29 protein-coding genes and 7 pseudogenes (1 of these 36 cut by a window edge) are annotated in these 46,067 nt (G+C 45.0%); 17 read left to right on the forward strand and 19 right to left on the reverse strand.

Going from position 1 to position 46,067, the window contains the following annotated elements; all coding sequences use genetic code 11:
• The 3 genes from D9597_RS21285 to D9597_RS21295 form a co-directional block, all read right to left on the reverse strand.
• A protein-coding gene (locus D9597_RS21285; protein ID WP_130224546.1) for a hypothetical protein crosses the window boundary here: on the reverse strand, positions 1–318 show its 5' end (the start). 348 nt of this gene lie to the left of the window's left edge; 318 of the gene's 666 nt are visible here — the first part of the coding sequence; its start codon is at positions 316–318; the stop codon falls past the left edge of the window.
• 440 nt (positions 319–758) lie between these two features.
• Positions 759–2,027, reverse strand: coding sequence for a FliC/FljB family flagellin (locus tag D9597_RS21290; protein ID WP_130224548.1), 1,269 nt, complete (start codon positions 2,025–2,027; stop codon positions 759–761).
• A 344-nt stretch (positions 2,028–2,371) separates the two neighbouring features.
• Positions 2,372–3,640: a FliC/FljB family flagellin gene (locus D9597_RS21295; protein WP_130224550.1), complete on the reverse strand. Its 1,269-nt coding sequence runs from the start codon at positions 3,638–3,640 to the stop codon at positions 2,372–2,374.
• A gap of 289 nt (positions 3,641–3,929) precedes the next feature.
• On the opposite strand from D9597_RS21295, the gene fliD reads away from it, so the two are divergent.
• From fliD to D9597_RS21315, 4 genes are all read left to right on the forward strand, one after another.
• Positions 3,930–5,423 carry a flagellar filament capping protein FliD gene (gene fliD / locus D9597_RS21300; protein WP_130224552.1) on the forward strand — a complete coding sequence of 498 codons (1,494 nt, stop codon included), beginning with the start codon at positions 3,930–3,932 and terminating at the stop codon, positions 5,421–5,423.
• Positions 5,424–5,474: 51 nt separating this feature from the next.
• Complete coding sequence (fliS, locus tag D9597_RS21305; RefSeq protein WP_130224554.1) at positions 5,475–5,882, forward strand: flagellar export chaperone FliS; 408 nt, start codon at positions 5,475–5,477, stop codon at positions 5,880–5,882.
• Positions 5,875–6,210, forward strand: coding sequence for a flagellar protein FliT (locus D9597_RS21310; protein WP_130224556.1), 336 nt, complete (start codon positions 5,875–5,877; stop codon positions 6,208–6,210). The genes fliS and D9597_RS21310 overlap by 8 nt, the downstream gene beginning before the upstream one ends.
• A 269-nt stretch (positions 6,211–6,479) precedes the next feature.
• Complete coding sequence (locus D9597_RS21315; RefSeq protein ID WP_130224558.1) at positions 6,480–7,694, forward strand: sigma 54-interacting transcriptional regulator; 1,215 nt, start codon at positions 6,480–6,482, stop codon at positions 7,692–7,694.
• A gap of 34 nt (positions 7,695–7,728) precedes the next feature.
• Here D9597_RS21315 and D9597_RS21320 read toward each other — a convergent pair whose 3' ends face one another.
• Together D9597_RS21320 and megL are read right to left on the reverse strand one after the other, a co-directional pair.
• Entirely contained in the window at positions 7,729–9,027 is a 1,299-nt protein-coding gene (locus tag D9597_RS21320; RefSeq protein WP_130224560.1) for an aromatic amino acid transport family protein, read from the reverse strand.
• Between the two features lie 61 nt (positions 9,028–9,088).
• Complete coding sequence (gene megL / locus D9597_RS21325; RefSeq protein WP_130224562.1) at positions 9,089–10,291, reverse strand: methionine gamma-lyase; 1,203 nt, start codon at positions 10,289–10,291, stop codon at positions 9,089–9,091.
• A gap of 351 nt (positions 10,292–10,642) precedes the next feature.
• On the opposite strand from megL, the gene D9597_RS21330 reads away from it, so the two are divergent.
• Positions 10,643–10,927: a type II toxin-antitoxin system YoeB family toxin gene (locus D9597_RS21330; RefSeq protein WP_130224564.1), complete on the forward strand. Its 285-nt coding sequence runs from the start codon at positions 10,643–10,645 to the stop codon at positions 10,925–10,927.
• A 52-nt stretch (positions 10,928–10,979) separates the two neighbouring features.
• Here the strand turns inward: D9597_RS21330 and D9597_RS23425 are convergent.
• From D9597_RS23425 to D9597_RS21370, 8 genes and pseudogenes are all read right to left on the reverse strand, one after another.
• Positions 10,980–11,105: pseudogene (locus tag D9597_RS23425) on the reverse strand (IS256 family transposase); the annotation flags it as partial.
• A gap of 116 nt (positions 11,106–11,221) precedes the next feature.
• Positions 11,222–12,313 carry a glycosyltransferase family 4 protein gene (locus tag D9597_RS21340; RefSeq protein WP_165383560.1) on the reverse strand — a complete coding sequence of 364 codons (1,092 nt, stop codon included), beginning with the start codon at positions 12,311–12,313 and terminating at the stop codon, positions 11,222–11,224.
• Positions 12,314–12,436: 123 nt separating this feature from the next.
• Positions 12,437–15,148: an autotransporter outer membrane beta-barrel domain-containing protein gene (locus tag D9597_RS21345; RefSeq protein ID WP_130224568.1), complete on the reverse strand. Its 2,712-nt coding sequence runs from the start codon at positions 15,146–15,148 to the stop codon at positions 12,437–12,439.
• 452 nt (positions 15,149–15,600) lie between these two features.
• Entirely contained in the window at positions 15,601–16,749 is a 1,149-nt protein-coding gene (locus D9597_RS21350) for an MFS transporter (protein WP_130224570.1), read from the reverse strand.
• Positions 16,750–16,791: 42 nt separating this feature from the next.
• A complete protein-coding gene (locus D9597_RS21355; protein ID WP_240780454.1) occupies positions 16,792–17,490 on the reverse strand; it encodes an HAD family phosphatase in 699 nt (232 codons plus the stop codon).
• A gap of 28 nt (positions 17,491–17,518) precedes the next feature.
• Positions 17,519–19,867, reverse strand: coding sequence for a carbamoyltransferase HypF (hypF, locus tag D9597_RS21360; protein ID WP_130224572.1), 2,349 nt, complete (start codon positions 19,865–19,867; stop codon positions 17,519–17,521).
• Positions 19,842–20,906 (reverse strand): hydrogenase expression/formation protein HypE, encoded by a 1,065-nt coding sequence (gene hypE / locus D9597_RS21365; protein ID WP_240780455.1) that lies wholly within the window; start codon positions 20,904–20,906, stop codon positions 19,842–19,844. The genes hypF and hypE overlap by 26 nt, the downstream gene beginning before the upstream one ends.
• Positions 20,903–21,502 (reverse strand): cysteine hydrolase, encoded by a 600-nt coding sequence (locus D9597_RS21370; RefSeq protein WP_130224574.1) that lies wholly within the window; start codon positions 21,500–21,502, stop codon positions 20,903–20,905. Before D9597_RS21370 ends, hypE begins: the two co-directional genes overlap by 4 nt.
• Before the next feature lie 237 nt (positions 21,503–21,739).
• Between D9597_RS21370 and D9597_RS21375 the strand changes: the two genes are divergently transcribed.
• Positions 21,740–22,621 carry a LysR family transcriptional regulator gene (locus D9597_RS21375; RefSeq protein ID WP_240780456.1) on the forward strand — a complete coding sequence of 294 codons (882 nt, stop codon included), beginning with the start codon at positions 21,740–21,742 and terminating at the stop codon, positions 22,619–22,621.
• 144 nt (positions 22,622–22,765) lie between these two features.
• Here the strand turns inward: D9597_RS21375 and D9597_RS21380 are convergent, their stop codons facing one another.
• The 3 genes from D9597_RS21380 to D9597_RS21390 form a co-directional block, all read right to left on the reverse strand.
• Positions 22,766–23,890, reverse strand: a complete 1,125-nt coding sequence (locus D9597_RS21380; RefSeq protein WP_130224578.1) for a hypothetical protein — start codon at positions 23,888–23,890, stop codon at positions 22,766–22,768.
• Between the two features lie 534 nt (positions 23,891–24,424).
• Positions 24,425–24,640: a cold shock protein CspG gene (cspG, locus tag D9597_RS21385; RefSeq protein ID WP_130224581.1), complete on the reverse strand. Its 216-nt coding sequence runs from the start codon at positions 24,638–24,640 to the stop codon at positions 24,425–24,427.
• Positions 24,641–25,339: 699 nt separating this feature from the next.
• The gene (locus D9597_RS21390) at positions 25,340–26,038 is read right to left on the reverse strand and encodes a hypothetical protein (protein WP_130224583.1); all 699 of its coding nucleotides are present in this window, start codon (positions 26,036–26,038) and stop codon (positions 25,340–25,342) included.
• A gap of 400 nt (positions 26,039–26,438) precedes the next feature.
• On the opposite strand from D9597_RS21390, the gene D9597_RS21395 reads away from it, so the two are divergent.
• Positions 26,439–27,428 (forward strand): tyrosine-type recombinase/integrase, encoded by a 990-nt coding sequence (locus D9597_RS21395; protein WP_130224585.1) that lies wholly within the window; start codon positions 26,439–26,441, stop codon positions 27,426–27,428.
• Positions 27,429–27,589: 161 nt separating this feature from the next.
• On the opposite strand, the pseudogene D9597_RS23550 reads toward D9597_RS21395, so the two are convergent.
• Positions 27,590–32,023, reverse strand: a pseudogene (locus tag D9597_RS23550) (autotransporter outer membrane beta-barrel domain-containing protein); the annotation flags it as partial.
• 412 nt (positions 32,024–32,435) lie between these two features.
• On the opposite strand from D9597_RS23550, the gene D9597_RS21405 reads away from it, so the two are divergent.
• A complete protein-coding gene (locus D9597_RS21405) occupies positions 32,436–34,790 on the forward strand; it encodes a hypothetical protein (protein ID WP_130224589.1) in 2,355 nt (784 codons plus the stop codon).
• 86 nt (positions 34,791–34,876) lie between these two features.
• On the opposite strand, the pseudogene D9597_RS23225 reads toward D9597_RS21405, so the two are convergent.
• Positions 34,877–34,996, reverse strand: a pseudogene (locus D9597_RS23225) (AAA family ATPase); the annotation flags it as partial.
• 2,807 nt (positions 34,997–37,803) lie between these two features.
• Between D9597_RS23225 and D9597_RS21420 the strand changes: the two are divergent.
• The 3 genes and pseudogenes from D9597_RS21420 to D9597_RS21430 all read left to right on the forward strand — a co-directional run bounded on the left by D9597_RS21420 (position 37,804) and on the right by D9597_RS21430 (position 38,727).
• The gene (locus D9597_RS21420; RefSeq protein WP_240780458.1) at positions 37,804–37,959 is read left to right on the forward strand and encodes an MbcA/ParS/Xre antitoxin family protein; all 156 of its coding nucleotides are present in this window, start codon (positions 37,804–37,806) and stop codon (positions 37,957–37,959) included.
• 253 nt (positions 37,960–38,212) lie between these two features.
• A pseudogene (locus D9597_RS23605) lies at positions 38,213–38,433 on the forward strand (DNA repair protein); the annotation flags it as partial.
• Between the two features lie 72 nt (positions 38,434–38,505).
• Positions 38,506–38,727 (forward strand): type II toxin-antitoxin system prevent-host-death family antitoxin, encoded by a 222-nt coding sequence (locus tag D9597_RS21430; RefSeq protein WP_130224595.1) that lies wholly within the window; start codon positions 38,506–38,508, stop codon positions 38,725–38,727.
• Positions 38,728–38,961: 234 nt separating this feature from the next.
• On the opposite strand, the pseudogene D9597_RS23440 reads toward D9597_RS21430, so the two are convergent.
• A pseudogene (locus D9597_RS23440) lies at positions 38,962–39,054 on the reverse strand (hypothetical protein); the annotation flags it as partial.
• Between the two features lie 463 nt (positions 39,055–39,517).
• Between D9597_RS23440 and D9597_RS21440 the strand changes: the two are divergent.
• From D9597_RS21440 to vgrG, 6 genes and pseudogenes are all read left to right on the forward strand, one after another.
• Positions 39,518–39,784, forward strand: a pseudogene (locus D9597_RS21440) (type VI secretion system contractile sheath small subunit); the annotation flags it as partial.
• Positions 39,785–39,837: 53 nt separating this feature from the next.
• Entirely contained in the window at positions 39,838–41,187 is a 1,350-nt protein-coding gene (gene tssK, locus D9597_RS21445) for a type VI secretion system baseplate subunit TssK (RefSeq protein ID WP_130224597.1), read from the forward strand.
• Complete coding sequence (gene tssL / locus D9597_RS21450; protein ID WP_130224599.1) at positions 41,184–41,873, forward strand: type VI secretion system protein TssL, short form; 690 nt, start codon at positions 41,184–41,186, stop codon at positions 41,871–41,873. Before tssK ends, tssL begins: the two co-directional genes overlap by 4 nt.
• Positions 41,873–43,537 (forward strand): OmpA family protein, encoded by a 1,665-nt coding sequence (locus D9597_RS21455; protein WP_130224601.1) that lies wholly within the window; start codon positions 41,873–41,875, stop codon positions 43,535–43,537. Before tssL ends, D9597_RS21455 begins: the two co-directional genes overlap by 1 nt.
• A 161-nt stretch (positions 43,538–43,698) precedes the next feature.
• A pseudogene (locus D9597_RS21460) lies at positions 43,699–43,851 on the forward strand (Clp protease N-terminal domain-containing protein); the annotation flags it as partial.
• 5 nt (positions 43,852–43,856) lie between these two features.
• The coding region (gene vgrG / locus D9597_RS21465; protein ID WP_130224603.1) for a type VI secretion system Vgr family protein at positions 43,857–46,067 on the forward strand (2,211 nt) is incomplete at its 3' end.

Consider the following 46,067-nt stretch of genomic DNA (forward strand, 5'->3'; position numbering starts at 1 on the left):
ACCGGCAAACTTGCGCGAGATGTAATACGTCAGATAGGAGTTATAGCGGCTGACCAGCACGCCAACGCGTTTACGGCTGTTAATCTGGATGAGAAAGTCGACGGCGTCTTTGAAGATACGCAGCGATTCGGTCCCTGACATATCAAGCACTAGCATAATAGTCAGCGTATCATCCATACCGATAGTGACTTGATCAATTCGATGAATAAACGACAAGTTAATGTTGTTGTCGGAGAAAAGATGCTTCATCCCAAATGTGAAATATTCACACAGGGCCATGACAAATACAGGTGGTGTAGAATGAGTACAGATTTCCATTAGTGCGCGGTCCTCGCGTATATTCCTGATTACCTGACTGGTGTTGTTCATCAGTAGTAAAGGTACTGTTGGGATCTAACATCCTTAGTGGTCAGTATAATACACTATATTAAGGAAATCCTGATTGAGAAACTTCGATATGAAATATATTCAGAGTTTAATACTAAGACGTAATAATTATTCGTTATAGAGATAAGCTGGCGGCAATGTCGATGTGTTCGATCCTGCATTTTTTTCAAAATGGCCAAGTGTAATCATTTTTATTATTACTTACGATAAATATTCTTATCAAGAAAACGACTATTCCGAGTATTAATGCGTTTTATTTCCAGTCGCTAAGATGATGGCGGATACTTAATGATAAAAAACCAGCCCAGGAGGAAGATCCGGGCTGGTCGGGGGGCACGCTGGCAGAATCATTCTGCCAGGGGGGGTGCTTATTAACGCAGAAGCTGCAGAACGTTCTGCGGAACCTGGTTAGCCTGTGCCAGAACAGAAGTACCCGCAGACTGCAGGATGTTCGCGCGGCTCATTTCAGACACTTCAGACGCGAAGTCAGCGTCCAGAATGCGAGAACGAGACTCGGACAGGTTGTTAACGGTGTTGTTCAGGTTGCTGATAACAGAATCGAAACGGTTCTGTACGGCACCGAGGCCAGAACGCAGTTTGTCAACCTGAGACAGCGCGGCATCGATAGCTTTCAGCGGATCGGTGGTGTTGACTGCGTTTACGCCGGTATCGGTTACTGTGGCTTTGTATGCTGTCGGTGCAGTTTTGTCAATGGTGACATCAGCCTTAGTTAAACCACCTTTGCCGTCATCAAGATAGTAGTTACCTTTACCATCGTCTTTCAGGGTAGAGCCACCAGGTACGCCAGCTGGTTTAACCAACTGAGTCGCTTCCTGACCTTGTACTGTTTTTACATTATCTGCTTGTGCAGCAGTGGTGTCCTTGGTCGCACTGTTGAAGGTAAAACCACCTTTACCGTTATCAGTGGCTTCAAAGTAGTCAGTCCCATCTGTTACGTATATTTTCCCGTCATCACCTTTAACAATATCAGTTACCGCAGCTGGAACACCATTACCATCCGTGGCTTTTGCCACATCATACTTATAGCCTTCGTCAACGGCTATGTTGCCGTTAGCATCTACGGAATTATGAAGAGTCGCAACGTTCGGACCAGAAACGTTGAAATCAGTCATACCGAGGGTATCAGCATCCATCTTGGTCAGATCGATATCGATAGTTTCTTTATCGTTAGAACCTACCTGGATAGACAGAGACTGATCCTGGCTGAGAACTTTAACGCCGTTAAATTCAGTCTGATCGGAGATACGGTCGATTTCAGACAGACGGGCGTCGATTTCGTCCTGGATGGACTGACGGTCAGAATCGGAGTTAGTGCCGTTCTGCGCCTGAACGGTCAGGCGACGGATGTTCTGCAGGTTATCGTTCACTTCGTTCAGCGCACCTTCAGTGGTCTGAGCGATAGAGATACCGTCGTTAGCGTTGCGGGAAGCCTGAGTCAGACCAGAGATGCTGGCGGTGAAACGGTTGCTGATAGCCTGGCCAGCAGCATCGTCTTTCGCGCTGTTAATACGCAGACCAGAAGACAGGCGTTGGATCGCAGTGCCGAGAGTGGACTGAGATTTATTCAGGTTGTTCTGTGCAACCAGGCTCAGTGCGTTGGTATTAATGACCTGTGACATGATATATCCTCAATTAAAACCTGACGGTGCGATCCGCCCGGAATAGAATTTAAATAAAATATGCGTTATGACTGCCGCATACCCTATATATCGGCGCAGCCATAAAATGGCTAAAGCGTATTGATGAAAAATATAAAAAATTTTATTTGAGATTATTAATAATCTTAGTTCAGGTGTGAGTTTGGGCGCAGGCAGCAGGAGAGGGAATATTTGTTTTCTGATTATCTGACCAAAACGGTTGTCAGGCAATAATAAATTTTAACGACTGGATAAAAATAAAACCAGCCCGAGGGGATACCGGGCTGGTTGGAATTATCGACAGAACTATTTTGCCAATAAACTAATTAACGCAGAAGCTGCAGAACGTTCTGTGGAACCTGGTTAGCCTGTGCCAGCACAGAAGTACCCGCAGACTGCAGGATGTTCGCGCGGCTCATTTCAGACACTTCAGACGCGAAGTCAGCGTCCAGAATGCGAGAACGAGACTCGGACAGGTTGTTAACGGTGTTGTTCAGGTTGCTGATAACAGAATCAAAACGGTTCTGTACGGCACCGAGGCCAGAACGCAGTTTGTCAACCTGAGACAGCGCAGCATCGATAGCTTTCAGCGGATCGGTAGTTGCTGGTTTGGTGTTAACAGCGGTTTTTAAATCCGTGACGGTGGCTGTGAAATTACCGTTTTTATCATTCGTGGTATCAATTTTAGCGTTGGTTAAATTACCCGCTGCATCTTCAAGATAATAGTTACCTTTACCATCATCTTTCAGGGTGGTGCCTGCGGGTGCACCTGTTACATTCGTTGCGTGATACGCTTCCTGGCCATTTACTGATTTTACGTTATCTGCTTGTGCTGCAGTGGTATCTTTTGTATTGCTGTCGAAAGTAAAACCACCCTTACCGTCATCAGTGAGTTCATAATAGTCGGTCGCATCTTTTGCGTAAAGTTTCCCGTCATCACCTTTAACGATATCTAATGCTTTAACGGCACCACCATTATTATCCGTAGCTTTAGCGGCATCATACTTATAGCCTTCATCGACATTCACAGTAGTGGTCGCATTCAGGGTTGCGGGATCAACACTGGCCGCCACGCTGAAATCGGTCATACCGAGGGTATCGGCATCCATCTTGGTCAGGTTGATATCGATAGTTTCTTTATCGTTAGAACCTACCTGAATAGACAGAGACTGATCCTGGCTGAGAACTTTAACGCCGTTAAATTCAGTCTGATCGGAGATGCGGTTGATTTCAGACAGACGGGCGTCGATTTCGTCCTGGATGGACTGACGGTCAGAATCGGAGTTAGTGCCGTTCTGTGCCTGAACAGTCAGACGACGGATGTTCTGCAGGTTGTCGTTCACTTCGTTCAGCGCACCTTCAGTGGTCTGAGCGATAGAGATACCGTCGTTAGCGTTGCGGGAAGCCTGAGTCAGACCAGAGATGCTGGCGGTGAAACGGTTGCTGATAGCCTGGCCAGCAGCATCGTCTTTTGCGCTGTTAATACGCAGACCAGAAGACAGGCGTTGGATCGCAGTGCCGAGAGTGGACTGAGATTTGTTCAGGTTGTTTTGTGCAACCAGGCTCAGTGCGTTGGTATTAATGACCTGTGACATGATATATCCTCAATTAAAACCTGGCGGTGCGATCCGCCCGGAATAGAATTTAAACTGAATATGCGTTGTAACTCCCGCATACCACAGTTATCGGCGTGGAAATAAAGTGGCTAAAGCGAATGAGATAAAAAAAGTAAAAAGATGGTGGAAATGTAAGAGGACAAATTAAAGAAGGTTAATCATTTCATTTATTACTTTGTTGAAAAAAAGTTAAATATTTATCCAGTCTGTTTTTATGCCGATATAGGGTAGAGATTCTTAAAAATCACAACCCCTCAGGAGAAACAACATGGGTATATCATCACTGGGAATCGGTTCAGGGATCGATACCGCATCAATGCTGGAGCAACTGAAAGCCAGCGAACAGCAGCGCCTGACGCCCTATACCAGTCTTCAGAACAGCTATAAAGCGAAGATTTCAGCCTGGGGATCTATCTCCAACCTATTGTCTACGCTACAAAAATCGGTGAAGTCATTAGGCGGTGATGCGTTTAATACCCTGAAAGTAAGTACCAATAAAGCTTTTACCGCAACGGCGAGTACGGGTGCGTTGGCGGATACTCATGAAATTACCGTGGAACAGCTGGCATCTGCCCATAAACTGAAAACGGCAGCCCAGACCAGTGCTGACACCACCCTGGGAACGACTGGGGGCGGCACCAGAAAGATTACCATCACGCAAAATGGCAAAACCACAGAAGTTGAGCTGAAAGATGATGAGACGTCGCTAAACAGCATCGCCAAGGCTATCAACAAGCAAAATGGTGATGTCAGTGCCAGCGTTCAGCGCACTGACAACGGCTATCAACTGGTTCTCAGCTCTAAAACCACCGGCAGCGACGGTGAAATGAGTGTTAAGGTCGATGGCGACCAGAATCTTGCTGACATCATGGATACCTCAGCGGGCGGTCAGCATCTGGACGATCAAGGCGTACCGATTGCGGGCGATCCAGGCGCTGCTGACAAGATGATTTCGGTGTCGGATGCTAAAGACGCCAAACTGTCTGTTGATGGTACTGATTTTACCCGTTCCAATAACAACATTACTGACATCATTGACGGCGTGACCCTGAAACTGAATGCCGTTTCTGAAGCCGATAAAAATGATCCAACCAAATTACAATCCGAGCAGTTGACATTAACGGCTGATACCTCCGCCATTAAAACCAACCTTAAGGATTTTGTTAAGCAATACAATGCGCTGCTGTCAGCAACAACTGCCGCCAGTAAATATGTCAAGAACGATACCTCCGGTCTGAGTGATGATGCCGTCGCAACGCCCAGCACCAAGAGCGGGGCGCTGATGGGCGATTCCACGCTGCGCGGAATGGTCAGTCAAATTCGTTCTACCGTAAACGGTGTTTATGGTGATTCTGGCGCTGATTATGGTGCATTAGCCGATCTGGGTATCAAGATTGATGCCGCAACCGGACAGATGACGCTGGATGAAGACAAGCTGGATAAAGCTATCGCTGACGATCCAGACCAGATCGCCAATATGTTTGTGGGTCATGGCAATAATGAAGGCATGGCCACCACCCTGGGAAATATCATCAGTAGCTACGTCGGTACTGATAAAGATGATAAAACCGGGCTTATCAAGACCACCACTGACGGTCTTGATTCACAAAACAAGGTGGTTCAGCAGCAAATTGATAAGACCCAGAAACTGATCGATGCCCAGGTTGAACGCTATCGCATCCAGTTCCAGAATCTGGATACCGCGATGTCAAAAATGAACAGCATGAACTCGCAATTAACCTCTCTTTTATCAACGCTTTAATAGAGTAAAGGCTGACGGAGCGATATTCCGTCAGCCCCGCAGGAGCCACATATGTACACTTCACAGGGCGCAGAAGCCTACAAACAAGTTTCGCTACAGAGCAAACTGGCAGGAGCAACCCCACATCAGCTTATTTCTATGCTGTTTGATGGTATTCATAGCGCAATCCAGAAAGCGATTATCTATTTTGCGCAGGGTAATATTGCGCGTCGCGGGGAGATGATCTCTAAAGCGATTAATATTATTGATAATGGCTTAAGGACCTCGCTCGATCATGAAAAAGGTCTGCATATTGCAGACGAACTCGAACAACTTTATGAGTATATGTCACGTACATTGTTTCAGGCTAACCGGACGAACGATCCTGAATTGCTGAAGCATGTCGATCAACTATTAATGCGGCTTGCAGAAACCTGGGAAGAAATTGACCCACAGCAAACCCGGGGGAGACGTGACTAATTTGATTTCACATTATGATAATTTGTTCGACATGAACCAGTCGATGTTAACGATGGTGCGTGAAGAAAAATGGGATGCCTTTTTAGCGCTTCTGGATATCTTTCTGGCGAAAGCGGAAGACTTAATGACTGGCACCAGTGGGGTAACGCTGTCTGAAATCGAACGCGAACGTATCAGAAGCCTGGTACGCGAACTTATGAACGGTACTGAAGAGTTGATCCGTAAAGTTAATATCAGACTCGAAACGCTCAAGCAAAACATGTCGTCCTTGCATCAGGGTTCAAAAGTGAGTCAAATGTATACGGCTTTTGATGCGGCAAGACGTTAATTCCCATTGATTATACTGCATTTCCAGGGCGGCAAATGAACAGTGTTAACATTAGTTAATGTCCATCGGAGTCATGGGCATTAACAATATTTTTTATTCTCAACAGGTTACACTATATTCTTTTTTTCAGTCTCTGGATTTTACGCAACCCTCTCCTTAAACGTCGTTCTTCATTGAGATTTTCCTCAACTCTGTGATGCCTTTGGCAGAACATCATTCTCCTTGCAGTAAAATGCCTCGATGTTTTCAATAAATGCAATGGAGTTTATGTGTTTACGATATGCTGGAATATCAAAACCATTGACCGAATTTCAATGATAGAAGACGTTTTAAAAGAATTTTCATTATATAATATTAATATTATTTCAATGAAGGTGACCGCCGGACGTATTCTGATTAAATCAATGTGTCGTCATACGGGTGATATAAATAGTCTGGTGAACCGATTAAATAATCACCACGACATTATTAATGTTGAGCATTTTAACACCGACAGCGAAATTACCTCTCCGGTATCAGCAAAACAAAGTGAATATTTTACTGATATGATTGGCGAGAGCCAGCAAATGCAATCGCTTATAGAAAAAGCGATAAAGTTTTCCGAAAGTCGTTTTACCGTATTGATTCGTGGTGAAACGGGAACAGGGAAAGAGTTGCTGGCGCGCGCTATTCATAATTGTGGGTCACGACGTTTACACGCTTTTATTCCGGTAAACTGTTCGACTATTCCTGAAGAACTGATGGAAAGCGAGTTCTTTGGTTACGAGAAAGGCGCGTTCACCGGGGCCGATGGTAAAGGGAAGAAAGGATTGTTTGAAATGGCGGATAAAGGCACGCTGTTTCTTGATGAATTTGGCGAAATGCCACTAAGTATGCAGGCAAAACTACTGCGCGTTTTGCAGGATAGCGGTATCCGGCGTATAGGCAGTTCTCAGATTGTCTCTTTCGATACTCGGGTTATCGTAGCCACTAATGCAAACCTGGAAGAGATGATGTTGAATCGTCAGTTACGTGCCGACCTCTACTATCGAATAAATATCCTTTCGTTAACGATCCCGCCGCTTCGCCAGCATCCGCAAGATATTACGTTATTAATTGATCATTTTCTGCAAAAGCATGCCTGCAAGTTCAGGCGAGCATTGGTTTTTGATAAACATAGTCTGGAATTTTTGCAGCATTACACATGGCCGGGTAACATCAGAGAACTGGAGAATATTATCATCCGTTTGATGCATATGTCGGACAGTGGAATAGTGACAATGGAAGAGCTGAAATGGATGAATTCTACATGTCGTGAGAACCTACAAAGCCACAGTGAGAATATGGGACCTTTAAAAGAGCAAGTTCGTTTAACTGAACGTAAAATTATCGAAAAGATGTTAGATGATAATAATTCCGCACGCAGCATCGCTAAAGTACTGGGCGTTTCGCATACTACCGTTTTGAATAAAATACGCAGCTACCAACAAGATGTGGTTTATTAACGCCCCCATCTAAAATGTGAGGGCGTCCGAAATACTACTCGATGAGTTTCAGCAGCGGTGAGAGGCAGAGTAGAATACCGTAGATAAAAATAAGCCAGGTTCTGATTCCGCGCAGGTTTTCTAGCGCCTTGACACTGTAAATTAAGAAAACAGGGATCAAACAAGAGACGATACCGTACAATGGACTACCAAGCTGGAAAAACACCAGGACGGATACACGAAACGAAACCCAGACAACCAGTGTGGCAACAATAAAAACCCCAATTCCTGCTGTGAGCATTTGCGGGCTGACTTTCTCAACATTAATCACCCGACTTAGAATATTGAGCACAATGCCTTTCAATGCTTCATGAAAACCAAGATAAATACCGAAAAAAGCGGTCAGGACTGCAAAGATATTTAATATTGTCGACGCAAGATGAATAATTTCGCCTGGTATCACTTGCGTTGCCAGCGCCAGGGCGGAAATATTCTGTTCAAATGCGGAAACCGCTTCTTCATGGCTGATGGAAAAAGTGAATGAGAATGAAAAGAATAATATGATGGTTATCAGTGCAATGTAACTGATTCGATGCGTGCGGATAGCCATTCTGGTGGCCATCACCTTGTCTTTTTCTCTTTTCCGATACGCGATATTCATCGGATTCAACACCTGAATAAAGACGGCTGAAAAAAAACAAAACGGGATGGTCAGCAGAACGTCGCGAAAAAAATCACTCATTGGGGGAAATACACTGATATTATTAAAATTCCAGTGTGGGATCATGATAAAACCGAGTATAACAATAATCCCCACTTTGATGATTACCATTGGCCCGGAAATTTTAAATAATATTTTTTCACCACGAGAGGCAATGGTAACCAAAACAGAAAAGACAATGATTTTATAGACAATGGATTGTGACAAGTCGCTATCGGTTAAACCAAAGTGCTTGATGTACGAAGCGCTGTCAAAAATGACGGAAAGAGAGTAGATGAATATTCCATGGACAATCATCAAAAAATAGATAACCCCTAAAAAAATGCCCCAGTTTTTCCCCAGGTAGTGGCTTATAATATCAGTATAATCGTTGCAGGTTTCACTTTTAGAAAGTGTTTTAAGATACATATCCTGCACAATATAAGTTGCAGGGTAAGCAATAATAAATGCTGTAATGAAAACCCATATCCCTTTTAACCCGATCTGCACCGGCATTAAAACAGTACCTGCGCCAATGGCCATGCCAATGCATAATAAGACCCAACCAAAGTCATAGCGTGTAAAGGGGAGTTTATTGGTGAGTGTGTGAGAAATATTTACATAATTATCCGCTTGTTGCGTGCTGATTTGCATAATGAGCCTCCATCCCAATCCCTCTGCCAATAAAGCAGAGGGCAGGCATTGATATTTTAAATTAATTTCCGGCGATGGCTGTGGCGATTGCCTGTTGAAGGTCATCAATAATATCGTCAGGATCTTCCAGACCTACAGAAAGCCGAATCATTCCATCCGTAATTCCTGCTTTTAATCGTTCTTCTGGTGGCACTGGAGAGTGGGTCATCGATGCCGGATGTTGGATTAGCGTTTCAGTATCCCCAAGGCTTACCGCCAGCAAACATAAATTGACCGCGTTAATCATCCGTCTGCCAGATTCAAATCCTCCGGCTATTTCGAAACTGATGACGCCGCCGGGTAAAGTCATTTGTTGCTTATATAAATCGTACTGAGGGTGAGCCAGTAATCCAGGATAATAGACATGGGTAATTGCCGGATGGCTTTCAAGGAACTGTGCAATTTTCATGGCGTTGCTGGAGTGACGTTCCATCCTGACGCCGAGAGTTTTAACGCCACGTAAGGTCAGCCAGGCATTAAACGGACTCATACATCCGCCCGTAATATCCTTAAGTCCAACGTAACGCGCCTGATCGATAAAATCTTTTTTACCAACAATCACACCGCCAATGACATCGCCGTGACCGTTAATGTATTTAGTGACGCTATGTACAACAATATCTGCCCCCAGACGTAACGGTTGTTGACCATAAGGTGACATAAAGGTGTTATCGACAATTAACAGCGCGCCGTGCTGATGCGCGATACCCGCAACCATTTCGATATCGACCAGTGTCAGTGTTGGATTGGCTGGGGTTTCGATATAAACAACCTTCGTTTCTGGCCGTATTGCTGCTTTTAGTTCAGCAATGTTGGTTGCGTCGACAAAGCTTGTGGTAATGCCAAATTTCGGCATGCTGTGGGAAAGAAAAGCGTGCGTGCAACCATAAATTGCATTGGCAGAGACAATATGATCGCCTTGCTGACACAGAGTAAGCAGGGCTGTCGTAATTGCTGAAATTCCAGAAGCGGTCGCCAGCGCGGCTTCACCGTCTTCAAGGACGGCCATTTTTTGCTCAAGGGCATCTGTGGTGGGGTTACCCAGGCGAGTATAAATATAACCAGGTTCTTCAAGTGCAAAACGTGCAGCGCCTTGTTCGGCATTATCAAAGACAAATGTTGATGTCTGGAAAATTGGCGTGCTGAGCGATCCTGTCGAGGGGTCCGGGTGTTGTCCTGCGTGAACAATTTTGGTATCGAATCGATAATTGCGGTTATTAGACATACTCTTTCCTTAATTTTATAAACGACTCGCTAATGAGTTAGCAATTGCTATGCCAGATAAATAAGCGTGTATATTCAATTCATTAGTTTTTTTACGCCGTCGTTTATGTTCGGAATATTTCCAGTCTGGAAATAAAGTTGCCACTATTAACGGAAATTATAGTTACAACATCCTATTGTTTGTCGAAATCACCGCCCCTTAAACTCCAGATTCTAAAATATCGCCATGTAATACATGATCGCTTAATCAAAACAATTGTTGCTCTAACCGACGAATAGTTCGATTATAAGACCAAATGTTGTAATGTGCAGCGCTGCTCACAATGGGCCGCTTTCAAGGAGATGAGAGTTTATGTATTACAATTTTGATGATAGTAGACAAAGAGCCAGATATAGCCAAAACAAACATATCGAAGTACCGCAAGCCGCTATGAGAAAATATTATGAATGGCGTCATCTTGTCAGGGACTATGGACACGATCCAAAAACAGCGGCGAAATCTGTTTCGGATGCAAATTGTGAAAAACTTCACGGTGTTACTGATACTTATTCATTTCGGCTGACTCAAGAGCACAGGGTTGTATTCATTAAGCAAGGCAATAATATAACAGTTCTTTCTGTAGGCGGCCATTACTAAAAACAGGTGTTATACCAGAACCTGTCAACAATTCTGTATAACTGCCGTCATGTTAAAGGTGATCGCTCAGGCGGTCACCGAACTCAATAATAAAACGGATCATCATCAACAGCCAGTTCTGGAACGACATACTCATTTTAAGAGTATCGTTGAGTACCAGGTAAATACGTTTTCTTACTTGGTACAGTACCGTGGCAACTTGTCATTGACCGCCTCTGACCCACAATCAAGTCTGGGTCAAGTATTTATGCTGTAAGAAAAACAGCGTTTATGGGAATTTTGAATAAAAATAACTCACTGTCGTTCTTTCTGTAACGTCTTATGCAATTCTTGCCAAACGCCAATATATGACTCAGTCATCTTACCTAACGTAAACTCCGGTCGATTAACACTATTACGGAATATCTGCGCCTTCTGGTCTTTACGTAATTGCTCGACATCCGAAAGATAAGTAATAATTCGCTTTTGGATCGCGGCGATAGTTGGTTCGCAAGCATATTCCGGCTGCATATAACTATCCATACCTAATCCTGGCGTGGCGATTAATGCGCAGTTCGACAACAATGCTTCCAGACCAACAATACCGTAGCTTTCCTGCATACTTGGGAAAACGACGATATCAGTTTCCGCCAGCGCCCGTTTTTTCTCTTCCCCTTGCACAAAGGTTAAACCTTTAAAACCTTCTTTTTCCATATAATCGGGGATTTTTTCAGGCCCATAAACCCGGGCTTCTATGCGCTGCCGATAGGTTGGTGGAAGTGTATTGATGGCATCACGGAAAATCAGGAAATTTTTCACAATATCGGTAAAGCGACCAAAAAAGCTAATCACGACTTTGCCTTCAGGATGGGGAATTTTATCCGCCGGATAATCTGCGAAATCCACACCGATTGGAAACAGGTGAGGTGGGACGATATCCGCCGAGACATGCTGAATAACAGAGCGATGGGCCCAATCGCTATGAAGAACCACCGCGCCACTTTGCCGCACGGCGATCCTCTGCTCCCAGTAATGCTGCATTCCTTTTTGTGTCCGGGTCAGATAGTGTTGCATACCGATATAGCTGGAATGCAGCGTGAACTGAACGCGGTTTAGCTCAAAAAAGAACGGCAATAGCGGCGAGTTTTCATGTACTGAAATAATGTCAGGTTTGAACTCATTGAGGAGCGGCTGAATTTTTTGCGCTGTACTCCAGGCCACGTTAAGACTGAGCGACTCCAGCGATGAATCGAGAGGTAAGGCCGGTTCTACTGCAATCTCATAATCAGCCAACTGAGAATGTGCTGTCTTTTGATTATTCAGATACAACACTTTAAAAGGATAATTACGCCGTTTTAATTCCGCCCAAAAGTGTTCATTAAAAAAACCAAGACCGCTAAACAGCACGTCCGGGGCTTCAGTTGTAACAATTAAAACTCGTGGTTGCATACCAAATCCTATTATCAAATGCAACGGATAGCCTGCCAGTCAATAAAAAATGACAGGCTTCCATTTAACAATGGCTCTCCACTAGAAACGATATTTAATTCCTAATATAACCAGAGTATCGCTATAGCCACTGTCACCCATTTGCTGCGTGACGTTCCCCCAAAGATCCAGGCGACGAGATAACTGGCCTTCAAGTCCCACTTTTACTTCGCCAATATTTTTGGTTCCATCAATACTATTCTTATAGCCATTCATGGTTGCACCAAAATTATGAGTATTGTGGATCCAGTTGGCTTCGATAAATGGCTGGAATTTACGGTCTTTACCGTTATCAATAGCACTATGACCGTTGGCATAAGTACGAATACCAAGACGACTTTGAATATTGCCATCACCGTCAAAGGAAACTCGTGAACCACCACTACTTGAATGTTCTGTGTGGTCATTGGCGCGAACGTTCATCCAGGTCAGTTGCCCCTTAGGTTGCAAATAATATTTCACACCGTCAGAGATTCGTTCCCCCAGTTTGAACGTATAGCCAGCTTCAATTGATGCCGTAACACCCCGGGATTTATAGCTTTCCGTCGCCAACTGGTCACCTTTTACTTCATTATCAAACCAGTTATATAAAGCCCAGGCATCAACATAACTGCCTGTTTTATCATGCTCATTGGCATACCATGTGCCATACAAGCCCGCACTGTACCCCTCTACAGAACCTGTGGATTTATATCCTGAATATTTTGATTCCGTATTGCTGTTTTGCCTGGCGAATCCGGCCATTACGCCCAAATGCCAACGGTCGAAACCATTGCTACTCCATCGTGCAATATCGCTACCTATTTGAGAGACGTAACGATTCCCCTGATTTTTTAACTGACCACTGCTATCACGAGAACGGTTATGACCGCCAACCTGGCGCAGCCACAAACTGGTCACCTTTTGCTCACCGGTCAGGGCATCAGTATATTGTGTTTCCCCCATACGATCGTGAAGACGCATCAGGAACAGGCTATTGGCGGCCATATGGTTAAACATATAGCTCCCCGGTTCGGGGCGATTGATATTTTCAGGTTCAGGCTTCGGTTCTGGAGTTGGAGTTGGCGTAGGCTCGGGGTCAGGATCAGGTTCCGGGTTCGGTATAACCGGATCTACAGGCGTGACAATCGGAAGCTGTGAACGCAGATACCAGTCACCATCCTGGTTATTCACACTATTTTTATGCAAATAGTATTCATATGCACCGCCAACGACACGACCTTGCTGAATAAACTCACCGGCGGAATCACCGTTAACTTCAATAACTTTGATCCCTTCACTGGTTTTAGCCCCTGTTCCGCCAGAATTATTAATCAGCAGATAACTTTGTCCGGAGGTTGAACCATTAATGATGACTCTGTCTGTAGGAGAACTGTCATCCCCAAGGTAAGTATCCAGCTCAACAGTGCCATTATTACCTACATAATCACCGTCGATAGTAAAACGATCGCCTACTACGTTATTAGCGAGAATTAAACGGCCCTGGTTTTTGAAGGTGGGCAAATTCTGCAACAGCGCGCTGTTTGCGCTGCCATCGGCATTAGCGGTCAGTATAATTTGACCGAGGTTATTTAACTCAGTCGTTCCGCCACCAAAATCACTGGTTGCCACAGAAGCAACCGTATCCCGGACACCATCCCGATCGGAATCTGACCACTGACGAATATTCCAGACGCCCGTTGTGTCATTCACGATCTTATCCTGACCGCTGGTTAATTGAATAACACCAGTCATCGTACCGGCATTGGTGATGCTGGTAGCCGCCCCGTTGTATTGGTAGGTATTAATACCCGACGGATTATTAGTGTAGTTGAGATCATAATAATCATAGCCCGTTGCGCTAATCGCGACATCAGACAATGCCCCCAGCGTTGCACCTTCATCAATCGTGATACTGGAAGTTGCTCCACCGATGGTTTTAATCCCCGCACCTTCAGAGCCGCCATCAACGACACTACCTTCCTGTAAGTGAACATCAAACACACTCTGAGGATCGAGAATAATGTAGCCGCCGCTACTATAGGAATATTCAGGGCCGGTATCCTGTAAACGAATCGCATCTCCAACTTGAGAGCGAATAACGCCTGAGGTTGTCACCCGAGACTCCAGCGCCTGAGAATATATTGCGGCGGTATCTTTACTGGCACTCTGGTTAACAATTTGACTATCGGAATATTGCGTCACGGCTCCCAACGCTAATAGACCGCCGGATGCACCCGCCAGATAAACACTGGCATGTTGGGTTCCACGAACGTTGGTTATATCAAAGATTATACCGCCGGAAGGCCCGGAGATGGGGGCCTGAGGATCCTGCACATCGACATCAGCGGTGTTTCCGGTATAAATATTGCCAGAGGTGCTCACTTCAATTTCAGTGTTGCTACGACCTAATGCCTCTATACCCGTAGCGTCCGAATGAATGGTTGTGCCAGCCTCTAAATGGATAACTGATTTATCCGTAGTCATATAATCAGTTTCGTATTGATAGGCTGGGGTACTAGTAGGATTATTTATGTCAGTATGAATATGGATATTTATTTTGTTATCAGCATAGACACAGCTCGTTTCAGGTCTGGTACTGACATAATCACAAGAATCTGCGGCATAGGCGGTATTGAAAGCCAGAAAGATAGCACCTGCAACCAGGGTTTTGTTAAAGGGATTTTGACCGGCGTGATAGTGTACATTCTGTAGCGCTATTTTAGGTTTTTCAATGTTCCCTTCTGAATAGCACCGATTGTATCTATTATCCATAATAGCTCATCCTGATGAAATTTATCCATTTAATAAAACCGACGAGAGCAATACCACACGCAACGCATTTGGTTTAGGTTAAGAGTCTATACGCCCCATTAATTTTGTAAATAAGAAATATTGAACTTTTGGTTAAAATATCATTCAGTGATAAAAATCAACATTTTCATACTCAAATAAATACACATTCGGGATCAGAAAATGATAGTTATCATACAAATTTCAACTAGTTAAAGTGAAAATGATTTAACAAACGGAATGAGCGATTAATAAAATTGTTAGCGATATAAAATAAGGATTTTTATAAACAACACCAGGAAATTTCCATGATTAATGCGGACAAATCACTCATCTCTTTTGATTATTCAAAAAGTTAAAAAAGAAGATCTGTATCCTGAACAATGGCCAGAAAGGCCTCGAGAGGTCTAACTCTTTATCGTCAACGAAAGTTTTTAATATTTGTTATTATTATTACGTAATAATGGTGCAAGCACAGCATTCATAACAAGTATAAAAGCCATTGCTGTATATATCATTGAAAAACCGAATTGTTGTGCAAAAAAACCTATTGGTGCTGGCGCCATTAATGTACCTAAATAACCGATGCTTGTAACAATACTTATTCCAGTACCTACAGCAATTCCGGGCTGATGGCCTGCGGATGAAAAGATGACAGGAACAATATTGGCAATACCACCGCCAGCCAGAGAAAAAGCCAGAATTGCCTGCCACGGCGACGGTGACAGGGCTGCTGTTAGCATACCGGCTGCTGCCAGAATACTGGATACACGAAGAGTTTTCACCGGTCCATAACGATCACGTATCACATCACCAACGAATCGAACCATTGACATGGTGCATGCAAAAAAAGCAAAAGCAAGGCTGGCTATTTCTATATTAGCATTAAGGTTTTTCATTAGATAACGTGATGACCAGTCGACAACCGCACACTCTGGTATCATTCCAAGAAGAGCCATTATTCCTATAATATAGATTTTAGCCTGGCGGGGTAAAATCGATGATGATTTATTTTTCTGATTCTCTTGTGGATGATCATGAGTGATAAAATGAAGTGCTGTCAAAACCAGAAAAAAAGCGATCCCGGAAATTATAAAAATATGACCAAGGTATCCATAGTTTTTAACTGCATAACCACCTATAAAGCCCGATACAAATAAACCAACGCTCCATGAACAGTGGCACATTGACAGTATTGCGTTAGCTATTTTTCTTTCAACGATAACGGCATTTGCATTCATGGCTACATTCATTGAACCAATCATCGCACCTAAGAGAAATAAAAAGAATACTAATGAAGAAATATTTTTTACAATGCCTACCGGTATTAACGAAACAGATGCTAACACGGCAAATAATCGAACAACTTTTTGTGAGCCAAACCTTGAGATTAACATACCGGACAGAGGCATCATAAATAAAGCCCCCAAACCGAATGTCAAAATAAGTCGACCAATGGTTATATCATCGGCGCCAAAACGAGGGGCAAGCTGTGCTATCTGCACAGCCCATCCTCCTTGTATAAATCCGTTGACAAAAAACAGTACAGTAACGGCCCATCGGGATTTTTGTAGCCGTTCCATGAACATTACTCCTGCTGTGTTAGCCGTTTATTACTATCATGATTAATTACTATTTAATAAAATAGAGTGGCCAGTGCATAATTTAAGCATATAGCTATCTTCACTGTTTCTGATTAATTGTACATTTTGAAAATCAGGAATAATGACTTTTGCACCTAATGGCATAAGATCTTCATCGCCTACGCCAACGCAATAACAACCCGCTGCGACTGCCGATGCAACGCCGCTTTTAGCATCCTCGAAGACAACTGCCTGACTTGCTGGAATCCCCAGACGTTGTGTAGCAAGAAGATAGGGATCAGGGTGAGGTTTGCCACGGGTAACATCATCACGTTCTACAATAACGGAAATGTAAGGCTCTGCATGAAGTAACTCTATGACTCTGTTGATTTTTTGCCGCCACCCGCTGGTGACAATACCAACAGAAATACCTGCCTCTCCGAAAGAAGCAATGAGGCTGGCAACGCCTGGTATAAGTTCACAGTCCGTCGTATTCTCTACATGAATAATATGTGCCTGAACTTTTTGCTGGTCGGATTCCGGGAGATCGCCAAATAATGTCCGGATAGTATAGGGTCCAGGATGTCCGTGAATATGCTTCTGTATATCTTCGTCGGTGAGATGACGTTCATACATCAGAGCCGCTTCACGCCATCCATTTTCAATAACAGTCCGGGAATCAATCAGCACTCCGTCCATATCAAATAAAACAGCTGAAAATTTTTCTCCGTTTTTATTCACTCTATTCTCCTTCAATGATAATAAATATCTATATTTTCATATCGTTCGCTGCTACGACGACCTGTCCCAGCGATATGCATCCATCATTACCAGGTACCAGCTTATGGCAATATGGCTTCAAACCTCTTGATTCAAGTTCATCAAGAGTGTTAACCAGCAAGAATTCATTACAAAAAACGCCTCCGCTCAATACAATCTGGTCAGTTCCATAACGTTCAGAAAGGAGAGAGCTCACGGTTGCTATAATATGCACAATGGTTGAGTGAAAACGTCGGCTAAGATCTTCCTGGTTGATGTTATTGACTAGTATGGACTGAACTAATTCTTTTACTAACGGGCGATAATCAACACTTATATCACCATTGTGAATTTCATCAATTATATAGGTAAATGGTTCAACCATATGAAAATCTTTTTTTAGCAGCGCTTCCATTTCAATGGCAGCCTGTGCTTCATACTCAATCTCTGAACAAATTCCAATAAGCGCTGAAACACCATCGAAAAGACGTCCCATACTGGAAGTCATCGTTGTGTTAATTTTCCTTGCTACCATCCTGGTAAAGACTTCACGGCGATTTTCAGATAAATCAAGAATTGCTGGTAAGGTGATATAACTCTCAACATTTTCACCATATGTTTCGACCAGCAATGATATTGCCATTCGAATAGGTTCTTTAACCGCTTTATCTCCCCCTGGTAATAACATTGGATGTAAATGAGCAACACGCTCCACACTTTCGAAGTCACCAAATAAAAATTCGCCGCCCCATATTGTTCCGTCAGAACCATACCCTGTACCATCGAAAATCACGCCAATGGTTTTACCTGAAAGACCATTTTCTGCCATACATGCGGCCATATGCGCATGATGATGTTGAACCTGAATGACTCTTATTTCAGCATTCTCGAGAGCACTGCGGGTTGAACGAAAGGCCGGGTGTAAATCACAGGCCAGAATATCGGCTTTTTCTATGGCCAGTAATCCTTGCAGATGTTTTATACAGTCGAGATGAGATTTAAATGTTGTATCATTTTTTAAATCTCCAATATGTTGACTAATAAACACTTGTTTACCTTTCCCAATACTTATTGTGGTTTTCAGTTCGGCACCAAATGCCACAACATTGCCAACTGAATAAGGAAGGTGAACAGGGTAGGGAGCATAACCTCGTGAGCGACGCAAAAAAGATATTTGTGCATCGGGGGTGTTTTTTCGCTTAATAACGCGAACAACGGAGTCATCTACTCGTGTACGAATATCGCGATTATTAAGTACAAAGTAGTCTGCAATTTTTCCTAATTGTTCAATTGCATCATTATTATCAATGACAATAGGCTGTCCGGAAATATTTCCGCTGGTCATTATAACGACAGGGAGTTCAGGATCAGCAAGCAACATATGTTGTACAGGCGTAGAGGGCAACATTACACCCAAATTGGGGTTTTTGGGTGCCACCACTTCTGGCAACGTCTGAGAGCGTTTGCGCAAAAGAACGATAGGGCGAGGCCCGCTCTCAAGTAAAGAGATATCGTCAGGGGTAACAACCGCCCACCGGGCTGCGCTTTCACTGTCTGCAACCATAACAGCGAACGGTTTAGCATCACGTCGTTTACGCCGACGTAACTCTCGCACAGCGTCGACATTGGATGCATCCACGACCAGATGAAAGCCGCCAAGACTCTTAATGGCAACAATAGCGCCTTCTTTTAGCCTGTCGATGGTAAAACGTATAATGTCATTAGCTGATATTGATACGCCGTCTTTATCAGTTAGCTGTAGTTGTGGTCCGCAAACAGGACACGCATTGGGTTGCGCATGATAACGGCGATCTTCAATGTCATGATATTCCTTATTGCATTGTGGACACATTATAAAAGATTGCATGGTCGTTTGTGCACGATCATAAGGCATTCCACAGATAATAGAATAACGCGGACCACAATTGGTACAATTGATAAAGGCATAACGATAACGATGATTTGACGGATCGTTCATTTCCCTCAGACAGTCTTTACATACATTTGAATCCGGGGGAACAATTGTATCCATATTGGATAAATTATTGCTTTTTCTGATATCAAAGCCTGAATAATATGGCGCTGGTTTTTCCAGCTCGACCTTATATATATCAGTGATCCGTGCCAGAGGCGGTGGCTGAGAGATCAGTTCATCAATTATGTTATTTATGGTTTGTGAAGATGCCTGCAGTTCCAGCAAAACACCTTCGGAATCATTAAGAACCCAACCGGTTGCACCATGCGTTCTGGCTAATCGATGAACAAAAGGTCTGAATCCTACTCCCTGGACAATGCCGCAAACTCGAAACCGGCAAGTGTCTTTTTTTTCAGAATCAACAGAGTCTTGGTAGTTCTGCACCGTAAAGTTCCTCAATAATAGTATGCGTTCCGTCAGATTCGACCATGCAGACTTCCGGCTGCGAGCCTGATTTAACTTCTCCAATAATCGCTGCATTTTTACCAAAAGGATGAGCGCGGAGTAATTCCAGAACATGCTCTGCCACATCAGGCTCAACAAACAGGCAAAGACATCCCTCATTGGCCAGATTGATGACATCCACACCTAACATATCAGCAGCCATAGCTGCCTCTGGCTGGACAGGCAACGCATCTTTATTAAAAACAATAGGGCATGAAGTGGCTCTGGCGTATTCGTGCAAGACTGCAGAAAGACCACCGCGGGTAATGTCCCGCATGGAAGCTATTTTTCCTGTAGGAGTATTAAGCATAATGTTTTCAATCATATGATTCAGGGGGGCGCAGTCACTTAATATATTACGTTCAAACCCTAAACCTTCCCGAATCGATAAAAGATGAATAGAGTGATTCCCGATATAGCCACTCAGGATTATTTTCTGACCCGGCCTGACATGTGTTATCGAAACAGGAGGCCGCTCCAGCACGCCTATTCCGGCAGTATTGATAAAAAGCTGGTCAGCCTCACCTTTTCCAACAACCTTGGTATCACCGGCAACAATTTTCACACCGGCTAAACGCGCAGTTTCACGAACGGATGCGATAATTTTTAATAAATCTGAGACAGGCATCCCGTCTTCAATGATCAGACTCAGCGTGAGATAAAGCGGGCGGGCTCCACTTACCGCCAGATCATTAACTGTGCCACACACGGCTATTTTACCAATATCACCGTTGCCAAAGATAAGAGGCGTTACAACGAAAGAGTCGGTAGTGAAAGCAATTTTATTTGTTGGTAGATCCAATAAAGCGCTGTCCTCCATCTCTCCCAGATAAGTTTCTCCCAATGTTTCTGAGATACGCTCAACCAGCTCTCTGCTTAATTTTGCACCTGTACCATGATCCAATATGATTGTTTCATTCAATGGCGCAAATAAATTCTCACCAAGTTCGTTATCAGGCGTTGCTTCAGTCATTTTCATGCTGTTGTCCTTTCACCACGTTCAGGTAAATCACCTGTTTTCTCCAGTAGCGACAGTATTTCAGTGGATGGTGCGACGGTCGCACAATATCCAGCAAGCCATTGAAGCGCTCTGTCGGTATCATCTGATGAGGGGGCAAAAACGCAGTCATCAGGAACCCAGACGTTATAACCACGGAAGAAGGCGTCTGCTGCTGTCGTCTGGACACATACGTGAGTTTGCAATCCGGTGACAATCACTGTTTTGACCCCAAGTTCCTGGAGTTTTTGATCTAATTGAGTTTCAAAGAAGCCACTATCCCTGCCTTTGACCACAATAAAATCTGATGGATGGTAAACGGTATTAATGATTTGATTGCCTGGTGTGCCCGCTATTGCTGGTATTCCGGCCGCGCGATTTCGGTATCGACGCTGAACAGCTGGGTCATCAGGATCATGAATAAGTTGTAGATGTATAACGGCTTGCCCCTGGTTTCTTACACCATCAAGAAATTTATTAAATGCTTTCAGTTTTTTATCAAGTTCTTGCGGGTCATTTGTTATTTTATAAGTAAATTCATATTGTAAATCATTTGTCAGAACAGCGATATTTGGCATCTTTATATCCTTATTAAATAATTTTAAATGTTAATAATTCATTCAGACATAAATGAAACACACTGAAACTATCTGTACAGGGCTATACCAGAAGATTAAAAATAAAAGGATATTCATCAAATATAAAAATAATAGATTTTTATTCTCAGATAAAAACCTTGTATAACAATATGAACCATATAGGTATAGTATGTATAATTCCTTTTTTTCAAAAATTGATAAGCAACGGGAATGGATATGAAGCTGCTACGCGCCTTTGTAACACTTGCCAGGTTAGGGAGCTATCATGATGCAGCTGAGGCCATGTACATCACTCAGCCAGCACTAACAAAGAAAATACAGTCTTTGGAAAAAATAACGGGAATTGCCCTTTTTCAACGGGGCCGCCAGGGAGCAAAACTGACAGAACCAGGAAAACAGCTTCTTTCCCGGGCGCAGAACTTGTTGAAACATTATGAAGAGTTTTCAGAATATGCACAAAATTTGCAAAAAGGAAGTTCAGGTAAACTGACTCTTGGATTTGGGATATCCTCGTTTCAGCTAGCTCCCAGATGTGTAAGCCTCTTTCGGGAACAATATCCTGACGTCGAGGTATTACTTGATGATGTTCCTTCTAAAGTTCAATGGGATATGTTACTGGAAGGGAAACTTCTGGCTGGATTTACCCGTGAACCGTTAACAGATAAACTTAACTTCAGTCCGCTAATTACAGAAAGTCTGGTTTTGGCTATTCCTGCGGGAATTACACTTAAGTCGCAAAAGATTCAATCAATACTGAACCAATATCAACTGTTGCAAATGAACCCAGACAGAGGTCGGGGACTGGTTGAACAAACAGAAAAATTTCTGCAAGAAAATAATTACAAAGGTAAGCCTTCTTCTGCGGCAAATGATATCCATACTTTATTGGCTTTAGTTGCTACGGGGAACGGTGTAGCTTTACTACCCGCAGGAACCAACTATTTTTTACCTAAGGGCGTATCGCTTATTAGGCCAGAGGGTAATTATACCAAATGGAATATAGGGATTGCATGGAACCCGCAAATAAATGATATTATCAGGGATAATTTTTTACAAATAGTGAGCACTATTAAATTGAATGGATATTACTCAAGTTAATATGGATGTTTGGATAGTAAAACCTACTACATCCCCAGGCGTGGGAGATTAATGCGACAGAGTCGTTATGTAGCTCTGTCGCGCACAGAAATTAAATCAAAAAAGAAAATGTTATAACCTGAGATTTATGCTTGAAACAGAAAATCATTTCATCATTAACGTAATCCCATCTGTAAAATTAACATAAAAGTTACTTGCAATATCAACAGGTTTCCCATCGACATAAACTAATTTTAAACTATTTAAAGCTGCTACACTCTGATTATCTTGTAGAGCTGCTCCAACTAATTTTAGAGTTGCTTTTGATCCTGATTTAAAATTAATCATTCCCGGCCAGCACTTCTCTGTTGGATGATACATTTCTTCCACAGGATTAATAGGGATAATATCATTCATTGGATTAATTGTTACCTGCGCACTACCTGACAACTGAATAATCTTACCCTGCCCAGCACCCTGTAAAAACTGCTCTGTACGAATACTCACCCTGGCTTGATCAATAACCTCTATCGCAGTAAAACCATTGCTATTGTTGTCAGTATAGTCATTATATATAGTTCTTGATGTAATATTTCCTGATGAAGAATTATAAAAATACAAACCACTCAAAATTCTTAATTCCGAGTCAATATGTTGCGATAAATTATCATTTATTACCAGAGCTGCATTATCCTTAAAACGCAATCCACCAACCTGAAGATCACTAATCCTGGTTGTTGATATTACATTGGCTTGTACATCAAGTATGCTAAACCCCAATAACTCTGCATTATAAAATAACTCAACAACTTCTGCTGATATGGAAAATATCGGCTGCAAAAAATCATTAAAGCCTGCGGTTTTAACGGTTGTTAACGATGCCATTCCGAGAATAACATATTTTAGATCTTCCAATTTAACATAACTATCGTCATATAATGAGAATGTTATTGTATTGTCTACACCGCTAGTAAACCATGTGGTTCTTAATTGCCTGTTACCTAAAATACGGAAATCAGATTTCTCACGAAAAATAAATAACGCAGGACTATGTACAGGAGATGTTGATGGTGCAGCCCAGTTAATAACGCTGGACTCGTTACTAACATCCGGGATAAGAAAAAGAGGACCTGCGATAGCACCATCACCAGTTAAACCGCGAACTTCAAGCCCACACCCTTCCATTTTATTGAATGTTTCTGGACTCCCCTTCAATATGGTTACGCCGGGAGAACTAAAAGTCTGATGATTTGCGGAATCCCAAGTAAACGTAGTGTCTGTATTTTGCATAATAACCTCTTTTCAAGTAAAAGTTTGCAACCCAAAACAGAATCAGGTTGCTGATGAACTACCTGATTTGTACAGGCAGTGGAGTAAAGCATTAATTTATTTCAGAGCAAATTGACATTACGAATATTAATGAAATTTAAAAATAGTTGTTGTTATTTGTAAGTTATATATTGGTATGGGGCAGGTTATTTTAAAAGTATTAAATATTTCAGAAAGGGGGGGTATTGCTTCGTGAGATTAGTGATAGCTTTCAATGATATTCGCAATTAGATTTATCTATCTAACAGCATGATTACTGATCATTTTAACCAATTGGGGAAGTGATTTACTCATATAAATTTATGTATTTCCTCTAATATAGAGGCTCTGCCACAGATAATTTTACCCGTTAAATACTTCAGGCGGCGTAGATATGAAAAAAAATAACCCGCCATTAAGGCGGGTTATTTTTTTAATCTGATTAATCCTGCAATTCTGTCTACTCAAGCTTATGCCGTCTTCGTTATCGCAGATATGCTGATTATCAGGATAGTGTTAGCTCAACGCGACAACATTCGCAGCAGCTGGGCCTTTAGCGCCATTCTCAATCGAGAACTCAACTTTCTGACCTTCATCCAGGGTGCGGAAATCGTTGCTTTGAATCGCAGAAAAGTGAACGAACACATCTTTGCTGCCATCGGCAGGGGTGATAAAGCCAAAACCTTTATCTGCGTTAAACCATTTTACTAAACCAGTCATTTTGTTAGACATAAATATTACCTTCTAAATTTGTGAGCCACACAATGCGGCAAGAATGTGATCTGTATGAAGATTTTGACTTACTAAGGCACTAAAGGAGGAGACTCACGAAGAAGGGTAATCAGAAGATAACACTGAACTGAGACTGCTTTACTAAAACTGCTTTCATAAGGTCTGTCTTGCAAACCAACGATGCTATTAACGCATATTCATTATGGTTATGCAACTTTTATTTTCATTCATGTGTTTTATTTGTTGTGCAGCATTAACAAAGGTAAGCCAGCACGCATGGCTCCGCCTGTTATCCGTTCTGTCAGTGACATGACTCTTGCTCTGAATGTATCGACTATCACCGCAGTGAGCGTTAGGGGGAATCGAGATCACGTGCCCCGTGGTTTCAACTCTGTACGCCTCACCAACTAATGATTACAACCAGACGATGGTGTACTACTTTTACAGCACGGGTTAAATATAACTGACAGTAATTACCAAACAATCCTGATATCGGTGTATTTACCAACTAAAGCACTACTATTTCGGAAACAGAATAAGTGTGTTATAGCCTTATTGTTTTGGCAATCATATATTTACCATGCAAATATTTATTTCGTGATATAGTGAAACCCCATCCGATACAAAATAACTCTCCTATCCGAAATCTCCGTCTCTTTAATTTAAAAAGCCGGAGATTATTAAACAACCACAATAACGTCAGGAAACAATAGATTGTCCGTAAAACGCCACGGCCTGTGCATACAGATCCATCATATCATCCCAGAGATCTCTTGAGTTATGAGAGCGTACTTCCGAGATATATGCTTCATTATTTTCTATAGAAAAAATTGCTGATTTATGATTACCAATTTCACCATGTAAAGGATTAGCCCACCCACTAAATAATAAAAACCCCCATTCCTGAAAAAGACCAGAATTCACTTCACGTTTTATATCATGATATGATTCGATTTCTATTTCATTATAAGGGACATTGTTGATATCGCGGCGGGCAGGGAAAGTACCTTTTTCATCCCAAACCCACTTCCATGCGCTGCCGAATCCATCCCAGGTTTCGACATGTGGTTTAAAGAAGCGAAGAGGTTTAATTACATAAGCTGAAATATATTTCCCTGTGGCTTTTTCCTTAGCAAAAATGACAAATGTTTTACCAATGCAACTTTCATCGATATCTTTTGAAAATGACACTACACCGTCCTGATTGACAGCAACGGTATTGTCTCCTGCATTGGTGGAAAAACTCCAGTCTACCGTATTATTATAGACAACATCATTATCAACCATCATCTGAAATGTTGCCCCAGGAAATAATGTTTTTGGGAAAGACCCATTAGTCATATCTTTTTTCATATCGAAATCATGGTAATTCACCCGAACACCAGTAACTTTTGGCATAAAAAACTCCTTAATTGTTTAATTGAAATATGGGTTAATAAACATAACCAGAATAGAAATATTATTATTTTTATACAGACAAGTGTTATTATTTATTTGTTATAATATTCTCAGTAGTGAGTATTAATTTGGCCTGAAAGATAAACGACGAATAATTTTGTCGTTATAACATCTTGTGTGAGCGGACTTTATGCACCTACCGGATGGCATCTGGATTTGGTTGTTTCGCCGCAACTTCTATGGAAGAAGGTATGTTCCGGGTCAGGGGAACCATTATTGCTTCTACTTATTAAAATGTACCTTTGAAAAAGTAGATTTTCTGAATGACGCTTGTGTGGCACACTTACTTCTAACTTTTTACGTAGCGCATCTGACGTTTTTCGCTGTTGTGAGGTCCTCTATGACCCATCTGTCCGACATTGATCCTGAGATGAATGATTTTCAACCTCTGGTTCCCTCAGAGATCGAGTTATGGCCAACATCTGTAGAAAGTGGCAATCCCCTTAATCCGGCAAGAGCATATTTACTCTCTCTAAATTCGCCACGCAGTCGGCAAACCATGGCATCTTTTTTGGGAATAGTTGCCAGAATGCTCGGAGCCGCCAATGCAGAAACTTGCCCGTGGGGAAGTTTACGTCGCCACCACATCATGGCGGTGGCTGAATTGCTACGGGATACCGGCCGGGCGACGGCGACAATCAATACCTATTTGTCTGCACTTAAAGGCGTAGCGAAAGAGGCCTGGATGTTGAAGCTGATGGATGTTGAAAGCTTTCAGCACATTCTTGCAGTACGTAATTTTCGCGGTAGTAAACTTCAGCGAGGACGCGCGTTGCATCGAGAGGAGATCCGGCAGTTATTTCAGGTCTGCGAAACCGATCGTAGCTGTCGTGGTCCGAGAGACGCCGCGATGTTGGGGGTGTTATTAGGCTGTGGATTGCGTCGTTCCGAGGCGGTAGGGCTTGATTTAAGTGACGTTGTCACTTATGAACGCGCGTTGCGTGTCTTAGGAAAAGGGAATAAAGAGCGGCTGGCTTATATGCCGGAAGGGACGTGGGTAAGATTACAGACCTGGATAGAGCAGGTCAGGGGAGAAGCTCCTGGCCCATTGTTTACGCGCATCCGCCGTTTTGATGATGTGACCTGCGCAAGGCTCACTGACCAGGCGGTTTATCACATTTTGCAGGTGAGACAAAACGAAGCGGGAATTGAAAAATGCGCCCCTCACGATTTGAGAAGAACGTTTGCTACTGCGTTGCTTGAAAACGGCGAAGACTTAATCACGGTAAAAGATGCGATGGGTCATGCCAGTGTCACAACAACGCAAAAATACGATCGCCGTGGCGAACAGCGGCTTCGTCGCGCCCGCGACAAACTGAACTTTGATTAACGAACCATCGGTGTCCTGACAAAGTGCATTTCGTTCATGTCGGATGCGGCATAAACGCCTTATCCGGCCTACAAAATCGCGCAAATTCAATACATTGCATGTAAATGTAGGCCTGATAAGCGTAGCTCATCAGGCAATTTTGCGCATATCCCTCGCGACTGTTAGCGCCAACTGTACTTAACCCCCAGCATTCCCTGAGTGTTGCTATAACCTTTGTCACCTGTTTGCACGCCAACGTTGCCCCAGATGCTCAGGTTAGCATTCACTTTGCCTTCCACCCCGGTACGGATTTCGCCCAGATTACGCACGCCGTCACGACTGATGCTTACGCCATCCATCTTCACGCCAAAGGTTTCGGTATTGTGGATCCAGTTTACTTCCACGAATGGCTGGAACTCACGCTGCTTACTCTCATCCATTTTGTGGTGACTGTTCAGGTAAGTTCTCATACCCAGGCGCGTCTGGATGTTACCATCGCCCTGAGTTTCAATACGGGTCCCATCGTTTCGGTTGTGCGCATTGTCCTTCACGCCCATCCAGGTAACCTGCGCCTGCGGCTGGATATACCAGGTGTTCAGCGTGCTCCGACTGGCGGAAAACTCTCCGGCTTTCAGGGTATAACCCGCTTCCAGTGAGGCAGTCAGTCCTTTCGAACTGTAACTGTCGCTGGCGCGGTTATCTGCTGCCACGCTGTTATTAAACCAGTTGTACAACATCCAGCTATCGACATACGCCCCGGTTTTATCCGCCTCATTCTGGTTCCAGGTGCCGTACAGCCCGGCGCTGTAACCGTTGATACGCCCGTCAGAGCCGTAACCGGCGCGGTCGCTGCGGGTATTGCTGCGCGCGTTTGCATAACCTCCCATCACACCCAAATGCCAACGGTCGGTGCCGTCGGTACTCCACTGTGTGATATCCCCACCCAGTTGCAGCACATAACGGTTGCTCTGCGTTTGCAACTGACCGTCACCGGCAACAGAGCGTTCATGACCGCCGACATGGCGCATCCACATGCTGGCTGCCAGTCCGTCCTCTTTTAGCGCGTCGGTGTAGTGCGGTTCACCAGGACGATCGTGCAGACGGTGGTTAAACAGCGTGTTGGCGGTTGCGATATTGCTGATATAACTACCCGCTTCCGGACGTAGCGCATCTGGTGCCGTCGGATCCACTACCGGTGGATTGACCGGAGCCTCCGGTATAACGGGTCGAACAGGTAGAACAGGGCCTTTCCACTTACTGGTGAGATACCAGTTTTGCGCCGCACTGTCAGTGCCTTTCGCCAACGTATAAACATAAGCGCCAGCTTCCACAGTGCCGGTGGTCAGGGCGAAGTGACCGGTAGAGCTGCCGTCAACATGAACCAGTTCAATACCGTTGTCAGTCTGTTTACCCACGCCCCCGACATTATGCACCGCAATCCTGGTGTTACCGACCGTATCGTCGTGAACGATGAGTTTGTCGGTTTGAGAATCGTCGCCCCCCAGTTCCGTATTCATCACAATCAGACCGTCGTTGCCAGTGTAGTTGCCTGCCACGGTCAGGGTTTTGAAATCATTATCGCTCGGTGTGGAAATCGCGATCGTCCCGGCACTGCTCAGATGGTCAACCAAAGAATCTGCAGTCATACTCCAGCGGCTGACAGCATCAATGTCGACATTCGCCGGGTCGATCCATCCGGTCAGTTGTGCGCCGTTTTGTAGAGTCAGTCGGCTGCCGTTATTACCAATAATATTGCTGGTCAGTTGTGCGCCGCCGTTGATGCCATCAAGGACAAGCTCACCCGCGTTCAGTTCAGTATCTGTAGTCCAGGCCGTCTGTCCCGCCAGCGTCAGGCTGCCATCACCGTTCTTGATGAAGCGGCCGTCAGCCACATTGCCATCGATGATGTCACCGTCAAAACGCGAATTATCACTGTCCGTGGCGTTAACGGCGGTCAGCGATGCGCCGTTGAGCATCAGAATGCCACCGCTGCCGCTCAGGCGGTTAGCCTGCTGATTGTTGCCGTTCAGATCGAGTACACCACCGTTGACGATAATATCGCTGCTGCTGTTCAGTGTGTCGGCGATATCGGTCTGCAGTGTGCCTTCATTAACAGTTGTGCTACCGGTATAGCCGTTGATGGCGGAGAATATCAGCGTACCGCCGCCGGTTTTGCTGAGGCTTTTGCCGTCCCAGCCGAAACCATACGCGGTGGAGTTCAGATTATCTTGCAGCGCGTCTCCCAGGGTAAAGCTGTGACTGTCCGTTACGTTGAACGTACCGTGTGCACTGGAGTCTTCGGTGTTAAGCCAGACCAGGCCAAACTGCGCAATAACATTTTTGCTGTCGTTATCTTTCTTCGCCCATCCGATCAGAAAATGATCTATATCGACATAATCCTGCAAAGCCTGTCCTGCGACGGTATAGCTGAAATCACCGCTGATCCCGTTCCGGGTGCGGATAAGGGTATACTGATTCTCATCAGAAACAGGGGCATAGCCGGAGATATCCAGCGTATTGTTCCCGGTAAGCTGGAGAGTATCGGCGCTCAGTGCCGGGTCACTGGCAATATCAACCTGCGCTGTTACACCGCTGCCAAAATTTGCGTCCGCAGCGACAGTCAGCGTTTCACCGGCATCAACTTTCAGCGTACCGCCAGACATATCCAACCGGTTAGCGCTTACGGAATTAGCAATCTGCAGCTCACCACTGCCTGATTTGTTCAGCGTCTGGACGTTTTCCAGCGTACCGGCAATCATGGCGCGATCGGTGATCGACAGGTTTGCGCCGCTGTTGCCCATCGTCATCAACGCGTCATGCTGGATATCCAGCGAACTGAAACTCTGCGCCATGTTCTGCGCGTCCAGTGTCCCTTCTTTGACATTGAATCCACCGGTGTTGAGGAACTGATTGGCGTTAGCCGTAGATAAGGTCCCCGCACCAATCTTTTCCAGCTTACCAGGGCCGGACAGGACTCCGCCGAGTGTCAGTTGATCGGCTCCGTCGGTTTCAATCGTTACCGTGTCACCTGCTGCAGTACCAATCAGCCGACTACCGGCATTCAGATTCAATTTGCTGTCGCCGTTGCTTTTAATCAGCGAACCATCGGCAAAATTCATGGTGCCGGATGAAAGCACATTCACGGTATTCGCCGCCGTACTGGTTGATAATAAAGTGGCACCGTCCCGCAATGTAAACCGCGTGCTGCTGGTGTTTATGCCATACTGCGCATTATCTTTAAGCTCCAGGAAACCACCATAAACGGTAGTATTGGCATAAATACGCGATTGCGTATTCTGAGAACCAGGCGTGAAATCTTCGCCACTAAAAGTCACTTTCCCATCGGTAGCATCGCTGCCGTTGGTGGTATTAATTCCAACAATGACATTTATTGCCACGCCAGTGGAGTTGAAACTGGTTATCGGATCACGAAACATAATCTGACGCCCAGCGTCAGCAGCAATATTCAACACACCATTCGGCTGGCGGATATTAATCGCATTGGCAACCGCATATGTCATATTGGGCGTTAAGAGATTTCCGACCCCGGTGAAATTTTCATAGAACTGGATATCACTGTTTTTCGCATGTAGCAGACTCGTGCCGGTAAAATTCGCCCCGTTGCCAATCAGAATGGCGCCTGCATATTGGCCATTGGAATAGTTTCCATGCACTTTCATGCCATCGATACCGTTCGTTTCCATCACCAGTCCGGTCTGTGCAACGATAGCTCCCGCAGTATCCCTGACAGCCCGGTTACCATAGATATCAGCGTTACCATAAAGCTGCACACTTCCGTCGGAAAATAGTCCGCCACCCGAACTTATTGCACTGTTATTACCGATAATGACGGTTGCGTCCGTACCACTGAAAATCATATCGCCCGAGTCATGTATCCGCATGACACCTCCGGCAATCGCGTAATTAACATTATTGGTCAGCGTTACGTTGCCCTCAAATATAATATCGGCATTAGTGGTATCTATCGCGGGGTCATAGGAGTAGGCGCTGTTATTGTCAAAAACAACAGTACCGTTCGCACCACGGAAAACCACATCTGAATTTGAGATGATAAGGCTACGATACCCATTATTGGCATGGTTATCGACAAAACGGAGTTGGCTGCCATTGCCGAGTTCATACACAATTCCCGAAGCAGTACCGGAATTATAAACAGCTCCCCCCGTGGAGTTGCTTATTGTCATATCAATACCGTCCAGCAGTTTAATCACTGCTCTGCGGGTTCCACTCAGGCTAATTAAATTAACAGCATTGCCAGTGGCATTAAACAACCAACTGTCTGTTCCCAGTGGCGTATTGCGGTCAACAATAAGCGTTGCCGGAGAAGAGCTCGTACCATTAAAAATGAGATCACTTAAACGCGTTGTCTGATTTGCGCCAGTGCCATAGATTTGTGATAGATAGACACTCTCTCCCGGGAGGATCGACACCGTTGCGGCGAGCGACGACGTAACACAGTTTAGTGTCAATACGAAAACAACCAGCGTCATCGCAGAGCCGGCCAGCATACGACGTCCGGTTCGTTTTCCCCGACTCTTTGCAAACTCCGATACCGCGACCCAGACGCCAGTAGATTCGTTCCGGACAACACGGAATACGTTGTTCATGTTATTCATCCCTTAATGATATGAACATCTCCATCTGGTACATTATTTCTATAGCATTTTACTTAAGGACTACAGATTTATTTTATAAATAAAAGAAGCAATATTCTTGTTTGCAGAGATAAGAATCTTAAGGTATCAGCATTAAAAAATATCAAATGGAATAGCATAAGCCCCCAGTGCAACATTTCAATAAACAAGAAAATAACAGCTAAATGTAACCGTGCTGGCGTGATTATAAAAACATAATCTCTTTATAAGTTCTCATTTTAATAAAGCCGCAGTATTAATTATCAGCACCATTAGCTGATGCCATAACGGTAGGCTGAAACAGGCTGAGCACGAACTATTATTTCATGACTATATCAGGCATGAGTAATAGACAAAAAAACAGGATGAAATCATGTCAATCAACACCACATACCAAACGATAGAGAAAGATGGACTGACAATGACTATCAGTCAACGGAAAGGCCCAGGTTGTGCCACCATCTACTCAAAAGATGGAAGTGACCTTGAAAACAACCACATTTATTATCTAATTAAAATTTTTGACGCCGAAAACAATCCAGTAAAAAAAAGACCCTTTAAATATCATGTTGATGTGATCACCAAAAATGACTGGACCACTCTTGACACTAATCCAATACTAAAAACATCCTATGAGGGTGATGCAAAAAAATTACAACAAGATAGTTATGGTTTTTATAATGCTGAAACAGACCAGAATGGAGAATTTTTATTTGGCATTTTACCTTATCTTACCCTGAATAACACTGCATCTCTGATATCAAAATCAACTGCACCTTATGTACAAAGTATAACCCTTACGGTTTATCTTGATGATATAAGCACAGATCTTATTGTTGATATTCCATTTAACTCGGATTTATGTTCACATGACGAATTAGATATAGTCATCAATAACACAGGTGATTTCCATGATTTAACTGATACAGTCACATTAATTTCTGGCAGAAACAAATATTGTGGACGAAATGTATGTTTTTGTTTTAGTGGGGAAATGCTATTAGAAGTAGATAACTCTGTAGAGGGCGCTGTAATTATAGATGTAGATAAAAATAATCAAGCAACGATGCCCTTTACAGAAGAGGAAATTGCCGATCGTGAAGTCTGGGCATATACAACTTATGCGTGGTGTTTGATATCACCACTGCGTATCCGCGAAGCCAATTCATCCCGACAACTGCATGTCAGCCCGCAAAACAACAGTAATATCTTTCCGGGGCAAACTGTCTATGCCACTTTCCGGTATCAACTGAAAGCCGGTGAAAGTTTTTCCGGAAAAGGATGTCCGTTTAAAATAAATAAAGGAAATTTTTATCCTCCCGAGATCATCTGGAGGCAGGACGGCAATACCTTATATGGCAGCTGCTTACTGACTGTGGATGACAGCCTGATGAAAGGTGACCGGCTGTCGTGGACGGTTTCCTGCTGTCTGGATAACAGCGGCATTGCTGTTGCCTCTGAAACGGTGAACTGGAATGTGGCCTGGGATGCCGACACCGACGTTGATGTCACTTTTGTCGCCGATACGCATGCATTAATTGATTACAGCAATGACAACACGCGACCGTTATCCTCACGTCCCGCCATGACCTGGCGGCTGACCGTACCGGGAATGAGTAACACCCAGGCCTGTTTTTATCCCCTCATTACCCACATTATCGAAGATGCCATTATCAGTGACGCATCGTTCAGTGAAATTACCCGCTGTGCGGTAGACGAAATCAGCGGAGATTATTTTTACGTCATGCTGGACGACCAGGGGAGCGCTGTCATTAACGTGCAGCCCCGGGAAAACCGCACGCTGCTTACCGCGTTCAGCGCCGGGATTTATGGTGTCGGGACGATGATTAGCACCGCGAACTTTTTTATCAACAGTGCCTGGGAGGCCGCGAAGATGCCAACTGTCAGCGTGACGGAAGGACAGAACCCTCAGGCACGCCCCGGTGACGACAGTTATGCGCTGGCAACATTCCCGCTGCTGTCGAACTGGGAGGCAGTGAAACAGCACGATCTGCTGGGCGGTGCCGTGTATCTGTTTGCCGGCGAAGAGGTGCAGAGAAAGAACCACTACACGCCGCTGATGTTACTGGGAAAAACGCAGATCCCGCTTGAAGCCGGTGGTGGCGCGCCCGATATCGCCCTGTATTTTACCGAATCTAATTTCGACGCCGGAAAGACCTATTACATCCACGCCTGTCTTGTTGAAAATGCTTATCTGCACCAGGGAGTGAATTACATTCGTCTGCAGGAAATCAAATTTGAAATTCCGCAGGACCAACCCGCCGTGCCGGAAGGGGTGAAGCGGACGTACCGGGCACCGGAGTTCGTCTGTAAAGACGGCGCGGTGATTGATGAAGATGATGTCCTGCTCGGGCGCAATGAAATCGGTTATCAGGGGCTGGAATACCGTATTCCGTTATCCGGCGGGCAAAAACACCTGGTGGCGGGCGATCAGATAATGGCCACGGCGTACCTGCACGCGTGGAATAAACAGACGCAGGAAATGGAAAACAGTAACCCGCCGTTGAAATTAAATCAGCTTCATACCGTGACAGATGCCGATATCAAACGGGGCTATCTGACGGATGTTATTTCCTCAGATGATCTGGCGGGCTGTGACACGCCGCCGCAGGGCGCGGATCAGAGCACGCTGAGAGTGGAATACTATTGTCAGAATAAGCAGGAATACTCTTACATGCGCGAAGTGTTCATTGATATGTATCCGTAGTCATCGGAAATACCCAGCCTTTCTGGCTGGGTATTATCACGTGTGACATTAGCATGAACCATTACACAATATATCAAGATCCAAGTTCAGATATTTATTTCCACCATTTCATCATCACTGATTAGCGTAGCGTTTTTTGCCAGCACTCCCACTTTGCATTTTTTCTTTAGCCGGTAGTTTTCTCTTTTGATGTTAAGTGTGGTGGACAGTCCACAGAAATATATATCTGCACGCTTTTGTTCTGTTTTATTTTTTTTCGATAAAATAATCAGGACTGTTAACACACTAAACGTTAAGTGTTTTCTTTATACGTTAGCTGTACATGTTGAAAATTCGAGTAGCATTGTAAGTCATTACGTTATAATCGCTAACCGACAAATAATCCAGAAAATTTAATTTATATACCAGAAGTAAACAAGTCGTTCATTTCAAAAATATGTTTGTAAAAGCGTATGGTATTCTGATTGCCGAAGTTTAACTGTACACAGGAGAAAATTTAGCAGATGAGAAAACTGGGGCACTTTTGTCAACATTAATTGTTCGAAATAATGATAAAATAGCGATACTAACATCATCAAAGCCTCTTAATTTCGCGTTGTTAAAATAGAACGTTCTTGCCGTAATGGTTATAGAAATCCATCCATCCCCGCAATCATCCAACATTCCCATACCGCATGGTTCACAAAATGTATTTTTCGCATATTTTCATTACAGAAACCAGTTTTTAAATGTAACTCAGTGACCTCGTTTTATACGTGCTAAACTTATGCCATGTAATTGTAACTTTCTTTACATTAGCAATTATAATGCAACTTTTGGTACATACAACCCCAGATACTCCTTCTTCACCGTATTATCTCCTGATGACTCCTTTCCTTCCACACGCTCCAGTAAATTGTGATCATGTCTTCAGTTTCTTCCCGAAACACATAAATTTGTGAACGCAATAAGCTGCGTGATATTTCCGATGACTTTAATTGTTTCGAATGAGATATGCGACCTCCTGATTTAAAATCACTATACCGAAGAGATTATCAGCTTTTTTTCACAAATGGGACTTTTTTTTGTGTTTTTGTGAGGCATTTTGAATGTCTGGGGTGTAGCTGGAAGTTAACAGTTTGAAAAGCACGTCAGATGGGAATGAGAGAGTCGTATGAGGATGTTTTCGAATGCTACATAAAAGTAGATTTTTTGACAATGGGTATTGGTATTATCGTGAGTTGATAAGTACTGTTTTGCCATTTAAGTTATACATATATCTAGTGCCACTTTTTCGAGAAAAATGACCCTATGTTTTTTGTGCATAGTGCCACTTTAAAAAAAAGTGACCCTATATCGTGATTACATAGGGTCACTTTTCATCAATAAGTGACCCTATGCGAGGTGCACATAGGGTCATTTTTAAGGAAAAAGTGACCCTATGTCGTAGTTCATCCTAAGCAATCAGAGAAATAATCATGCAAAGACGTTTTTTCGCGAAGGTTTCTCTGCATATTGCAGATACTGATTGCAGCATTGCGTTTTTTTAAGCAGTTAAATTTTCGTTAGCAAGATCAGGAACTTTGGGGAAACCCTGGAGATTTTGGTTAAAAAGTGATACAAGTAAGGACAATAGTTTAATTGATGGTTTTAAAGCTTAAGTCGACAGTTTAAAATTTATAAAAGTTACTTTTCCATCTTCAAAACCAACTTTTTAATTCGAGTAGAAGACTATTACAGTTGTATTTATGCGAGGACAATGTTCTCGTATCTGAATCTGAAAACTTAACGTATAACCTACCCGACAAACTATTACGCACCGATATTTTTATTATTCGTAGTTACCGTGTATTTCTAATATTATTACCTCTTCACATGAGGCCGAAAGAATATCTACAATACCATTGTTTAGTCTGGTGCTCATAAAAATCAAGACTAAAATGGAGCCACTTAAAAATTATCTATACTATTTTAATGGTGACTTCAGGGGACAATGCATTGGAGAAATAATAGACATCAATCATGTCGTTTTTAATATCAAAAAAAAATACAGCCATCAACTAAAACACCTTCAATGTATTCACAAAATAATCCCCCACTAATAAAAATAAATGATTTCGCCCCCCATTAAATAACCCACTCCAGGGATATTAATTAAATTTAAATTACCGGAAAAGATATTTATATGAATGATATATATTAAACACTTTCACTAGCTAGTGTCAGGATAGTTATTATTAAAGATAACCATACGAAGAAAATCACATTTTCAGTTTAAATTAAGGTCTGTTTGGTCTGGCAGACATAAAAGATCATATCCAGCGGTTGCTCGATTATTTTTGTTACCAGCAAAAATAATATAATGTAGTGCCGCTTAGATTTTTCAGCGAAGTCGTTATATTAAACTACATTTCTTTTATCTCAATATAGACTGATTGCATCATTTGATATATTTCCAGCCAAACAGAGCCTAATAATTAGTAAGACTGGTCTTTTTTAGATTTTACAATCAATTATAAACAACTCTTTTTTATATATACGTGTCAGTTTATTGAACAACACTTTATGGTCTGAATGGTTCAATGAAAAGTAAGTTCAGCAAAGTCGATATGTCTGAACAACTCAACAGGTTCCATTGATTGATGCAGGTTGGCAGCGTTTGACATACATACACTTCACTGCAACCTCTGCTGAATGTTATTATCAACGTTGCATTCTTGATATACAGTAATTATAGTCGTAGGTGTCTAGCATACAGGGTACGCGTTGGTTATATCATTTTTAATGAGACTAACCAGTCCAGCACCTGAATGGAGAGAGTGAAATTCGACTTCACTCTCTCTTTTTCATCTAAACCTTTATTGTCAAGGGGTTATACAGATTCATTTGTAATTAGTCGTGATTGGATCTGACACATTGCCTTGTTACTCATTGCTAAAATGAGCAGCGAATATTAAACAGATTAAGAAAATGATAACTAAATAGTGGAGTTGGCCCCTTGAACAGAGAAGATGTCCATCAACTGGCTACGCAATTGTTTGAAGGTAACGAAAGTGCGGCCCAAAAGTGGTGTCATGAATCCAACCGAGCGCTACAGTGGCAAACCCCTGAAGAACTTATGGAGAGCGAATCAGGAATCCAAACGGTAATAGCGTTAATAACACGACTAGAGCAAGGCGTGTATTCTTAGACCTTCTACCCAGAGCCGTTCTGTAGTTTTATCATCGCATCAAGCAAATCGTTTTCATCCCGAGAATGCTGAGACTTGTCCCGGGTCACATCGGGACGATTCACCGATGGAAGAGCTTTAAAACGACGGTTATCCCTTTGTTCCTGTACCAGCTTCGCCACATACAATACGTAGCCCAAACTCCGGGGTTAACAACTTACCCAGCCGAGGAAAACATCTGTAGCTCCCAAATAGACATTAGCATTGAGCCCCTACACTCGCACCAGTTGATAGTTCGCTGCTTGCATGTGCTATACACGTAAAGAGATACCGGAATTATCCGCATCAGCACCTGAAGGATTTAAGATCCGGGAAGGAGGAAGGTTGCCAAAGGATGACGATGGATGCATGGGTAGTAATGCCGTGTTTGGTGTGATCACTCACATCATCAATGATGCCAGGAGTGGGAAATTTGACGATTGCCCGGTGATTTAAGGCGCAAAGAAGTGGTATTTCGTGTCATTAAAACCCATGATTGTATACACATAACGAGTACACGAGGTATTTATGCAATCCATCAACTTCCGTACCGCACACGGCAACCTTACTGAAGTGCTCAAAAATGTTGAAGCCGGGGAAAAGGTTGAAATCACCCGCAAAGGCCGTGAGCCAGCTGTAATTGTCAACAAGGTTACTTTCGAAGCCTACAAAAAAGCGGCGCTAGATGCCGAATTTGCATCCCTGTTTGACACCCTGGATTCCACCAACAAGGAACTGGTTAACCGATAATGAGGCATAGAGCTTATGATGCGAATATAAGCGGCCTGCCGGACATGTCAGATCCGGGTAGGGCAGAAGTCATTATCGGGTGTAGTGGTCAGTTCCAGGGTTATCGGTTAGAAACTAAGGATGATAAAAAAGCCCGGATATTTTCCAGGCTATAGCAAAATCATTAATAAAATACTGCGGTAAGAATTACTCTACGACCACAACTAATTTGCCTACCTGACCATTGGCCTCCATCTAGCGCCGAGACTCTGCAATCTCGTTGAGCGGGAACGTTTTATCGATGACTGGCTTCAGTTTGCCGACTCGTAAACCTTCTGTGACGAAGGAGATTCGGTCGTCTAAATCAGATAGTTTTTAAAACGAAATACCCTCCATTACTTACAATGTTTTTCCTATAAGCCCGCTTTCGGATTTTTATCACAACGCCATGTAACAAAAAATGTAACTGTTACAGTGACTTATCAGTGCAAAGGCACGCATCCGCACCAGGCAGTCATCACACTCATTGCATTGATCTTAATCAGCAAAAGATCACATATGAAACATTCAACTACCAAGGCACCTACTGATAGTTAATCCCACTGTAAATGACGACATAAGTAGTGAACAAAAAAACCTTTACCCCAATACTTAGAGATGCGCTCTGTTACAGGCAGATTAAAATTCTTAATAAGATTCCAATTATAGGTTTTTGATCTGCGAAGTTGATATTTTTTAGCAAAACGTTCTATCATCGCTTTGTAAAGATACCTCGTGGTAACTATCACCACTGCCCAACAAAGGGAATGATATGGCAGATTCCAGCTTCCAGAATGAAGTGCCAAAAGCACGCGTCAACATCCAGCCTGACCTGCACACGGGTTCTGCCCAAAAGAAAGTAGAGTTGCCCTTAAAACTTCTCGCGGTGGGAAATTTCAGCAACGGCAAAGAAACTCTCCCGCTTTCTGAACGCAGCAAGTTAACTATTTCAAAATACAACGTTAATAGCGTTTTATCCGGGCTTAACCCAGAGGTTAGTATTGATGTTGCTAACACCCTGAGAGGGTATGGACGTCAATCTGTCGCTGGTATCTCAGATGCCGAAAGCAAAAGCATAAGGTGGGCGTAGAGATGAAAATTTATCGTCCATTGTGGAACGAGGGGGCTTTACTGTCCCCTCAGCAGTTCCAGCAGCAGGCAGAATGGGAGTCTTTTCGCAGCGCCGGTGCAACCGCACTGGTATCTGCATTCCCCTGGGGTGTGGAAAAGATTGAGTTTAACGACAGTCTTCTTTCATCGGGTCTGATCCAGATTACGCAGTTACGTCTCTGGCTGGAAGATGGAACGCTGATTGATGCGCAAAGAAGCGATCTGCCTCCGGCGCCACGTGAGTTAGATGCCAGTCAGTTGGCAGGTCTTGATGCAGTAACTGTCGTTATCGCACTGCCGCATATGCAGCCGGGTGTTGCCAACGTTGAGCAGGAAGGCATCTTCCCGGATCGGCCGCTTCGCTATCGCGAAGAATGGGTGACGTTGCCGGATGCATTTGGGCCTGAAGAAGAATCAATGGCAGTTGCCCGGTTCAATTTCTCCATCCGGTTTGCCCATGAAAGTAATGACTCCTGGAAAGTCTGCCCTGTAGCAAGGCTAATCCGGGACGGACATAATGCGTGGCTACTGGACCCGTCTTTCATTCCTCCCGTTGCGTCATTTTCGGCAAGCCCGGTTCTTCGCGAACGTCTGGTGCTGCTAAATCGCCAGTTACGTTCCCGACGCCAGCGTCTGATGACAATGCGTCGTGAGAGCAACGAGAGACTTGCCGATTTTGCCGTCGCCGATGTTTCCCTTTTCTGGTTGCTGAATGCGCTAAATTCCCACGCTGGGGTGCTGACGGAATACGAACGTTTTCCTTCCCGTCCGCCTGAACAGGTGTGGGCTGAGCTTGCACGCCTGGCAGGAAGCATGCTGACCTTTTCCTTGGACCATGATCTCGACGCCATACCGGGGTATGACCACGAGGATCCCGCCAATACGTTTCCTCCGCTGTTTGACCTGATCTCGGGGTTACTTGAGGCAAGTCTGCCATCCCGGGTCATTGCTCTGGAAATGTCCCGTCCGGACGGCCAAACCTGGAAAGCAAACCTTCACGATATTCGTCTGCGCGAAGAGGCGGACCTCTACCTCTCTGTTCGCTCAGACATACCGGCCTGGCAGGTTGCCGATAAATTCCCGGCACTTTGTCAGGCGGGTTCACCTGATGACGTCAATGAGATCTATGGTGTTGCACTCAAGGGGATCCCTCTGATCCCTGTCAGCAGGGTCCCGGCGGCTTTGCCTGTACGCATGGAAAACCAGTACTTCGCGCTTGATATGGAAAGCCCCGCTGCGCATGAAATGCAGGAGCAGGGCGTGTGTATGTTCTACGTGCCTGAAATGCTTGGCGCACTGGAACTTGAACTGTTTGCGGTATTGCGCTCATGAAACAGGATATCGATATCGACCAGCTGATGACAGAGACCTGGCTCACCGTCACCATGCTGAAGAAAGGCGCCGTCACGCTCAATGGTAGTGCGCTTTACGACAAGTGCGTTAAACAGGTTGAAAGTGTGCGGGAAGCGCTGGAGCGTGCCGGTTATGACGAGGACAGTGTCGGGCATATTTCCTACGCACAATGTGCCTTGCTGGACGAGGCGGTGATGAGCCGTAAGCCTGAAAAGTGTGAGGAAGGAGAAGAGCCGAAAGTTGATGAGGGCCAGGTGGCATGGCGTAAAGTCCCGCTTCAGGCACGATTTTTCGGATCACTTCGAGCAGGTGAGGCTCTGTGGGATAGCATTGCAGAGGTCCTGCGTCAGCCCTCACCGAACCCGGCCGTTTTGACGTGTTATCACCGGGTAATTGCACTGGGTTTTCAGGGAGTGTATGGACTGAAGGCAGTCAGTCAGTCGCAGCGGGATGAAGTCGTCAAAGCTCTGTCTGAGCGATGCTCTCCGCCTGATGCAGGCCTGTCTCTGATTGTTTACCGGATGGGGAAACATCGCTGGAGTCTGATGCGTTCAGTCTGGTTCTGGATAGCGCTTGCCATCATCCTTACCGGTGTTATCTGGTGGGGCGGTCATCTGTGGCTCCAGGCACTCTTGTCAGCACAAATACCGGAGCTGCGTAACTAATGCGTAGATCAGTCATTATTCCGGTTGCCCTGCACACCTTTGCAGCTATTGCCACATTGCTGTGGTTGCTCTGGTATTTCATCCCAACAGGGAACGTGGTTAAAGGCCTGACCACGGTGCTGATCCTCCTGCTGGCAGACTGGACTGTTTTTAATAACTGCAGCCGGGAGCAGTCGGTATCCGACACCTCTGTTTCAGCTGCTGACCTGCCACTACTCGACACCCAGGGCCCCGTTGTACTGGTATGCGGTGACAGGCTGGGTGCGCTGTTTCAGGGGAGTCCTCTGCGTAAAACAGCTCAGGGTTGGTGGCTCCGGGCCGATGACGTCAGCCGGTTAACGGATGTTGTCCGCAGCATACAGACGCAGTTCCCACGCCAGGTCGGTCAGCTTTCGGTTATGTACCGTTGCCTGCCAGACCATCATCAGGATGAAGCGGTTCTGCGCTCCACATTAAAGACGCTCCGCCAGCAGAGTAAACAAATCAAAACTCTGACGGGTTTCACACTACCGGTTGTGGTGAGTGCCGAATTCTCAGGACCTGAGACTCCGTGGATAATCGTTCGTGGTGACAAGCCGATTGTATGTCCGGTAAATGATTCGCCGCAGGCTTTCATCGACTGGCAGCAGGCTAATGACAATATTACGGCGCTACCCGTGATCAGTCAGGCATTTTCATTTATCCGTAAAATCCTGACTGATGAACTTGAGAAACCTGATCGGTTAACCCCTCCTGAACGAGCGTTTTCCGTGGCACTGCGCCTCGGTACCGTCCTTCCCGAAACCCAGTCAGTCTGGGCCGACTGGCTATATTCCCGCATCTGTTTGCAGTTTTCCCGAAAGCCTGGGCAGACAGATCCGGTAAGTTTATTTCCGGATGCGGTTCTGCCGCTGCTGGCACCTTTTGCATCACCGGTGCAGGGGGGGCACCGTACCCGTCGCCTGGTCCTGCTGATGTGGGTGTGTGCTCTGACCGCATTGGGTATTTCTGCGCTCAATAACCGTGACCTGATCTGTCAGGTGAGCACCGATTTGCAGCGCTGGAATGCAATCCCGATGAACCACTATCGCCCTAAAGCAGAATCACTGGTCGCCCTGAAGCTGGATGCGCTCCTGCTTGAACGCTGGCAGCGTCAGGGAGAGCCTTTGCGTTACAGCCTGGGCTATTACCCGGGGCTACGCCTGTGGCTGGCCTTGCAACAGGCTATCGATACCTGGACTCCACCAATACATAAACCAGTACCTAACCAAAAACCAGTACCGAAAATTGTTCGTCTCGACGGCATGTCGCTGTTTGATTCCGGCAAATCGGCACTCAAAGACGGCTCTACCAAAATACTCGTCAATGCACTGGCGGGGGTCAAAGCCAGACCAGGCTGGCTCATCGTGGTCAGTGGCCACACAGACAATACCGGCAGCGTTCCGCTCAACCAGACCCTGTCTTTACAACGAGCGGTGGCCGTTCGTAACTGGATGCGTGATACCTGGGACGTACCGGAAAGTTGCATTGACGTGCAGGGTTACGGTGACAGCCGACCGGTTGCATCAAACGACACGCCTGATGGCCGTGCGCATAACCGCCGTGTCGAGATCAGTCTGGTACCGCAGGCTGACGCCTGTCATCTGCCAGGCGCACAACACGCGTCACAGGATGTACGTAACTAAGACTCTGGCGGGCAGATCCTTTCTGCCCGCCTTTTTTTTACTCCGCACAGCGCCTGTCAGACGGACGCTTTGCAGAGCAGTCTCACAATTTATCGGCATGAACCTTATGGGCATCGGTTGACGGCCAGGGGCGGTAGCGTGCCTGAACAAGAGGGAACGACATGGAACATCATTCAGCAGTCCTGCTACGACGACTTACCCCTTATTGCGCCAGAGTACTGGAGGGGGCGGCTTTTTTATGTCAGTCCCATGCGCATACAGAAATCACGCCTGAGCACTGGCTGCTGAAACTGCTGGAACAGGGGGAAGGAGAGCCGTCATGAGCAGTTCCCTCTTAAACAAGGCTACCAGCCTGGTACATCAGCTTTTAGGGCAATCACGGTACCGGGTTGAAGTGCATGAATGCGACCATTTCCTGGATGTGTTACGTTACAACGCCGTTGAATCACTCAGCCAGCCCTGGCGCTATAACGTGGCAGTCACCTGCTCTTCTGCGGATATTGCTTGTGACTCGTTACTGCTGAAGCCCGCTTCATTCACTTTCCAGACACCCGTGTTTGACGGAACTCCGGCCCTGCCGGTCAGGACGGTATTTGGCGTAGTTGAGTCGTTTCGCCGCGTGTCTACCTCGAATGATGAGACCCATTACGCGCTGACGATCGTTCCCCGTATTGCCCTTCTGGGCTATACGAAAGGGAGCGAGATCTACCTCAATCAGTCAGTCACTGAAGTGGTTGAACAGGTACTGCGTAAACACGGTCTGGAAGGGCCTGATTTTGAGTTCCGGCTCTCCCGCGAATACCCCTCCCGGGAGCTCATCACCCAGTGGCGGGAAACAGACCTTGAGTTTATCCAGCGTCTGCTGGCAGAAGTGGGCATTTACTGGCGCTATGAAATGGACAGCCGTCTTGAACAGGACGTGGTGATTTTCCAGGACAGCCAGCAGCAGTATGAATTTGGTGTCACGCTACCGTTACGCAACCAGGCCGGGATGAGTGATAGCGGGCAGGAGAGCATCTGGGATATTCAGACCGCATATAACGTGGTGAGCGGAAGTGTGGCCACCCGGGACTACAACTACCGTGAAGCGCTACAACCTCAGGACAGTGTCGAGAGCATTTTCAGCAAAGAAGGGATCACCACCGGAGAAACGTACCATTATGCTGAACCTTTCCTGACAGCAGGTGACGCTGAAAGCCCGGAGACCGGGGCATACTTTGCCCGTCTGCGTCACGAACGCATTCTGAATGCGCAATATCACGTCACCGGGCATTCCTCCAGTCCTCATCTGGCTCCGGGTCAGGTACTGGAAACTGACGGAACGCTTCCCGACACCGTAAAAGAAGGCATCGTCATCACCACGGTACGCACCAGCGGCTCACGCAAAAGTAGCTTTACGCTGACCTTTGAAGGCATCCCGTATAGCGAAACCGTCTGTTATCGTCCGGCGCTACTCAATCGCCCGGTGATATCCGGCTCGCTTCCGGCCCGGGTGGAAAGCACACAGAAAGGTGACACCTGTTCCTGGCTCGACCCGGACGGGCGCTACCGGGTAAAACTGGACTTTGACCGCAACAGTACTGAACAGGGTTATGCCTGTTTGTGGCTGCGGCTGGCCAGGCCCTATGCCGGTGATACGTACGGCTTCCACTCACCGCTTATCGACGGAACGGAAGTGGCCGTCGTATTTGACGGCGGAGACCCAGATCGTCCCTACATCGCCTATGCCCTGCACGACTCAGAACATCCGGACCCTGTCACCAGTGACAACCATACGCGAAACGTGTGGCGCACTCCTGCGAACAATAAGTTGCGGATGGAGGATAAGCGCCAGGAAGAGCATATCAAGCTCGCGACGGAATATGGCAAAACGCAACTGAACATGGGACACCTGGTCAATGGCCAGCGTGAAAAGCGCGGAGCCGGTTTCGAACTGCGAACGGATGAGCATGGTGCTGTACGTGCGGCAAAAGGGCTGTTCCTGACGGCTGATGCCCAGGCCAAAGCCCAGGGACCGGTACTGGAAATGGCCCCTGCGATAAGTCAGATTAATCAGGCCAACAGCCAGATGCAGGCGCTGAACAGCGCCGCTGAAGCCGCCGGAGCGCTGGTCTCTGACATCAATACTCAGATTAGTCTTGTGACCGACAAAATCAGGGACCTCCAGTCTGCGGTCCTGCTGGGTAGCGCTCCGCAGGGGGTGGCGTTTACCTCAGGTGAACATCTTCAGCTCAGCAGTACCCGCAATACCATGATCAATGCCGGTCAACATCTTGATATCGGTGCGATGAAAAATCTGTCTGTAACGGTAGAAAAAGCCCTGGGTCTGTTTGTCCATAAAGACGGGGCGAAGCTGGTTGCCAACCAGGGAGACATCGAGATTCAGGCTCAGCACAACACGATGGCCCTGTTTTCTGAAAAGCAGCTGACGGTGACCAGTAGTAAAGACGAAATTATTATCAGCACCCCGGAAACGCTGACGCTGAACGGTGGCGGGTCTTACCTGAGACTGAGTAAGAACGGGATTGAG

Source organism: Escherichia sp. E13S3, from assembly GCF_004212325.1.
Classification (GTDB): Bacteria; Pseudomonadota; Gammaproteobacteria; order Enterobacterales; family Enterobacteriaceae; genus Escherichia.

Excerpts from the sequence above, each read along its gene's own strand:
- D9597_RS21290 (WP_130224548.1), bottom strand. The coding sequence starts at position 2,027 with ATGTCACAGGTCATTAATACCAACGCACTGAGCCTGGTTGCACAGAAC.
- D9597_RS21295 (WP_130224550.1), bottom strand. The coding sequence starts at position 3,640 with ATGTCACAGGTCATTAATACCAACGCACTGAGCCTGGTTGCACAAAAC.
- fliD (WP_130224552.1), top strand. The coding sequence starts at position 3,930 with ATGGGTATATCATCACTGGGAATCGGTTCAGGGATCGATACCGCATCA.
- fliS (WP_130224554.1), top strand. The coding sequence starts at position 5,475 with ATGTACACTTCACAGGGCGCAGAAGCCTACAAACAAGTTTCGCTACAG.
- D9597_RS21320 (WP_130224560.1), bottom strand. The coding sequence starts at position 9,027 with ATGCAAATCAGCACGCAACAAGCGGATAATTATGTAAATATTTCTCAC.
- megL (WP_130224562.1), bottom strand. The coding sequence starts at position 10,291 with ATGTCTAATAACCGCAATTATCGATTCGATACCAAAATTGTTCACGCA.
- D9597_RS21330 (WP_130224564.1), top strand. The coding sequence starts at position 10,643 with ATGTATTACAATTTTGATGATAGTAGACAAAGAGCCAGATATAGCCAA.
- D9597_RS21345 (WP_130224568.1), bottom strand. The coding sequence starts at position 15,148 with ATGGATAATAGATACAATCGGTGCTATTCAGAAGGGAACATTGAAAAA.
- D9597_RS21350 (WP_130224570.1), bottom strand. The coding sequence starts at position 16,749 with ATGGAACGGCTACAAAAATCCCGATGGGCCGTTACTGTACTGTTTTTT.
- hypE (WP_240780455.1), bottom strand. The coding sequence starts at position 20,906 with ATGAAAATGACTGAAGCAACGCCTGATAACGAACTTGGTGAGAATTTA.
- D9597_RS21370 (WP_130224574.1), bottom strand. The coding sequence starts at position 21,502 with ATGCCAAATATCGCTGTTCTGACAAATGATTTACAATATGAATTTACT.
- D9597_RS21375 (WP_240780456.1), top strand. The coding sequence starts at position 21,740 with ATGAAGCTGCTACGCGCCTTTGTAACACTTGCCAGGTTAGGGAGCTAT.
- D9597_RS21380 (WP_130224578.1), bottom strand. The coding sequence starts at position 23,890 with ATGCAAAATACAGACACTACGTTTACTTGGGATTCCGCAAATCATCAG.
- cspG (WP_130224581.1), bottom strand. The coding sequence starts at position 24,640 with ATGTCTAACAAAATGACTGGTTTAGTAAAATGGTTTAACGCAGATAAA.
- D9597_RS21390 (WP_130224583.1), bottom strand. The coding sequence starts at position 26,038 with ATGCCAAAAGTTACTGGTGTTCGGGTGAATTACCATGATTTCGATATG.
- D9597_RS21395 (WP_130224585.1), top strand. The coding sequence starts at position 26,439 with ATGACCCATCTGTCCGACATTGATCCTGAGATGAATGATTTTCAACCT.
- D9597_RS21405 (WP_130224589.1), top strand. The coding sequence starts at position 32,436 with ATGTCAATCAACACCACATACCAAACGATAGAGAAAGATGGACTGACA.
- D9597_RS21430 (WP_130224595.1), top strand. The coding sequence starts at position 38,506 with ATGCAATCCATCAACTTCCGTACCGCACACGGCAACCTTACTGAAGTG.
- tssK (WP_130224597.1), top strand. The coding sequence starts at position 39,838 with ATGAAAATTTATCGTCCATTGTGGAACGAGGGGGCTTTACTGTCCCCT.
- tssL (WP_130224599.1), top strand. The coding sequence starts at position 41,184 with ATGAAACAGGATATCGATATCGACCAGCTGATGACAGAGACCTGGCTC.
- D9597_RS21455 (WP_130224601.1), top strand. The coding sequence starts at position 41,873 with ATGCGTAGATCAGTCATTATTCCGGTTGCCCTGCACACCTTTGCAGCT.